Origin of the sequence: Gluconacetobacter diazotrophicus PA1 5 (assembly GCF_000021325.1) — a bacterium.
GTDB classification, from domain to species: domain Bacteria; phylum Pseudomonadota; class Alphaproteobacteria; order Acetobacterales; family Acetobacteraceae; genus Gluconacetobacter; species Gluconacetobacter diazotrophicus.
Genome location: NC_011365.1, coordinates 1 through 56,909, shown reverse-complemented (window position 1 = coordinate 56,909; position 56,909 = coordinate 1). Strand labels below are relative to the sequence as shown.

50 protein-coding genes and 1 tRNA gene are annotated in these 56,909 nt (G+C 67.8%); 10 read left to right on the top strand and 41 right to left on the bottom strand.

Annotated features, from left to right (window positions below):
- Positions 1–178: 178 nt before the first annotated feature.
- From GDIA_RS00260 to uvrC, 5 genes are all read right to left on the bottom strand, one after another.
- Positions 179–637, bottom strand: a complete 459-nt coding sequence (locus GDIA_RS00260; protein ID WP_012225374.1) for a molybdenum cofactor biosynthesis protein MoaE — start codon at positions 635–637, stop codon at positions 179–181.
- 3 nt (positions 638–640) lie between these two features.
- The gene (locus tag GDIA_RS00255) at positions 641–898 is read right to left on the bottom strand and encodes a MoaD/ThiS family protein (RefSeq protein WP_012225373.1); all 258 of its coding nucleotides are present in this window, start codon (positions 896–898) and stop codon (positions 641–643) included.
- Between the two features lie 19 nt (positions 899–917).
- Complete coding sequence (locus GDIA_RS00250) at positions 918–1,451, bottom strand: hypothetical protein (RefSeq protein WP_231854281.1); 534 nt, start codon at positions 1,449–1,451, stop codon at positions 918–920.
- Between the two features lie 95 nt (positions 1,452–1,546).
- The gene (gene pgsA, locus GDIA_RS00245; RefSeq protein WP_012552940.1) at positions 1,547–2,143 is read right to left on the bottom strand and encodes a CDP-diacylglycerol--glycerol-3-phosphate 3-phosphatidyltransferase; all 597 of its coding nucleotides are present in this window, start codon (positions 2,141–2,143) and stop codon (positions 1,547–1,549) included.
- A 107-nt stretch (positions 2,144–2,250) separates the two neighbouring features.
- Positions 2,251–4,140, bottom strand: coding sequence for an excinuclease ABC subunit UvrC (uvrC, locus tag GDIA_RS00240; protein WP_012552939.1), 1,890 nt, complete (start codon positions 4,138–4,140; stop codon positions 2,251–2,253).
- 355 nt (positions 4,141–4,495) lie between these two features.
- Between uvrC and GDIA_RS00235 the strand changes: the two genes are divergently transcribed.
- Positions 4,496–5,287 (top strand): exodeoxyribonuclease III, encoded by a 792-nt coding sequence (locus tag GDIA_RS00235; protein ID WP_173363369.1) that lies wholly within the window; start codon positions 4,496–4,498, stop codon positions 5,285–5,287.
- Positions 5,288–5,421: 134 nt separating this feature from the next.
- On the opposite strand, the gene GDIA_RS00230 is transcribed toward GDIA_RS00235, so the two are convergent.
- The gene (locus GDIA_RS00230) at positions 5,422–6,138 is read right to left on the bottom strand and encodes a response regulator transcription factor (RefSeq protein ID WP_012552938.1); all 717 of its coding nucleotides are present in this window, start codon (positions 6,136–6,138) and stop codon (positions 5,422–5,424) included.
- Between the two features lie 240 nt (positions 6,139–6,378).
- Here GDIA_RS00230 and GDIA_RS00225 point away from each other — a divergent pair, with 240 nt between their 5' ends.
- Positions 6,379–6,837, top strand: coding sequence for a L,D-transpeptidase family protein (locus tag GDIA_RS00225; RefSeq protein WP_081434690.1), 459 nt, complete (start codon positions 6,379–6,381; stop codon positions 6,835–6,837).
- A 168-nt stretch (positions 6,838–7,005) separates the two neighbouring features.
- On the opposite strand, the gene GDIA_RS00220 is transcribed toward GDIA_RS00225, so the two are convergent.
- The 3 genes from GDIA_RS00220 to guaB all read right to left on the bottom strand — a co-directional run bounded on the left by GDIA_RS00220 (position 7,006) and on the right by guaB (position 11,748).
- A complete protein-coding gene (locus tag GDIA_RS00220; RefSeq protein WP_012552936.1) occupies positions 7,006–8,829 on the bottom strand; it encodes a cation:proton antiporter in 1,824 nt (607 codons plus the stop codon).
- A gap of 116 nt (positions 8,830–8,945) precedes the next feature.
- A complete protein-coding gene (locus GDIA_RS00215) occupies positions 8,946–10,235 on the bottom strand; it encodes an RsmB/NOP family class I SAM-dependent RNA methyltransferase (RefSeq protein WP_012552935.1) in 1,290 nt (429 codons plus the stop codon).
- A 10-nt stretch (positions 10,236–10,245) separates the two neighbouring features.
- Positions 10,246–11,748, bottom strand: coding sequence for an IMP dehydrogenase (gene guaB / locus GDIA_RS00210; protein WP_012225362.1), 1,503 nt, complete (start codon positions 11,746–11,748; stop codon positions 10,246–10,248).
- 150 nt (positions 11,749–11,898) lie between these two features.
- Here guaB and GDIA_RS00205 point away from each other — a divergent pair, with 150 nt between their 5' ends.
- The gene (locus GDIA_RS00205) at positions 11,899–12,495 is read left to right on the top strand and encodes a nucleoside 2-deoxyribosyltransferase (RefSeq protein ID WP_012225361.1); all 597 of its coding nucleotides are present in this window, start codon (positions 11,899–11,901) and stop codon (positions 12,493–12,495) included.
- Positions 12,496–12,499: 4 nt separating this feature from the next.
- Here the strand turns inward: GDIA_RS00205 and GDIA_RS00200 are convergent, their stop codons facing one another.
- The 15 genes from GDIA_RS00200 to GDIA_RS00130 form a co-directional block, all read right to left on the bottom strand.
- A complete protein-coding gene (locus GDIA_RS00200; protein ID WP_012225360.1) occupies positions 12,500–13,000 on the bottom strand; it encodes a c-type cytochrome in 501 nt (166 codons plus the stop codon).
- A complete protein-coding gene (locus GDIA_RS00195) occupies positions 12,978–13,439 on the bottom strand; it encodes a c-type cytochrome (RefSeq protein ID WP_012225359.1) in 462 nt (153 codons plus the stop codon). The genes GDIA_RS00200 and GDIA_RS00195 overlap by 23 nt, the downstream gene beginning before the upstream one ends.
- Entirely contained in the window at positions 13,436–14,020 is a 585-nt protein-coding gene (gene mauA, locus GDIA_RS00190; RefSeq protein WP_012225357.1) for a methylamine dehydrogenase (amicyanin) small subunit, read from the bottom strand. The genes GDIA_RS00195 and mauA overlap by 4 nt, the downstream gene beginning before the upstream one ends.
- Positions 14,017–15,243, bottom strand: a complete 1,227-nt coding sequence (locus GDIA_RS00185) for an amine dehydrogenase large subunit (protein ID WP_012552934.1) — start codon at positions 15,241–15,243, stop codon at positions 14,017–14,019. The genes mauA and GDIA_RS00185 overlap by 4 nt, the downstream gene beginning before the upstream one ends.
- 185 nt (positions 15,244–15,428) lie before the next feature.
- The gene (locus GDIA_RS00180; RefSeq protein WP_012225353.1) at positions 15,429–17,000 is read right to left on the bottom strand and encodes a SpoVR family protein; all 1,572 of its coding nucleotides are present in this window, start codon (positions 16,998–17,000) and stop codon (positions 15,429–15,431) included.
- Positions 16,997–18,304, bottom strand: coding sequence for a YeaH/YhbH family protein (locus tag GDIA_RS00175; RefSeq protein ID WP_012225351.1), 1,308 nt, complete (start codon positions 18,302–18,304; stop codon positions 16,997–16,999). The genes GDIA_RS00180 and GDIA_RS00175 overlap by 4 nt, the downstream gene beginning before the upstream one ends.
- A gap of 19 nt (positions 18,305–18,323) precedes the next feature.
- Complete coding sequence (locus GDIA_RS00170; RefSeq protein WP_012552932.1) at positions 18,324–20,270, bottom strand: PrkA family serine protein kinase; 1,947 nt, start codon at positions 20,268–20,270, stop codon at positions 18,324–18,326.
- A 399-nt stretch (positions 20,271–20,669) separates the two neighbouring features.
- Positions 20,670–21,458, bottom strand: coding sequence for an MBL fold metallo-hydrolase (locus GDIA_RS00165; RefSeq protein ID WP_012552931.1), 789 nt, complete (start codon positions 21,456–21,458; stop codon positions 20,670–20,672).
- 3 nt (positions 21,459–21,461) lie between these two features.
- On the bottom strand, positions 21,462–22,253 hold the full coding sequence (locus GDIA_RS00160; protein ID WP_012225345.1) for a TatD family hydrolase: 792 nt from the start codon (positions 22,251–22,253) through the stop codon (positions 21,462–21,464).
- Entirely contained in the window at positions 22,250–23,788 is a 1,539-nt protein-coding gene (gene metG, locus GDIA_RS00155; protein ID WP_012225343.1) for a methionine--tRNA ligase, read from the bottom strand. Before metG ends, GDIA_RS00160 begins: the two co-directional genes overlap by 4 nt.
- Positions 23,785–24,756 carry a DNA polymerase III subunit delta' gene (locus GDIA_RS00150; protein WP_012552930.1) on the bottom strand — a complete coding sequence of 324 codons (972 nt, stop codon included), beginning with the start codon at positions 24,754–24,756 and terminating at the stop codon, positions 23,785–23,787. The genes metG and GDIA_RS00150 overlap by 4 nt, the downstream gene beginning before the upstream one ends.
- Entirely contained in the window at positions 24,737–25,384 is a 648-nt protein-coding gene (tmk, locus tag GDIA_RS00145) for a dTMP kinase (protein ID WP_012225339.1), read from the bottom strand. The genes GDIA_RS00150 and tmk overlap by 20 nt, the downstream gene beginning before the upstream one ends.
- A 5-nt stretch (positions 25,385–25,389) precedes the next feature.
- Entirely contained in the window at positions 25,390–26,658 is a 1,269-nt protein-coding gene (locus tag GDIA_RS00140; RefSeq protein ID WP_012225337.1) for a D-alanyl-D-alanine carboxypeptidase family protein, read from the bottom strand.
- A gap of 2 nt (positions 26,659–26,660) precedes the next feature.
- Positions 26,661–27,527, bottom strand: coding sequence for a septal ring lytic transglycosylase RlpA family protein (locus GDIA_RS00135; protein WP_231854279.1), 867 nt, complete (start codon positions 27,525–27,527; stop codon positions 26,661–26,663).
- Positions 27,524–28,516, bottom strand: a complete 993-nt coding sequence (locus tag GDIA_RS00130) for a lytic murein transglycosylase (protein WP_012225326.1) — start codon at positions 28,514–28,516, stop codon at positions 27,524–27,526. Before GDIA_RS00130 ends, GDIA_RS00135 begins: the two co-directional genes overlap by 4 nt.
- A 295-nt stretch (positions 28,517–28,811) precedes the next feature.
- Between GDIA_RS00130 and GDIA_RS00125 the strand changes: the two genes are divergently transcribed.
- The gene (locus tag GDIA_RS00125; RefSeq protein ID WP_012225323.1) at positions 28,812–29,387 is read left to right on the top strand and encodes a DedA family protein; all 576 of its coding nucleotides are present in this window, start codon (positions 28,812–28,814) and stop codon (positions 29,385–29,387) included.
- Positions 29,384–30,493, top strand: a complete 1,110-nt coding sequence (locus tag GDIA_RS00120; protein WP_012225321.1) for a D-alanine--D-alanine ligase — start codon at positions 29,384–29,386, stop codon at positions 30,491–30,493. The genes GDIA_RS00125 and GDIA_RS00120 overlap by 4 nt, the downstream gene beginning before the upstream one ends.
- A gap of 10 nt (positions 30,494–30,503) precedes the next feature.
- Here the strand turns inward: GDIA_RS00120 and GDIA_RS00115 are convergent, their stop codons facing one another.
- Entirely contained in the window at positions 30,504–30,971 is a 468-nt protein-coding gene (locus tag GDIA_RS00115; protein ID WP_012225320.1) for an MlaD family protein, read from the bottom strand.
- 114 nt (positions 30,972–31,085) lie between these two features.
- Here GDIA_RS00115 and GDIA_RS00110 point away from each other — a divergent pair, with 114 nt between their 5' ends.
- The 3 genes from GDIA_RS00110 to GDIA_RS00100 all read left to right on the top strand — a co-directional run bounded on the left by GDIA_RS00110 (position 31,086) and on the right by GDIA_RS00100 (position 34,423).
- Complete coding sequence (locus GDIA_RS00110; protein ID WP_012552928.1) at positions 31,086–31,928, top strand: undecaprenyl-diphosphate phosphatase; 843 nt, start codon at positions 31,086–31,088, stop codon at positions 31,926–31,928.
- A 14-nt stretch (positions 31,929–31,942) separates the two neighbouring features.
- Positions 31,943–32,731: a GDSL-type esterase/lipase family protein gene (locus GDIA_RS00105; RefSeq protein WP_012225313.1), complete on the top strand. Its 789-nt coding sequence runs from the start codon at positions 31,943–31,945 to the stop codon at positions 32,729–32,731.
- A gap of 159 nt (positions 32,732–32,890) precedes the next feature.
- Positions 32,891–34,423 carry an APC family permease gene (locus GDIA_RS00100; protein WP_012552927.1) on the top strand — a complete coding sequence of 511 codons (1,533 nt, stop codon included), beginning with the start codon at positions 32,891–32,893 and terminating at the stop codon, positions 34,421–34,423.
- Here the strand turns inward: GDIA_RS00100 and GDIA_RS00095 are convergent, their stop codons facing one another.
- The gene (locus GDIA_RS00095; protein ID WP_012225311.1) at positions 34,424–35,632 is read right to left on the bottom strand and encodes a mechanosensitive ion channel family protein; all 1,209 of its coding nucleotides are present in this window, start codon (positions 35,630–35,632) and stop codon (positions 34,424–34,426) included. It abuts the gene before it with no gap.
- A 145-nt stretch (positions 35,633–35,777) separates the two neighbouring features.
- On the opposite strand from GDIA_RS00095, the gene GDIA_RS00090 reads away from it, so the two are divergent.
- Positions 35,778–35,852: transfer RNA gene (locus GDIA_RS00090), tRNA-Met, on the top strand.
- 46 nt (positions 35,853–35,898) lie between these two features.
- Here GDIA_RS00090 and GDIA_RS00085 read toward each other — a convergent pair.
- The 10 genes from GDIA_RS00085 to glmU all read right to left on the bottom strand — a co-directional run bounded on the left by GDIA_RS00085 (position 35,899) and on the right by glmU (position 48,805).
- On the bottom strand, positions 35,899–37,161 hold the full coding sequence (locus GDIA_RS00085; protein ID WP_012552925.1) for a c-type cytochrome: 1,263 nt from the start codon (positions 37,159–37,161) through the stop codon (positions 35,899–35,901).
- Complete coding sequence (locus tag GDIA_RS00080; RefSeq protein WP_012225306.1) at positions 37,158–39,305, bottom strand: molybdopterin cofactor-binding domain-containing protein; 2,148 nt, start codon at positions 39,303–39,305, stop codon at positions 37,158–37,160. The genes GDIA_RS00085 and GDIA_RS00080 overlap by 4 nt, the downstream gene beginning before the upstream one ends.
- A complete protein-coding gene (locus GDIA_RS00075) occupies positions 39,305–39,760 on the bottom strand; it encodes a (2Fe-2S)-binding protein (RefSeq protein ID WP_012225304.1) in 456 nt (151 codons plus the stop codon). Before GDIA_RS00075 ends, GDIA_RS00080 begins: the two co-directional genes overlap by 1 nt.
- Positions 39,761–39,843: 83 nt before the next feature.
- A complete protein-coding gene (locus GDIA_RS00070; protein ID WP_012552924.1) occupies positions 39,844–42,468 on the bottom strand; it encodes a cation:proton antiporter domain-containing protein in 2,625 nt (874 codons plus the stop codon).
- Positions 42,469–42,773: 305 nt separating this feature from the next.
- Positions 42,774–43,382: a thiamine phosphate synthase gene (locus GDIA_RS00065; RefSeq protein ID WP_012225293.1), complete on the bottom strand. Its 609-nt coding sequence runs from the start codon at positions 43,380–43,382 to the stop codon at positions 42,774–42,776.
- 38 nt (positions 43,383–43,420) lie between these two features.
- Positions 43,421–44,191, bottom strand: coding sequence for a thiazole synthase (locus GDIA_RS00060; protein ID WP_012225292.1), 771 nt, complete (start codon positions 44,189–44,191; stop codon positions 43,421–43,423).
- Between the two features lie 4 nt (positions 44,192–44,195).
- Positions 44,196–44,393: a sulfur carrier protein ThiS gene (thiS, locus tag GDIA_RS00055; RefSeq protein WP_012225291.1), complete on the bottom strand. Its 198-nt coding sequence runs from the start codon at positions 44,391–44,393 to the stop codon at positions 44,196–44,198.
- Positions 44,394–44,415: 22 nt separating this feature from the next.
- A complete protein-coding gene (gene thiO / locus GDIA_RS00050) occupies positions 44,416–45,432 on the bottom strand; it encodes a glycine oxidase ThiO (RefSeq protein ID WP_012552923.1) in 1,017 nt (338 codons plus the stop codon).
- Positions 45,433–45,596: 164 nt separating this feature from the next.
- Positions 45,597–47,420, bottom strand: coding sequence for a glutamine--fructose-6-phosphate transaminase (isomerizing) (glmS, locus tag GDIA_RS00045; RefSeq protein ID WP_012225289.1), 1,824 nt, complete (start codon positions 47,418–47,420; stop codon positions 45,597–45,599).
- Positions 47,420–48,805, bottom strand: a complete 1,386-nt coding sequence (gene glmU / locus GDIA_RS00040; protein WP_012552922.1) for a bifunctional UDP-N-acetylglucosamine diphosphorylase/glucosamine-1-phosphate N-acetyltransferase GlmU — start codon at positions 48,803–48,805, stop codon at positions 47,420–47,422. The genes glmS and glmU overlap by 1 nt, the downstream gene beginning before the upstream one ends.
- A gap of 131 nt (positions 48,806–48,936) precedes the next feature.
- Between glmU and GDIA_RS00035 the strand changes: the two genes are divergently transcribed.
- Entirely contained in the window at positions 48,937–49,617 is a 681-nt protein-coding gene (locus GDIA_RS00035; RefSeq protein WP_012552921.1) for an HAD-IA family hydrolase, read from the top strand.
- On the opposite strand, the gene GDIA_RS00030 is transcribed toward GDIA_RS00035, so the two are convergent.
- The 5 genes from GDIA_RS00030 to dnaA all read right to left on the bottom strand — a co-directional run bounded on the left by GDIA_RS00030 (position 49,604) and on the right by dnaA (position 56,905).
- Entirely contained in the window at positions 49,604–50,320 is a 717-nt protein-coding gene (locus GDIA_RS00030) for a DUF3108 domain-containing protein (RefSeq protein ID WP_244410150.1), read from the bottom strand. The two genes, GDIA_RS00035 and GDIA_RS00030, sit on opposite strands and share 14 nt — an antisense overlap.
- Positions 50,321–50,469: 149 nt before the next feature.
- A complete protein-coding gene (gene gyrB / locus GDIA_RS00025; RefSeq protein ID WP_012552919.1) occupies positions 50,470–52,926 on the bottom strand; it encodes a DNA topoisomerase (ATP-hydrolyzing) subunit B in 2,457 nt (818 codons plus the stop codon).
- An 86-nt stretch (positions 52,927–53,012) separates the two neighbouring features.
- Positions 53,013–54,134, bottom strand: coding sequence for a DNA replication/repair protein RecF (gene recF, locus GDIA_RS00020; RefSeq protein WP_012552918.1), 1,122 nt, complete (start codon positions 54,132–54,134; stop codon positions 53,013–53,015).
- 38 nt (positions 54,135–54,172) lie between these two features.
- Positions 54,173–55,297: a DNA polymerase III subunit beta gene (dnaN, locus tag GDIA_RS00015; protein WP_012225283.1), complete on the bottom strand. Its 1,125-nt coding sequence runs from the start codon at positions 55,295–55,297 to the stop codon at positions 54,173–54,175.
- A gap of 174 nt (positions 55,298–55,471) precedes the next feature.
- Positions 55,472–56,905: a chromosomal replication initiator protein DnaA gene (dnaA, locus tag GDIA_RS00010; RefSeq protein ID WP_012552917.1), complete on the bottom strand. Its 1,434-nt coding sequence runs from the start codon at positions 56,903–56,905 to the stop codon at positions 55,472–55,474.
- Positions 56,906–56,909: the final 4 nt, after the last annotated feature.

The following is a 56,909-nucleotide window of genomic DNA, read 5'->3' as shown; positions in this document are numbered from 1 at the left end:
TGCCCCTACATATCGCGGCCGGGCAACTGAAGAGCACTAGATATATGAAGCCACCCGAACGGCAAGGGCGCGATCCCGAGCGGATTCAAAACTTTCCCCGGCTTTCCTCGGGTCAAGGGAAATGTTTTTTTTCTTCCCCCGGCCGCGTCGCGGAGCGAATCGCCCCGCGCGTGCCGCGTCAGCCGACCGGACCCCAGCGCGTGGCCGCGGCCTCGTCGCTTTCGCGCGCTTCGACCCAGGCGCTGCTTCCATCGGCGCGGTCCTCGCGCTTCCAGAACGGGGCCCGGGTCTTCAGCCAGTCGATGACGAAGGACGTGGCCTCCAGCGCCGCGCCGCGATGGGCGGCGGCACACAGCACCAGCACGATCGGCGCGCCGACCTCCAGCCGTCCGACACGATGGATGACCGTGCAGGCCAGCAGGCCGAATCGCGCGCCGGCCTCGTGGACGATTCGCGCGATCATGGATTCGGTCATGCCCGGGTAATGTTCCAGCGTCAGCGCCGCCAGCCCGTCGCCGCCCCGCACGACCCCCAGGAACATACCCATCCCCCCGATATCGTGCCCGTCCCGCGTCAGCCGGGCGGTTTCCACGTCCAGGGAAAACGGGTCGGCCTGGACCCGGACATCGACCCGCATGCCCTATCCCCCTGTGACCGGCGGGAAGAAGGCCAGTTCGTCACCCGGCCCCACGTGGTCCGCGTGACTGGCGAATTCCTGGTTGACTGCGCAGCGGATCGGCCCGCCATCCGGGCCGAACACCTGCCCGTACGCGGCGTCGCGCACGCTCAGGCGCTGCATCAGCTCACCGACCGAACAGCCGCCCTCCGGCAGGGCGATCGATTCCCCCGATCGTCCCAGCCGGTCCCTGAGCCATGCGAAATACAGGATCGTAACCACGTTTGCGCCTTGAAGCCTCTTATCTGGGGACGGTCGGCGGGTCCTTCACCGTCTTCACCGTTCCGTCCGGTGCGATGATGGTGCTGGTGCCATCCCCGTTCGGGATGACGATGGTCGAGGCCGCCTGGCCGGAGCGGTAGCGGGCGGAATCGTCATGCACCACCGCTGGTGGCGTGCCCGAAATCCCCTGCACGCCGCCCCGGATCTCGGCCTGCTCGCCCGCGCTCAGGGTGCCGCCCTCGGGCAGTTCGGAACCGGTGGCATCAGCCGGCAATCCGTCATCCGGACCGGCATGCTCGCGCGACGCGTCGCCCAGGGTGGGCAGCGGCGCGGGCGGTCCCGGCCACATATTGCCGCCCTGGGGCAGGATCGGCTGGTCGGACGCGGCCTCGCCCCGCGCGCGACGCAGATTTTCTGCATCGCCCACCGGCATGTTGGGGTTGGCGCCCGGAAAGGTCGCGTCATCGGCCATCAGCTTGCCGAAACCGGCACATCCGGCCTGCGGTACAAGCAATGGCAGCACAAGCCATGACAGCACCGCCGTCCTGCGCATCGTCCCCCTCCCCCTCGGCAACCCCGTTCGCCGGCAAGAGGAAGTCTGCCCATTCCTCACCGCAACCTCAAGTAGCATAGAACATAGAGATACAATCAGGGGGCGATTTTCGACACCCCGCCATTCCGGCCCACATGACGCAGCCCGGTCAGCAGGTAATCCCATCCCGTCAGGACGGTCAGCGCCGCGGCAATCCACAACAGGACGGCCCCGACCGTGCCGACGTGCATCCATTCCAGGTGCAGCAGCCGCCCCGTGCTGTCACCCGCCAGCAGGAAGCCGATCGCGGTCATCTGGATGCCGGTCTTCCATTTCGCCAGCCGCGTGACCGGAAGGCTGATACGGGTCGAGGCCAGGAATTCGCGCAGCCCGCTGATCAGGATCTCCCGCGCCAGGATGATGATGGCGGGATACAGCGACCCGAACGGCAGACGGTCGCATCCGGCCAGCATCATCAGCGACGCGCCCACCAGCAGCTTGTCGGCGATCGGGTCCAGCATCCGGCCCAGGTCGGAATATTGATGCCAGGCACGCGCCAGCTTGCCGTCCAGGTAATCGGTGATGCCGGCGGCGATGAACAGCAGGCACGCCGCACAATCCGTGACCGGAGCCCCTATCGCCACAAGGGCCACCAGAACGGGAATCGCCACAATCCGCGACAAGGTCAGGATATTGGGCAGGTCGGTCAGCATCGCGGTAACAGTACAACAACACGAGGGGGACAGGAACGGCTCTTCACGACGGTCTGATGACGAATTTGCTCACGCCTGGCAGACCGTACACCCTTCTTGCCCGTCCGTCAGGCGCCGGTCCAGCCCGGATGGAAGTGCCCGTAGACAACGCGCGCGGTTTCGCGATTGATCCCTTGCGTGGCCTCCAGTTCCGCCAGCCCCGCCTGCCGCACGCCGCGGGCGGACCCGAACTGGTTCAGCAGCGCCCGCTTGCGCGCCGCGCCCACGCCCGGGATCTCGTCCAGTTCCGATTTCACCAGGGCCTTGGACCGGCCCGCCCGGTGGGTGGTGATGGCGAAGCGGTGGGCCTCGTCCCGCAACCGCTGCAGGTAGTACAGCACCGGATCGCGCGGCGGTAACTGGAAGGGCGGCCGATCCGCCATATGGAACCACTCTCGCCCCGCATCGCGGTCCGGCCCCTTGGCGATGGCGACCAGGGTCACGTCCGTCACCCCCAGTTCGTCCAGCACGGCCCGTACTGCCGAATACTGGCCGGCGCCGCCGTCGATCAGCACGATATCCGGCCAGTCGGCCGGACTGGACGCGCCGGCAGAGTCGTCGCGCTCGCGCAGGGCACGGCTGAAGCGCCGTTCCAGGACCTCGCGCATCATCGCGAAATCGTCGCCCGGCGTGATCGGGCCACGGATCGAGAACTTGCGGTAGCTGCGCTTGTCGAAGCCCTCGGGTCCCGCCACCACCATGACGCCATAGGCATTGGTCCCCATGATATGGCTGTTGTCGTAGATCTCGATCCGCCGCGGGGGGGCATCCAGTCCGAACAGGTCGGCCATGCCCTCCAGCAGGCGCGCCTGGGCCGTGCTTTCGGCCAGCTTGCGCTCCAGCGCCTCGCGGGCGTTCGTTTCGGCGTGTTCGACCACAGCCCGCTTCTCGCCCCGCTTCGGCACCAGGATTTCGACCTTGCGGCCGCGCTTGATCCCCAGGGCATCGGCCATCAGGTCGTGTTCCGCGATCTCGCAGTTCAGCAGGATCTGCGCCGGCGGCGGCTTGTCGTCATAGAACTGCGCCAGGAACGCGCCCACGATGTCCGGCGCCGCCTCGTCGCGCGCATGGGCGGGGAAGAAGGCGCGGTTGCCGTTATTGCGCCCGCCACGGATGAAGAAGACCTGGATGCAGGAATGCCCCGCCGCCTGCGCGATCGCCACGATATCCGCGTCATCCAGCGACGCCGGGTTGATGACCGAGGAATCCTGCATCGCGGCGAAGCCACGGATACGGTCGCGAATGGTCGCCGCCCGCTCGAATTCCAGCGAGGCCGCCGCCGCCTCCATCTCGCGCACCAGTTCCTCGCGGATGCCGCCGCGCTGGCCGGACAGGAAGGCCCGCGCCTGCTCGACCAGATGGGCGTATTCCGCCTGACCGATGCGCGCGACGCAGGGGGCGGAACAGCGCTTGATCTGGAACAGCAGGCAGGGCCGCGTCCGGGACGCGAACACCGAATCCGAACAGGTGCGCAGCAGGAAGACCCGCTGGATCAGGTTCAGCGTCTGGTTGACCGCCCAGGCCGAGGCGAACGGTCCCCAGTACGACGCCCCCTTGACCGGCTTGCCCCGATGCTTGGTCACCTGGGGGAATTCCGCGCCATCCGTCAGCATGATCCAGGGATAGCTCTTGTCGTCGCGCAGCAGGATATTGAAGCGCGGCTTCATGCGCTTGATGTAGTTGGCTTCCAGCAGCAGGGCCTCGGCCTCGGTGTGCGTGGTCACGATCTCCATCGTGACCGTCTCGGACACCATGCGGCGCAGGCGCTCGGGCAGCTTGCTCAGATGCGTGTACGACGTCACCCGCCGCTTCAGGATCCGGGCCTTGCCCACGTACAGGACCTCGCCCTTCTCGCCCAGCATCCGATAGACGCCCGGGGAAAGCGGCATGGTCTGCAGGGCCAGCAGGATCGCCTCGACCCCCTTCACCGACGAGGCCGGCACGACATCGGCATCCATCAGGCGGCACGTCCGTTCATCCACCGATCATGTGGATAAGTCTGTGGAGCAGACGCTGACAGAATCGTGGGGGCGGCGGTTTTCCTGCCCCCGGCTTGAATTGCACAAAAAAACAGCACAACAATGTAATCCATTGAAGTTAAAGCATTTTATTGGAAAGCTGCCGAAGATTTCAGATGAATTTCCAGCAATCCTTTGAAAATAAGGATGTCAATCCCCCAACGTGGACAAAATCCCCTCCGCGCGATTTTTTTTGGACCGCCGCATCATCCGGGCAATGCGCCCCTTTGCCCGCCGGTGCGCACGTGGCGGATTAGATCTTGTCAGGGGACGCGTGATCGGCAATGCCACACATATGCGCATCGTCACGTGGAATATCAATTCGCTTCGGCTGCGGCTGCCGCTGCTGGCCCGGCTGGGCGCGGAGCTGCGGCCCGACATCATCTGCCTGCAGGAGACCAAGGTCCCCGACGACCTGTTCCCCGCCGATGCGATCCGCGACCTGGGCTATGTCCATATCCAGCATCGCGGGATGAAATCCTATAACGGCGTCGCCATCCTGTCGCGCGTTCCGCTGACCCCCCTGGACGACACGCCGGACTGGTGCGCCCGCAGCGACTGCCGTCACATCGCGGCCTCGTTCCCCATGGGGGGGCGGCCGGTGGAACTGCATAATTTCTACGTGCCCGCCGGTGGCGACATCCCCGACCCGGATGCCAACCCAAAATTCGCCCACAAGCTGGCTTTCGTGGACGAAGCCACGTCCTGGTTCACGGGCCGCACCAGCCACCGCACCATCCTGGTGGGTGACCTGAACATCGCCCCGCTGGAACAGGATGTGTGGAGCCACAAGCAGCTGCTGAACGTGGTCAGCCACACCCCACCGGAAGTCACGCGGCTTATGGCGTGGCAGGCCTGCGGCTTCGTCGATGCGATGCGCCATTTCGTGCCGCCCGACGAGAAGCTGTATACGTGGTGGTCCTACCGCAACCGCGACTGGAAGGCCTCCAATCGCGGCCGCCGCCTGGACCATGTCTGGATCACGCCCGACCTGACGGCGGCGCTGAAGGACATGACGGTGCTGCGCGAGGCACGGGACTGGCCCACGACGTCGGACCACGTGCCCGTCGCGATGGATTTCGCCTGACAGGGCTGCCCGCAAACGTGGGCTGATGAGCGGGAGCGTCCCAAAGGGCCCGCCTCCGCCATGTGTTTCTGCGCACCGGAGCATCCCGGAAACGCGCGCCGGATCACCACCAGCGCGCGTTTCCGGACCAATACTCAGGCGATGCGCATTCCACCCTCGGGGTCCAGGCGATAGCCGCCGCCCTCGGTCACCAGCAGCGACGCGTTGGTCGGATCGGGCTCGATCTTCTGCCGCAGGCGGTAGATGTGGGTTTCCAGCGTGTGGGTGGTGACGGCGGCGTTATAGCCCCAGACCTCGTTCAGCAGGACCTGGCGCGGCACCGGCCGCGTCCCGGCGCGATAGAGGAATTTCAGGATCGCCGCCTCTTTCTCGGTCAGCCGGATGCGGCGGTTGCGCGTGGGTTCCTGCAGCAGCTTGGCCGACGGACGGAACACATACGGCCCGATCGAGAAGACCGCGTCCTCGCTGTTTTCGAAGATGCGCATCTGGGCGCGCAGCCGGGCCAGCAGCTCGGCGATGCGGAAGGGCTTGGCGACATAGTCGTTGGCCCCGGCATCCAGCCCGCGGACCACGTCCGTTTCATCGTCCGAACCCGTCAGGATGATGATGGGGATCCGCTTGCCCTGGCGCCGCAGCTCGGCGCAGAAATCCCGTCCGTCCCCGTCGGGCAGCGTCACGTCCAGGATGATGGCGTCGAATCGCGCCCCCGGGGCATTCAGCTTGTCCCAGGCATCGGCGACCGAGTCGGCTTCGATCGCCTGGAACTCTCCTTCCAACTGCAATTGTTCGACGAGCATATGACGTAACGTCTGATCGTCATCCACTATCAGAATGGGACGCGCACCTGCCATCGAACCCTCTTTATTTTGACCGTTCCCCATCTGCGTGGGGCCGGTATCCATAACCTATATCATCCTGGCGCGGAAACGGCAGCGTCCGGAGCCAGCCACCCCGCACGGTACCTCTTTCACGACTACGCCGGTATCGTCCACTCTAGGACCGAATCCCGGGGAAAGGCGACCCGGTTGGAGGCCCCAATGATACGCGCGGTTTTAAAAACGAATACAGGCCAGGATGCACAACTGCATTGCATGGGTGAACGCATTCCGGCCCTGATTGGTGCCGCAGGAATTCGGGCGCTGAAGCAGGAAGGCGATCATGCCACGCCGACCGGCCTTCTGCCATTGCGGCGCGTCCTGTATCGCGCGGACCGCGTGCCGCCCCCGGCCTGTCGCCTGCCGGTGGAACCGCTGGCGCCCGGCGACGGCTGGTGCGACGATCCGGCCCACGCCGATTACAACCGGCCCGTCACCCTGCCCCATCCTGCCCGGCACGAGCGCCTGTGGCGGGACGATGATGTTTACAATATCGTGATCGTGCTGGGCTACAATGACGCCCCGCCCGTCCCGGGGCGCGGGTCGGCGATCTTCCTGCACCTGCAATCGCCCGATGGCCGCCCGACCGAAGGCTGCATCGCCCTGCGCGAATCGGACCTGCGCCGCCTGCTCGCCGCCGGCCTGACGGAAATCGAAGTTCCCGAACCGGGCTGATCCCGACGGAGTCTGTCTGAAAACGTGGGCTGGTGAGCGAGAGTGCCGCGAAGCGGCACGGCCGGCGTGTGTTTCCGAGCATCGCAGCGGAGCGGCCTTGATGGCCGTGAGCAGCGAAGCACAGGAAACGCGCGTCGGATCGCCGCCAGCGCGCGTTTCCAGACAGACTCACGGGGGCGACATGATGATGATCGTATCTCCGGCCAGCGGCTCGACCGGCACCTCGTCCTCGGCCGACCGAATCCAGATGGCAACGCCCTTGCGCACGGTCATGATCATCAGGCGATTGCCTTCGGCAAGGGGTTCGCCCGGGGGCGGCGTCCCGCCTGCCGCGCCGCCGGCCGGCGGCGGCGCGAAGGGGATGCTGCGAAAGCGCCAGCCCCGTTCGAACAGGGTATCGAACAGCGTGAAGTTCCATGCCGGATCGCCCAGAACCCTGCCCCGTGAATCGCGGCTCAACCCCCGGTACAGATCCAGCCGCGCCACGCCGGGGCTGACCTGGAACACGCGCTGGCGCCCGAAATCCGGCGCCAGCCGCGCGCAGACCAGTCCGTTGTAGATCGCGTCCGGCGTCGCCGCGATCAGATAGTCCGCCGGCCGTTCCTCCAGGCTTTCCAGCCCTTCGTCGGACAGCAGTTCCGCCTTCAGGATCGGGATGCCGGCGCGTGACGCGGGGGCCAGCGCGCCGGTATAGGTGTCCACCAGCATGACCGGGCACCCCAGGCGATGCAGCACGCCGGCCAGGTCGGTGGACCAGGCGCTGGCGCCGACGATCGCCAGCGCCGGTTCGTCGGACAGGGTCAGGCGCAGCGCGCGCGCCAGCGGGCGAAGCGAAAACCCATGCAGGATCATGGTGGTGGCGATCAGGGCGAACACGCCCGGCGTCACCAGGTCGGCGCTGGGATAGCCGGCTTCCTGCAATTGCAGGCCGGCGACGCCGGCGACGGCGGCGGCCACGATCCCGCGCGGCGCGATCCAGCCGACGAACAGGCGTTCCTGCCACGACAGGTTGGCGCGGATGGTGGACAGCAGGATACCCACCGGCCGCACCACGAACAGCACGGTCAGCGTCATCGCCACGATCGGCAGCGACAGGCGTTCCAGCACCGCGCGATGCAGATCGGCGGTCAGCATCACGAACAGGCACGACACCACCAGCACGCCCAGCGATTCCTTGATCCGCCGCAGTTCGGACATGCCGATGACGTGCATGTTCGTCAGCGCCATGCCGAAGACCGTGGCGGCCATCAGCCCCGCCCCTTCCATGACGAAGTTGCAGACCGCGAAGACGCTCATCGCCAGCGTCAGGATGATGGGAATGCGCAGGATTTCCGGGATCAGGTCGCGGGTGGACAGAAACCGCACCAGCACGGCCGGAAACACCCCGCAGCCCAGCGCCATCATGGTGGCGAACAGCAGGTGGGGCACGATTTCGGCCATGAACATGCCCGAATGCCGGTTGCCCTGGATCATCAGGAATTCCAGCACCAGCGTCGCCAGGATCGCGCCCACCGGGTCGTTCAGGATGGCCTCCCACCGCAGGAAGGCCGCCACCCGGGGGCGCAGCTTGGTGTGGCGCAGCAGCGGCAGCACCACCGTCGGCCCCGTCACCACGATGATGGCGCCGAACAGCCAGGATGCGCCCCAGTGCAGATGCCCGACGAAATGCGCCGCCAGCGCGCCCAGGATCCAGTTGATCGGCAGGGCCACGACCGTCAGGCGCAGCACGCCCTCGCCCGCCGCGCGCCATTGCCGGAAATCCAGCCCCAGCCCGCCTTCGAACACGATGAAGGCGACGGCCAGCGAGACGATGGGATGGAAATAGCCGCCGATCGCGGCCGACGGATGCAGCAGGTTCAGCCCCGGCCCGTACAGCAGCCCCAGCGCGAACAGCAGGACGATGGCCGGCAGCCGGAATCGCCACGCTACCCATTGGGCGCCGATTCCGCCGCCCAGCACGCATAAGATCCCGATGGCCAGATTATCCTGCATTGCGTCTCCCGACCTGTTGGGCCGCCTTGATATCCGTCAGATTACAACGCGGGCCGGGACAGCGACAATCCGGAACGATCGACCACTTTGTCATTAAAAAAGAACGTTTTTTTTGTTCAGGCCGTGCGTTCCAGGATCGCGGCGAAGAATCCGTCGGTCCCGTGCCGCAAGGGTGACAGCGCGATCATCCCATCCTGTGCCAGATCGGGCGCCAGGTCAGGCACCGTTTCCGCCCGGCGGAAATGCGGCGAGGCGCGCAGGAACGACGCGATCCGGTCCTGGTTCTCCTCGCGCAGGATCGAACAGGTGGCATAGACCAGACGCCCGCCCGGCCGCACCAGGGCGGAGGCGGTCGCCAGGATGTCGGCCTGCTTGGCCATCAGTTCGGCCAGGTCCTGCTCGGTCAGGCGCAGCCGCGCGTCGGGATTGCGCCGCCATGTCCCGGTTCCGGTGCAGGGGGCATCGACCAGCACCCGGTCGAAGCTGGCGGCCCGCCGCCGGGCCCAGCGGTCGCCCGGGACCAGCAGGTGCCGTTCCGCATTATGGACGCCCGCGCGGCGCAGGCGGCGCACCGCGCCCTCCAGCCGGGGTTCGGAGACGTCGCAGGCCACGATATGGCCGCGATTTTCCATGGTCATCGCCATGCCCAGCGTCTTGCCGGCGGCGCCCGCGCAGTAATCCAGCACCCGCATGCCGGGCCGCGCGTCGGCGGCCGCCACCACGATCTGGCTGCCTTCGTCCTGGATTTCCACCAGTCCGGACTTGAAGGCCGCCGTGGCCGTCACCGGCTGCCGCCCGGGCACGCGCAGGCCCCAGGGGGACAGGCCCGTCGGTTCGGCCATGATGCCGTCGGCGGCCAGCAGGCGCGCGGCCTCGGCCCGCGTGGTCTTCAGCAGGTTCACCCGCAGGTCCAGCGTCGCCTCGCCGGCCAGCGCCGCCACTTCGGCATCCAGGTCGGCGCCGAACGTTTCCTCCAGCCGCGGCAGCAGCCAGTCCGGCACTTCCAGCCGGACCGCACGCGGCATGTCGGGGTGGACCATGGCCTGGCCGCGCAGCCGGGTGGCCAGGTCCCGTTCCGCCGCCGACAGGGGCTGCGGCGCGTAGCGGTCCTGGGACACGAACAGGTCCTGCGGCGCCTCGCCGGGCTGGGGCATCAGCGCCAGCGCCGCGATCAGCCGCGCCCGGGGCGTGGCCGCCGCCCCCGCGCGATCCAGCCACCAGGCCAGATGGCGCCAGTGACGCAGCACGGTCCAGACACGCGCCGATATCGCCCGCCTGTCTCCGCCACCGATATAGCGTCGTTCACGGAAGAAGGCATTGGCGACGGCATCCGCCGGGCGACGGGGCGTGGCCTCCATCGCCGACAGCAGATCGATCGCGGCGGCGAGCCGCGCACTGGGGGTCATGTCGGTCCTATCAGTCGCGGCGGTAATTCGGCGCCTCGCGCGTGATCGCCACGTCATGGACGTGGCTTTCGCGCAGTCCCGCCCCCGTGATGCGGCGGAAACGCGCACGAACCTGCAGGTCCGCGATCGTGGCCGACCCGGTATAGCCCATGCCGGCGCGCAGGCCACCGACCAGTTGGTGCACCACGGCGTCCATGCCGCCCTTGTAGGCGACGCGCCCCTCGATCCCCTCGGGGACCATCTTGTGGGTTTCCTTGATCTCCTGCTGGAAATACCGGTCCGCCGAGCCGCGCGCCATGGCGCCCAGGCTGCCCATCCCGCGATAGGATTTGTAGGACCGGCCTTCATACAGGAACACCTCGCCCGGCGCTTCCTCGGTCCCGGCCAGCAGCGAGCCGATCATGACCACGTCCGCCCCGGCCCCGATCGCCTTGACGATGTCGCCCGACGTCCGTATGCCGCCATCGGCGATGGCTGGCACGTCCAGCTCATGGCACGCGGCCGAGGTTTCCAGCACCGCGCTGAACTGCGGCACGCCCACGCCGGCCACGACCCGCGTGGTGCAGATCGACCCCGGGCCGATGCCGATCTTCACGCAGTCGGCCCCGGCCTCGATCAGCGCCACGGCGGCCTCGGGCGTCGCGACGTTGCCGGCGACGACCTGGATCCGGTCATCCACCGCCTTGACCCGCGCCACCGTGTCCAGCACGCCCGAGGAATGGCCGTGCGCGGTATCGACGACCACGACATCCACCCCGGCCTCGATCAGCGCCCGGGCGCGGGTGAACCCGTCCTCGCCCACGCCGGTCGCGGCGGCGCAGCGCAGGCGCCCCATCTCATCCTTGTTGGCCAGCGGGTGCAGGACCGCCTTTTCGATGTCCTTGACGGTGATCAGTCCGACGCAGCGCCCTTCGTCATCGACTACCAGCAGCTTCTCGATCCGGTGGCGGTGCAGCAACTGCCGCGCCTGGTCGTGGCCGACATCGGCGCCGACGGTCACCAGGTTTTCCCGCGTCATCAGCGAATCCACGCGCAGGGCGGGATCGGTGGCGAAGCGGACGTCGCGGTTGGTCAGCATGCCGACCAGCCGCTTGGTCTCGCGCTCGATCACCGGCAGGCCGCTGATGCCGTGGCGCGACATGATCGCATTGACGTCGGCCAGGGTCTGGTCGGGCCACACCGTCACCGGATTGACGACCATGCCGGATTCGAAACGCTTCACGCGCCGGACCTGCTCGGCCTGTTCCTCGACGCTCAGATTCTTGTGGATCACGCCCATGCCGCCCTGCTGCGCCATGGCGATGGCCATCGCGTCCTCGGTCACCGTGTCCATGGCCGAGGAAATCAGCGGGATATTCAGGCCGATGCGGCGCGTCAGGCGGCTTTTCGTCGAGGTCTGTCCGGGCAGGACATTGGATTCCGCCGGGACGACCAGAACGTCGTCGAACGCCAGCGCCTCGCGGATGCGATCGTCGACGCGCGGATGGGATAGCGGATTATGGGGCGAAGACATCGTTCTGGAACCTCATCAACCATTGCATGGGTCCCAGAGCCTCGGGTACCCGACCGTTGGCGCTTCCACATAAGATGCGAATCGGGTCGTGGCAAGGAAAAGACGCACGGGGACGCGGCCCGATGGATGGGATGAGGGAACTTTCGGGGCATGGGCACGAACAAGACCGTCTATCTGGCCGGCGACCTGGTCTTCCGGCCCGGCGCGATCGCGATTTTCGACCGGCTGCGCGTGCTGTGCCGCGCGGCGGGGGTCGAGGGCGTGGCCCCTTTCGACGGCCAGGCCGGCATCGAATCCCTGCCCCCCGGCCCCGAGACGATGCTGAAGATCGTCATGGCCGACCGCGCCCTGATGGATCGCTGCGCCGGCGGGATCTTCTGCATCGACCCGTTCCGCCGCGCCGCCGACATGGACCCGGGCACGGCGGTGGAAATCGGCTACATGATGGCGCAGGGCAAGCCACTGGCCGGCTATACGACCGATGGGCGCCCGTATCCCGAGAAGGTGCGCGCATATCGCCGCGCCGCCTGGGGCGACGATCTGCGCCCGCGCGTCACGCATGACGCCCCGGTCGGGTCCGGCGCGGTCGAGGACAGCGACGGCATCCTGGCCCATTCCGAGGGCATGCTGCAGAACGGAATGGTCGAAGGATTCATCCACCTGTCCGGCGGGCACGTCGCCGTGCGGGACGACCTGTTCGACGCCTTCCGCATCGCCATCGCCGAGCTGGCGCGCCGCCTGCCCTGAAGCGTCAGTAGGTGCCGGAACGCCCGCCGGAATGCCCACCGGCTTGGGCCGCGCAGGCCGCCGTCGCCCGCGCCCACACCGCCGCTCGCACCGTCGGCAGGTCGGTCGTGTCCAACGGGTGGCCGCGCAGGGCATGGATTTCGCGCGCGGTGAAGGGCGCCGTGCCCCGGGGCGTGCTGGCGCCCCCGAGGTCGAACAGGACGAAATTCATCACCTGCGCCATCAACGCGTCGTCGCGGATCAGCGACATCGACACCCCAGGCACCTCCAGCAGATAGGACCGTCCTTCCGCCGTGCAGGTCAGCACCCCGATCCGGTCACGCAGGGTCGGAATATAGGTCTGGCCCGACTGGCCCTCGATCCCGTGACATCCGCCGCATTTGGTCAGGTAGGTCGTGCGGGTCCGGTCCAGCGCCCGGGCTGCAGGCCCCGGCGGAAGAAGACCGGCCACCGCAAGAACCGCGATGACCGGCCAGACCGACTTACGGAAGGGGATGCGCCGCATTCAGCGTCTTTCGGGCCGCGGCCACGGCCGAGGACGACATCGGCGCCGCACGCGCCGCCGCCAGATCGGCCGCCGCGAAGACCGGGGCGGGCTTGGTCGAACCCAGCGACGACAGATAGGTCAGGATGGCCGCGATCTGGTCGTCGGGCAGGCTCTTGAAGCTGGGCATGAAGCCGACATAGGTCGCGCCCCCCGCCTGGATCGAGCCGGCCAGGCCGTTCACCAGCACCTGGGTCACGTATTTCTTGCCTTCGGGGGTCGAGGCGATCTTGTCGATCCGGTTCGCCAGGGGCGGAAACTGGCCCGGCGCGCCGACGCCGCCACCCTGGTGGCAGATGCCGCAATTGGCCCCGTACAGCGCCTGGCCATCCGGCGCGGCAAAAGCGGTCGTCGCCCCGGCCAGGGACAGAGTGGCGGCCAGGGTAAGGATTTTCTTCATTCAGCGGTTCCTACGATTGCGGCTGTCGAGCAGTTATAGAGAAGCGAGCCGGTCCCGAAACACCAGATGATGTCGTTATTGGCCTGCGGGCGATAGGTCGGCAGGTCGCCGTCGGTACCCAGGCAGTTCTGCTCGTTGCAGGCATCCTGCCCGCAGCAGTCGCGATAGGCGATCAGGTACGACCGGCGATCCTGCGGGTTGAAGCAGGTCCCGATCCACGAGGTCGGCGACGGATGCGTGCCGGGCGGGCAGCTATGCACCCCGCCGCCGCAGGTGGTGCACAGATTGCCGTCGATGGCGCAATACCGCCAGTAATCGCACTTCGTGTCGTCTTTGGCCTGCGCCTTCGCCGCGAAGGGTGACGGGGCCGCCGACGGGGCCGCGGGCGCGTCCGCCGCCCGGGCGTCGCCCCGCCAGACCGGCAGCAGCGGAAAGAGCGGGACGGACGCCGCCCAGCCGCCCAGCCGCGCCAGCGCGCCGCGTCGCGAGGACCGGCCCGCCAGATAGCGGGCCAGCCGTTCGGTCAAGCGATCGAAACCGTTGCGCTCCATGTCGTTCCGGGTCTCCGTCACGCGCGTCATTCCCCTGGTGCCACGGTGAAGATGAGCGCTTCGCCCAGGTTCCTGATCGTGCGTACCGGCGCGCCGGTGGCGCCGTCCAGCACCGTCAGGTCCCCGGCTTCATCGGTCAGCATGATGCGCGAGGCCGCGTCCTGCGTCACGCCGACCATCATGCTGGGCGCCGCCAGATGGATGCGCCGCACCAGCTTGCGGGTCTTCAGGTCCAGTTCCCACAATTCGGTGCCCGCGTCCTTGTGGGTCCAGAACGGACCCCGATGCATCAGGATAAACAGGTGGGAATCCCGCGCCCGCACCGCCGCCAGTTGCCACCCGCCCGGCCGCCACGTCACCGCGAACGGGGCCCGCGCGTCGGAGGCCGGCTTCAACCCGGCAGCAGCCTGGATCGACCACGGCGCGCCGATCTTCGACTGCGGCCCGAGCGTCGTGTCGTAGACCAGCCCGCTGTAGGAAATGAACCAGACATGCCCGCTGGCCGCGACCTGCGGGCTGTGTTCGAAGACCGGGTCGCGGTCGGGCACGAAGAAGGGCGCGGTATGGGTCAGGCTGGGTGTGGCCGTCTTGTCCAGCGCCACGTTGGCCAGCGATCCGTCACCGCAGATCGAGGAGAACCCCGCCCCGCCCCACGGATAGACCAGCGCGCAGCCGGGTACGTCCACCGTGCGCACCACGTCCTTGCGCGCCGCGTCGAAGACGTGGACCGAATTGGTCGGGCTGGTATCGTAGACATAGACGTAATGCCCGTCGGCGCTGACAGCCATGTCGGCCTTCTTCGGCGTGATCAGCGCGCGGCTGGGCAGGTCGATGTCCAGCGTCGGTTCCAGCGTCAGCGGATTGTACGCCACCAGCATGTCGTGGCGCCTGCCGCGATTGCCCCGCTCCCACGCCGTCTCGGCGACGTAGAACGTCCTGCCCGCCGGGTCGGCGGCGACGTTGGCGTTATACGCCGCCTGGACCATGCCCAGCAGCTTGCCGCTGTCCAGGTCCACCACATAGACGCGCCCGTCCTTGCTGTGACGGTACACCCCGTCCTGCACCAGGACCCGATGCGGGCCGCCGGGCGGGAGCGTCACGATGTCGCTCTCCTCGGTCTGCAGGATGGGTTCGGCCGCGCGGGCCCCCGACGGGGGGACGAGGGGCTGGAGGATCGCCGCGCCCAGCAGGGCGGCGACGGTCAGCGGGGCGGCCAGAGGGCGGATGGCACCGTAACGCCGCTCAGAGGGCATGAAGCCGTCCGGCGGGGGAATGCGACAGCGTGATCATCCGGCAACCTTGTTTCTCGCCACACCAGCATCGTATCGGGAATCGGGCCGCGCACGACCGATCGCCTCCCGTTTCGATCTCCATTCGATACAAATTTTCGCAGGCGAAGGCCAGCCCGTTTTCCCGATCCGCCGGGACGTGCCCGGCGTTATGCGGATGGTTTGGCCGAATGGGTGGTGACGACGGTTCCGGTCTGGCTGTCGATTTCCTTCAGGATGACGCCATAACCCCATAATAATGCAAGATAATCGAGCGTCTGCCGCGCATCGCCGGGCTGGAGCATCTGGCCGGTGCGGCTGCGATGTTCCAGCACCAGGGTGCGGTCGCCCAGCAGGTCCACATCCACGATCTCGATTTCGGTATAGAACGTCCCGGGATCGTAGGTCAGCGCCACGCTGCGGCGGATGTCGCGATATCCGGCCTCGTCATGGATCGCGTCGACCAGCAGGTAGGGCTGGCTGGTGTCGTCGCGCAGGCGGAACATGCGGAAATCCCGGATCACCTTGGGGGAAAGGAATTGCTGGATGAAGCTTTCATCCCGGTATTCCGCCCAGGCATGCCGCAGGGTGCCGATCGGGTCGCCGTTGCCGGCGATATCGGGGAACCAGGTCCGGTCCTCCTCGGTGGGTGTCTCGCAGATCCGGGCGATGTCGGTCATCATCGCATAGCCCAGCGCGTAGGGATTGAAGGACGGTCCGCCGCCGGCATCGAAACCGGGCTGGCTGATCACATTCGATGTGGAATGGATGACTTCCAGATACGCCGCGTCGTCGATCCGGCCCAGTTCATGCAGCCGGCGCATGATGTAGGAATGCACCCAGGTGGCGCAGCCCTCGTTCATCATCTTCACCTGGGGCTGCGGGTAGAAATATTGCGCGACCATCCGCACGATCCGGATGATCTCGCGCTCCCACGACGCCAGGCGGGGGGCGTTCTTTTCCAGGAAATAGAGCAGGTTTTCCTCGGGCAGGCCCAGCAGGCGCCGTGCCAGGGCGCCCTCGGCCTGCCCTTCCTCGCCGGCCGGTTCGGTGGGCAGGGTGCGCCACAGATCGTTGAACATGCTGTCTTCATAGGCGCGCCGTTCGCGCGCGCGCTGCTGCTCGGCCTTCAGATCCAGCTTGCGGGCGCCCGAATGACGGTGGACGCCCTGGTTCTGCAGGGCGTGGGCGGCATCCAGGATTCGCTCCACCGCGCGCACGCCGTGCCGTTCCTCGCACCGCGCGATGAAGCCGCGGGCGAATTCCAGGTAGTCCAAAATCTCCGACGGGTCCGTCCATTCGCGGAACAGCCGGTTGTTGCGGAAAAAATGGTTATGGCCGAACGCGGCGTGGGCGATGACCAGCGCCTGCATCGTCGCCGAATTTTCCTCCATCAGATAGTTGATGCAGGGATCGGAATTGATGACGACCTCGTAGGCCAGGCCCATCAGTCCGCGGCGATAGGCGTTTTCATGCCCGATGAAGCGCTTGCCGAACGACCAGTGCTTGTACCCCAGCGGCATCCCGTGCGAGGTATAGACGTCCAGCATCTGTTCGGACGTGATGATCTCGATCCGGTTGGCATAGAGTTCCAGCCCCAGTTCCTTGTCCGCGATCTCGGCGATCGCATCGTAGCAATCGCGGAGGATCTGGAAGTTCCAGTCATTGCCGGAATAGAGCAGGCCGCCCGGCCGGGCGCCGCCCCCATCCCCACCGCCTTTGGGCGTGATCTGGTTCATCATGCCTCCGCCGTGTCGTGCTGTCGGGAAAACAGTTCGCGGAAAACGGGGAAGATTTCCTTGCGGTCGCCGACCTGCCGGATCGCCAGGTGGTCGTTTTCATCCGCGATCGTCCGGTAGCTGCGCCACAGGTCGGTCTCGCCACGGATAACCGCCCCCGAGCCCGTGATTTCGATATAGGCATAGTACTGGACCGCCGGCAGGATCTCGTCCCGCAGCAGGCTGGCGGTCCGGGTGGTGTCGGACGACGCATTGTCGCCGTCCGACGCCTGCGCGACATAGATGTTCCAGCTTCCCGACGGAAAGCGCTCGCGCTGGATGCTGGACATCAGTTCCAGCGCCGAGGACACGATGGTCCCGCCGGTGCGCGGATCGTGGAAGAAGGTTTCCTCGTCCACCTCCTCGGCGCTTTCGGCGTGGCGGATGAAGACGATTTCGACCTTCTTGTACCGCCGCTCCAGAAAGACGTGCAGCAGCAGGAAGAACTGCTTCGCCAGGTCCTTCATCCGCTCGGTCATCGAGCCCGAGACGTCCATGATGCAGAACATCACGGCCCGCGTCGCCGGCTGCGGCACGACGGTATAGCGGCGGAACCGCAGATCGACCGGATCGACCCACGGAATCCGTGCCAGGCGCTGGCGCAGCGTGCCCCGGCGTTCGCACAGGGATTCCAGTTCGTCCAGATCCTCGGTCCCCAGGGGCCGGCGGTCCTCCAGTTCGGCGATCCGGGCCTCGATCTCGCGCAGGTCGTCGGGCTTGGGACGGCCCAGCCCGATGCGCCGGGCGATCGACCGCCGCATCGTCCGCCCCAGATCCAGGTGCGACGGCGCGCCCTCGTTGCTCAGCCCGCTGCGGGTGGGCTTGCTGGTCTCGGTGGCCGCGATCTCGCGCTTGACCAGGTCCGGCAGTTCCAGGTCGTCGAAGAACAGGTCCAGGAATTCGTCGCGGCTCAGCACGAAGCGGAAGGAATCCTCGCCGCCCCCCTTTTCGCCGCCCTGCCCTTCGCCGCCACCGCCCTGCCCTACGCCGCCCGGCGGGCGTTGCAGCCGGTCCCCGCGCGAGAACTCGCGGTTACCGGTGAGCACGATCTCGCGCACACCCTCGGAAAAGACGCGGTGGAAGGTGGGCTCATGCAGCGCGTCCGACGGGATCGACACCGCATTTCCCTGCCCGACCTCCCTGATCTTGCCGCGCGCGACCGAATCGCGCACGGCCTTCTGCACGGCGGCACGGGCGCGCTGCAGCACGCGCCGCCGATTTTCGATATTCTTCCCATGGGGATTGGGACGTCTGTCGATAATATCCACTGGGCGACACCATTCCCGTTCACGCAGACTGCTTGACCCGCATGTACCACTCAACGAGCCTGCGGACCTGTCGTTCCGTATATCCGCGCGAGACCATCCGCTCGACGAACTCGTCATGCTTGCGCTCGGTTTCCCCGTCCTTCTTGGACCCGAAGCTGATGACCGGCAGCAGGTCCTCGACCTGGCTGAACATCCGTTTCTCGATCACGTCGCGGATCTTCTCGTAGGACGTCCATGACGGGTTGCGTCCCCCATTGCCCGCCCGCGCGCGCAGCGAGAACTTGACCACCTCGTTCCGGAAATCCTTGGGATTGGCGATGCCCGCCGGCTTCTCGATCTTGGTCAGCTCGGCGTTCAGCAGTTCCCGGTTCAGCATCTGCCCGGTATCGGGGTCCTTGAAATCCTGGTCCTCGATCCATGCGTCGGCGTAGTCCAGATAACGGTCGAACAGGTTCTGGCCGTAGTCGTTGTAGCTTTCCAGATAGGCCTTCTGGATCTCGTGCCCCAGGAATTCGGCGTACCGGCCGGCCAGTTCCGACTTCAGGGTCGCCAGGTAGGTGGCCTCGACCTCGGGCGGGAACTGCTCGCGCCGGACCGCCTGTTCCAGCACATACATCAGATGCACCGGATCGGCCGAAATCTCGGCCGAATCATGGTTGAAGGTCGCGGACAGCACCTTGTAGGCGAAGCGGGTGGAAATCCCGTCCATGCCCTCGTCCACGCCGGCCGCATCGCGATATTCCTGCATGGTGCGGGCCTTGGGGTCGGTCTCGCGGATGTTTTCGCCGTCATAGACCCGCATCTTGGCGAACTGCGCCGAATTCGGGTGCGGCTTCAGCCGCGACAGCACCGCGAAGCGGGCCAGCATTTCCAGCGTGTTGGGCGCGCACGGGGCCTCGGCCAGGCTGGAGGACTGGACCAGCTTTTCATAGATCCGGGTTTCCTCGGTCACCCGCAGGCAGTACGGCACCTTGATGACGCAGACGCGGTCCAGGAAGGCCTCGTTCGTGCGGTTGTTGCGGAAGGTCTGCCATTCGGCCTCGTTCGAATGGGCCAGGATCACGCCGGTGAACGGGATGCTGCCGATATTCTCGGTGCCGACATAGTTGCCTTCCTGCGTCGCGGTCAGCAGGGGGTGCAGCATCTTGATCGGCGCCTTGAACATCTCGACGAATTCCAGCAGCCCCTGGTTCGCGCGGTTCAGGCCGCCCGAGAAGCTGTAGGCGTCGGGATCGTTCTGGCTGAAATGCTCCAGTTGCCGGATATCGACCTTGCCCACCAGGGCGGACACGTCCTGGTTGTTGTCGTCGCCCGGTTCGGTCTTGGCGATGGCGATCTGGCGCAGGCGCGAGGGATGCAGCTTCACCACGCTGAAGCGCGACAGGTCGCCGTCGAACTCCTCCAGCCGCTTCAGCGCCCAGGGGCTGGCGACGCCGCCCAGCAGCCGGCGGGGAATGCCGTACCGCTCCTCCAGCACGCCGGCCATGCGGTCGGGATCGAACACGCCCAGCGGGCTTTCGAACACCGGGCTGATATGCCGCCCGGCCTTGAGCACGTAGATCGGCTCCTTCTCCATCAGGGCCTTCAGCCGTTCGCCCAGCGACGATTTGCCGCCACCGACGGGGCCGAGCAGATAGAGGATCTGCTTGCGTTCCTCGAGCCCCTGCGCCGCGTGCCGGAAGAAGCCGACGATCTGCTCGATCGTCTCCTCCATGCCGTAGAAATCCGAGAAGGCGGGATAGATCCGCAGGGTGCGGTTCATGAAGATGCGTGACAGGCGCGGATCGCGGGACGTATCGACGGTTCGTGGCTCGCCGATCGCCTTGAGCATGCGTTCCGCCGCGGTCGCGTAGCAGGACGGGTCCGTGCGGCACTGTTCGAGATAGTCGGACAGACTCATCTCGACTTCGCGGCGCTGGTCCCGCATCGCGGTCGCCAGAGAAAACACGTTGATATCAGAAACCATCGGCAGATGTCTCCGAACCGTCGCCAGGATCTGTCACGACCCTGGTCGACCATGTATCATGGACAATGTTCCCGGGGCGGGGTGCGATCCCCGTCCGGGGAGAAGCGTCAGCCTTGTGTTGTCGTCAGTCTGCCATTCAATGCACATCCCCCTTCAGGTGGCGGGCCCTTTTCAGGCGGGTTGGCGCGTCACGGCCCCGGATCGGGGCGATTCGGCCAGGCGGATCGGCCAGGGCGAAATCGCGGGATGACGGGGCAGCGGACTCTCAGGGTCGTCACAGCCAACGGTATCGCTCCCGCCGCGTGCGATTCAACCTAAATCGCGCGTCGCTGCAAAATGCTCGGCAGCCTGCACGGGTTTTGCAAAACCGGGGTCGGCGGCCCGGGTCAGTGACCCGGGTCAGTGAAAGGCGACGCGCATGCCGTCGAACGCGGCCTCGACCCCGTCCGGCAGGTTGGCCCGCATCCAGGCCCAGTCCATGTCGGGGCCCATATGGGTCAGGATCACCCGGCGCGGCGCGATCCGGGCCCGCCATTCCAGGACCCGGTCCAGCCACGCATGCGCGCTATGGGCGGCAGAACGCTGGAAGCAGTCCACCACCCAGGTTTCGATCCCGGCCAGCGCCGCGAACGCCTCGTCCGGCAGTTCGACCACGTCGGTGGAATAGGCGATCGTGCCGCAGCGCACTCCCAGCGACAGGGTGCGGCCGTGTATCTGCTCGAACAGGCGCAGATGCAGGCCCGCGACCTCCAGCGTCTGGCCGGCATGCACGACATGCGGCACCACCACCGGGCGATAGAATCCGGGCGGGGACCAGGGGCGAAACGCGTAATTGAAGCGGTTTTCCAGGTCGGTCAGCACCGGGGGCGTGCCATAGACCGGCAGCGGCCGGTCGATCACCCGGTTGATGGCGCGGACCTCGTCCAGCCCCGCGATGTGATCGGCATGGGCGTGGGTGTAGAGGATCGCGTCGAACCGGTCGATCCGCTGGGCCAGCAACTGGTCACGCAGATCGGGGCCGGTATCCAGCAGCACCGCCCCGTCCCCGCCCCGCAGCAGGACGGATGCGCGGGTGCGGCGGTTGCGGGGTTCCGCCGGATCGCAGACGCCCCAGTCGCCAGCGCCGTCGGGGCCGCCGATCATCGGCACCCCCGCCGACCCGCCGCATCCCAGGACGATCAGTTCCATCGGTCAGGCCGCCCGGCTGAACAGCCGGTGGAAGTTCGCGGTCGTGACCTCGGCCAGGCTTTCGGGCGTCATGTCCCGTACTTCCGCCAGCCGGCGCGCCGTGTGGGCGACGAAACCCGGCTCGTTCTTGCGCCCCCGCTGCGGCACCGGGGCCAGATAGGGCGAATCGGTTTCCACCAGCAGCCTGTCCTGGGGAATGTCCCGTGCCACGGCACGCAGCGCATCCGATTTCGGAAAGGTCAGGATACCGGAGAAGCTGACATACCCCCCCAGTTCCAGCCCCACCCGCGCCAGGTCGGGACCCGAGGCGAAGCAGTGCAGCAGGAAGCGGAACGGGCCGTGGGACTCCACTTCGTCCCGCAGGATCTCGGCGACATCCTCATCGGCATCGCGGGCATGGATGACCAGCGGCAGGTCCATCTGCCGCGCGGCCGCGATATGGGCGCGAAAGCGCGCCTGCTGCAACGGCCGCACGGATTCGGCCCCGTGAAAGTAATCCAGGCCCGTCTCACCGATTCCCACCACGCGCGGATCGTCGGCCAGGGCCACGATACCGGCCGCGTCCGCGACCGTGCATTCGTCCACATGGTCCGGGTGCGTGCCCACCGTGCACCACACCCGCAGGTCCGGGCGGCTGAAGCGGGTCAGGTCCTTCTGCTGCGCCGCGCGCGACAGGCGGGTGCCGATCGTCACCATCCCTTCGACCCCGGCCTGGCGCGCCCTGTCCAGCAGGTCCGGGATCTCGTCATCCGTGAAATGGTCCAGATGGCAGTGCGAATCGATCAGTCCCGTCATTGCGCCTCGGCCTCCACGTAACGGGGAAAGATCCCCTGCGGCGGCGGCAGGGCGCGTCCGCCCGGCAGCGGCGTGGCCAGGGACGCGAAATCGCGCTCGTCCTCCGCCACGCCAAGCTGCGTCAGCAGCGCATCCATGCTGCCGGGCATGTAGGGCTGCAGCATGGTGCCGATGCCGCGCAGGGCATCGACCAGCACGCGCAGCACCACCGCCATCCGGTCGGGATCGGTCTTCTTCAGCGCCCACGGGGCCTGGCGGTCGATATAGGCGTTGCAGGCGCGGATGACGCGCCAGACCTCTTCCAGCGCGTCGGTCAGGGCGCGGCGGTCGATCTGTTCGTGCATCAGGGTCGGCAGCAGGTCGGCCTGCGCCAGCAGCGCGATGTCGTCGTCGGTCCGCGTGCCCTGCTCCGGCAGCAGCCCGCCGCAATTGCGCGCCACCTGCGACAGCGTGCGCTGCGCCAGGTTGCCCAGGTCGTTGGCCAGTTCGACATTCATCCGGTTGATGATGGCCTTGCGGCTCAGGTCGCTGTCACCGCCGAAGGGCATTTCGCGCATCAGGAAGAAGCGCACCGGGTCCAGGCCGAATTCCGCCACCAGGTCGCGCGGATCGACGACATTGCCCAGCGACTTGCTCATCTTCTCGCCCTCGATGGTCCACCATCCGTGCGAGAAGACGCAGTCCGGCAGGTCCAGACCCGCCGCCATCAGCAGCGCCGGCCAGTAGATGGCGTGGAAGCGGACGATGTCCTTGCCCACCAGGTGCAGGTTCGCCGGCCAGAAGCCCGCGCGCGGGTTGCGGGCGTCGGGAAAGCCGATCGCGGACAGGTAGTTGGCCAGCGCGTCGACCCAGACATACATCACGTGATCGGCATCGCCGGGCACCGGAATGCCCCAGCGGAAGCTGGTGCGGCTGATCGACAGGTCGCGCAGGCCCTGGCGGACGAAGCTTGCGACCTCGTTGCGCCGCGACGCGGGCTCCACGAAGCCCGGGCGGGTTTCGTACAGGTCCAGCAGCCGGTCGGCGAAGGCGGACAGGCGGAAGAAATAGGACGGCTCGCGGACCCATTCGACCGGGGCGCCGGTCGGCGCGACCCGGGTGCCGTCGGGCTGGGTAACCAGTTCGTCCTCGTTATAGAAGCTTTCGTCGCGCAGGGCGTACCAGCCCTCGTACGCACCCAGGTAGATATGGCCGTTCGCCGCGATCCTCTCCCACAGGGCCGTGGCGCCGGCGATGTGACGCGGTTCGGTGGTGCGGATGAAATCGTCGTACGAGACGTTCATCACGTCGTACATCGCGCGGAAATCGGCTGAAACGCGGTCCGCGAACGCGATCGGGGCCAGGCCCGCCGCCTGGGCGGCCTGTTCCACCTTCTGGCCGTGTTCGTCCGTGCCGGTCAGGAAGAAGACGTCGAAACCCGCCAGCCGCTTGAACCGCGCCACGATGTCGGCGGCGACCGATGTATAGGCGTGGCCGATATGGGGCGCCCCGTTCACATAATAGATCGGTGTCGTGACGTAATAGCGCCGGGTCATATTCCACTCACCAATGTCAGGCCGCTCAGGATGGCCTGATGTTTATCCAGATTGAACTGTTCCGTCTCGGCCCGCAGATGGACCAGACGACGCCAGAGATCGACCATGCGGTCGGCCGGCCTTTCCGCCGGGATCGTGCCGCGCACGGCGGCGCGGGTGCGCACCGATATGGCATCGCACAGCAGATCGAAGAAGACGGAAAAGCCATTCTCCCGCTTCAGGACCGCTTCCGCAATCTCGTACATCTCTCCTTCCCGCATGGCTCCCGGGCCTGCCGGCGCGTCCATCACGCGCGCGACCAGGGCGCCCAGCGCGCCGCCGTCACCCGCCAGCAACGCCAGCGCCCGGCCCGGCGATCCATGGGCCAGCGGCACGACGCGCGCGATGTCGTCGGGGGCCGCGTCCTCGACAACCGTGGACAGGACGGCATGCATGTCGGCGGGCGACAGCGGGCCCAGCTTCAGCGTCCGGCACCGGCTGCGGATCGTCGGCAGCAGGCGCCCCGGCGTGGCGCAGGTCAGGATCAGGATGGCGCGCGGGGGCGGTTCCTCCAGCAGTTTCAGGATCGCGTTGGCGGCGCTGCGGTTCATGTATTCCGCGCCGTCCACGATCACGACGCGCCAGCCATCCTCGGCTGCCGTGCGGTGCAGGAACTGGCCGATCGGCCGCACGTCGTCGGCCACGATTTCAGCGCGCAGGCGCTGCCGCTTTTCATCCACCCCCCGGGCGATGGTCAGCAGGTCGGCATGGCTGCCGGCGGCGATCCGCCGTGCGGCGGGACTGTCGGGGTCCGTCCCCTTCAGCAGCAGCCGCGCCATCCAGAAGGCCATCGTCGCCTTGCCGATGCCCTCGGTGCCGGTCAGCAGCCAGGCGTGATGCAGCCGCCCGGTGCGAAGCGCGTCCTCGAACGCGCGTCGCGCTTCCTGCTGCCCCACCAGGTCCGGAGCGTCACGCGGCGCCGGGGGCATCCGTTTCCAGCCTTGCGTCCACCAGGCGGGCGATGTCGCCCGCGACCACATCCACCGGCCGGTCGGCCGCGATCGTGACGCAGCGCCCGGCCTCGGCCCGCGCGATGGTGTCGAATCCGTCCGCGACGCGGGCGTGGAAGGCTTCGTCGGCGGCCTCGTACCTGTCCGCCGGGCCGCCGCGCGCGCGCAGGCGGGCCAGCGCGCCGGCCCGCTCCAGCATCAGGACCAGCGTCAGGTCGGGCGCCAGCCCCACCTGGGCGCCCAGCACCGCGATCAGGTGCAGGATCCCCGGATCGGCGCGACCCAGCCCGTAGCCCTGATAGGCCAGGGTGGAATCGATGAAGCGGTCGCAGATGACGACCGCGCCGCGCGCCAGCGCCGGGCGGATCAACTGGTCCACATGGTCGCAGCGCGCGGCGAAATGGGCCAGGATCTCCGCCCGCAGCGACAGGTCGTGCCCGCCGAACAGCAGCAACTGGCGCAGGGCCTCGGCCCCCGGGGTGCCGCCCGGTTCGCGCGTGCGCACCACCTCGCGGCCGGCGGCGCGCAGATGCGCCTCCAGGCGCTGCGCCTGGGTAGATTTCCCCGCGCCCTCGCCCCCTTCGAAGGTGATGAACAGGCCCGCCACGGAACTCAGTGCCGGCCCAGTTTCTGGCCCAGCACCGCCGACGCCCGGGCGAACAGGCCCAGGCGCGGCACGCCCTGCCCCGCCACCAGGGGCATGCGGATATCGGCCAGGCCCGGATTGCTGATCACCAGGTCGCCCAGCACCTGCCCTGCCGCCACGGGGGCGGCCACCGGGGCCTGGTAATCCACCCCGATATGCGCCCGCGACCGCCAGCCATGCGGCAGGGTCATGACGATATCCCGCGTGGCGACCAGGGGCACGGTGGGCTGCGTGCCCAGCCACACCGATGCCTGTTCGACGATGTCGCCCTTGCGGAACAGGGTCGCGTTCTCGAAATTCGCGAACGACCATTCCAGCAGGCGCTCGCCTTCATGCGCGCGGGCGTTGCTGGACGGCATGCCGTTCAGCGACAGGACCACCCGGTTGCCGCCCCGGTCGGCGCTGGCGCACAGCCCGAACCCGCCGGCATCGGTGTGGCCGGTCTTCAGCCCGTCGGCCAGCCCCTTGTCCACCAGCACGTTGCGGTTGCCCTGCGAGATCTTGTTGAACCGGTAATCCTTCTCGGAAAAGAAGTGATAATATTCCGGGAAGTCGCGGATCAGCCGTACCGCCAGTTGCGCGACGTCGCGCGCCGACATGTAGTGATTGTCGGCCGGCCAGCCGGTGGCGTTCATGAAATGCGAATTGGACAGGCCGATACGCGCCGCCATGTCGTTCATCTGGGCGACGAACTGTTCCTCGGACCCCGCCACGCCTTCGGCCAGCACGATGCACGCGTCGTTGCCCGACTGGATGACCATGCCCTGGATCAGGTCCTGGACCGCGATGCTCTGCCCCAGGGGCACGAACATCTTGGACCCCTGCATACGCCACGCCTTCTCGCTGACCGGCAGCATCTGGTCCAGCTTCAGTCGGCCGGATTTCAGCATGCCGAAGACGATATAGGCCGTCATCATCTTGGTCAGCGAGGACGGCGGCATCCGCTCGTCCGCCGCCTTTTCCAGCAGGACCGATCCGGTCGTGACGTCCAGGATGCAGGCCCAGCGCGCCACGGTGTCCAGCGGACCGATGGGGGTGGCGGCCGGCGGCCCGGCGGGGGCCGCCGCGTCGGCGGCATCGGTGCCGTCCTCCGCATTCGCTCCGCCGGTCGGGGCGGGCTGGGGGGACGGCGCGCCATGCGCGTGGTGCCGGCGCGGCGCCGCAACCGCAAGAGAACCGGTGGCGGCCAGCGAGGCCGTCCCAGCCATGAGGAACCTTCGGGTCTGCACGTTCATCCCTATTCGACGACGATCCGGGCACCGGTTACTCCGGCGCCCATAAGCTGGTCCAGTGCGCGGTCGGCGTCGGTCGCGTTCATGAACGGCCCGACATGGACCCGCCACAGCGCCCGTCCGTGTTCCTGGACCGGCACGACGCGGCCGCCGGTCCGCGCGGCCGACAGTTCGGCATAGCGCAGGGTCGAAAACGTGCCGGCATCGACCCACAGCAGCCCGCCCACCACATAGCCCTGGCGCACGCTGGGAGGCAGGTCGCCCATCAGGGCCGAGATATCCGCCGCCCCCACCGTCCCGCCGGGGGCGCCGACGATCGTGGCCCCGCTGCCCGGATGGTCCAGCGATTCGGCACGGACCTGGCCGGCCGGCGCCGCCGCGATATCCAGGTGCTGGGTGCCCGGCAGACCCTCGGCCAGTTGCTCGTTCTGCGCTTCCAGTCCCGTGACCGCGACCCGCACCGGATTGCTGCCGATCCCCAGCAGGGCGGCGGCCCTGGGCGACAGGCCGATCAGCCGGCCCGGCGAATCCGGTCCCCGGTCATTCACCCGGATGGTGATTTCACGCCCGTTTTCCAGGTTGCGCACCGTGACGATGGCCGGAAGCTGCAGCGTCGCATGGCGGCCGGTCAGGGCATCGGGGCTGTAATGCTCGCCATCCGCCGTGACGTAGGGCGTGCGGTCCGGGTCGGCGACGGCCAGGCCGGTCGCCTGATAGGAGAAATCCTCGTGCGGGTAGTACCACACGCCGTCCATCTGGTACGGCGCGCCGACGACGTAATGCGGCGCCGCAGGGGGCAGCCCGGGCTCCGCCCGATGGCAGCCCAGCAGTCCCAGCGCGGCCATTACCGTGGGAACGGCCCGGCGCGTCACGTGACGTCGTGGCCCAGCAGCCCGACCGCCAGCGCGTAGAAATCGGATGGATTGTAGCGCCGGATGACCGAAAAATTGCGATAGACCATGAAGGCCTCGCCGCCCGGTCCGTCCGGCCGGATCACCGCGCCGCTGATATCGGGGCGCGAGAAACGCCGCCCGTCCAGCCGCCGCACGCCCTGCGCCATCCAGTCGGCCAGGGTACGCACCCTGCCCCGCCCCAGATCGGCCTGCGCCAGCCGCGTGGGAACCGAGATTTCCTGGCCCCAGGGCTCGCCGGCCGACCAGCCGCAACGGGCCAGGTAATTGGCGATCGAGGCGAAGACGTCGGGCTCGCTGGTCCAGATGTCGCGCCGGCCGCTGCCGGTATAGTCGACGGCGTAGCGCAGATAGGCGCTGGGCATGAACTGCGGCTGTCCCATCGCACCGGCATAGCTGCCGGTCATGGAATCGGGCGTGACGTCGCCATGGTCCAGGATGCGCAGCGCATTCATCAGTTCGCCGCGAAAGAACGACGCGCGCCGCCCGTCATAGGCCAGGGTCGCCAGGGCGTCGGGGATCTGGAAGGTGCCCGTACGCGTGCCGTAGGCGGATTCCAACCCCCAGATTCCCATCAGCGGCTGCGGGTCCACGCCGAAATGCCGGCCGACCTCCGCCAGCAGCGCGCGCCGTGCCCCCGCCGCCACGCGGCCGTCGGCGACCTTCTTGGGCGTCAGCACGCGCTGTCGGTACTGCGCCCAGGTCAGGGTGAATTCGGGCTGGTGCTGGTCCAGTTGCAGGACGCGCGCGTTCGGCGCCTCCAGCGCCAGGGCGCGATCGACGATCGCGGCCGACAGGCCATGGGAAACGGCCTCGGCCCGCACCCCGGCCAGGAAGGCCGCATAGGATGCAGCAGGGGCGCTGTCGGCCCGCGCCGACGCGGCCATGCCGATGCCACCGGCCGCGCAGGTGGCCGAGGCTGACATCAGGAAGTCACGTCGTCGGATCATGATGCAAGCTGTGCCACATTCCCCGCCGGCCTTTCAATCCTTGCCTGGGGCAACCACGCGCTGTCCGGCGGCGGAATTTGCCGTCGCCCGCAGGCGATTTGTCGGCGGCGGCGAAGCGTGCCACAAGGGCCCCACCCCGGGCGCGGCCTCCGCCGGTCTGTCCGGTGCCCGCGCTGGACGGGCCCCTGGCCAAGGATTTTCAGGGCAAGGGTTTCTGGGCAAGAGGTTTTGATGCAGTGAGGATTCCGACCCGTCTCTTCCGGCCAATCCCACGCTGAACGGCCCTGTCCCGGTCATGTTTCCCTCACTTCCCGACCTGCTGGCCGCGGCCGGCACTTCGCCCGTCATCCAGGCGCTGGCGATCATCATCGGCACCTTCATCCTGGAAGACGCGGCCACCATCCTGACGGCGATGGAGGTCCAGACCGGCCAGATCGCCATCCCCGTGGCGCTGGTAGCGCTGTATGTCGGCATCGTGGTCGGCGACCTGGGGCTGTACGGGCTGGGGCGGCTGGCCGCGCTGTGGCCGCCGGCCCGGCGTTGGGTCGCCGTGCCTCAGGACGGCAACGGGCAGACCTGGTTCGGGCGCAATGTCTTCCGCATCGTCTTCGTCAGCCGGTTCATCCCCGGCGCGCGCCTGCCGCTCTACACCGCCTGCGGATTCTTCGGCGCCAGCGTGGGTCGATTCGCGCTGGCGGCCGTTCTGGCGACGCTGATCTGGACAACCCTGCTGTTCGCTGTATCGCTACAGGTCGGCCATTTCCTGATCGACCATCTGGGGGAATGGAAATGGCTGGGCATGGGGGGATTCGTCCTGACCATCATTCTGGTTGGCCGGATCGTGGCCAGTGTGCGGAGTCCCTCTCGATGAACCATGCCCCGACCGCCGCTTCCAGCCGGGCCAAGACGGGGGGGGATGCGGCACGGCAGCCCGCGCCGCTGTCGATGTTCGAATTCTGGCCGGGCTGGGCCATCTATACCCCGGTCGTGCTGTACTGGATCCTGCTGGGCCTGTGGCACCGGGATTTCAGCCTGCCGACCGCGGCCAATCCCCGCATCCTGACCGGCGGCCTGTGCGGCGAAAGCAAGACCAGCATCCTGGACATGGCGGGCGAGACGGCGCGGCGCTGGATCGCGCCCTATGTCTCGGTCACCACCGGTTCGGCCGATGACGGCGCGGCCGCCCTGGCGGCGCTGGATCGCGGCGGGCTGGCGCTGCCGGTGGTGGTGAAGCCCGATATCGGCTGCAACGGCGCCGGGGTGAAGCTGGTCACGACCCCGGACGAACTGGTCGCGGCGGTGGCGCTGTACCCGCCCGATACCCCCCTGGTCATGCAGCGGCTGATCCCGTTCGAGCACGAGGCCGGCGTGTTCTATATCCGCCACCCAGACGAGGACCGGGGCCGGATATCCTCGCTGACCTACAAGGAGGCACCGGTCATCGTCGGCGACGGCCGGTCCACGGTGCGACAACTGATCGATGCCGACGCGCGCACGCGCCTGGTGCCGCATCTGTATCTGCCCCGCCTGGGCGATCGGGTGCATGAGGTCCTGCCGGCGGGCATGCCGCTGCGGCTGGTCTTCGCCGGGAATCACAGCAAGGGGTCGATCTTCCGCAACGGCGCGGACGACATCACCCCGGCCCTGGTCGAGCAGATCGACCGGATCATGCAGGATATCCCCGATTTCCATTTCGGCCGGATCGACCTGAAGTTCGAATCCATCGCCGCCCTGCGCCTGGGCCGGGGGTTCGAAATCATCGAGATCAACGGCGTGGGGTCCGAAGCGACCCATATCTGGGATTCGCGCACCACCCTGCGCGAGGCCTATGCGGCGCAGTTCACGCATTACCGCGAGACCTTCCGCATCGGCGCCAAGAAGAAGAAGGCCGGATGGCGGACCAGCGGCGCCTTCACCATGCTGCATTACTGGCGCCAGCAGAGGCGGCTGCTCGCCTCCTACCCCCTGAACGACTAGGATACTGTTTTTACTGCATTGAATCGGACGGCAGACCGCCATTGCCGAAGATGTAGTTGCTGACCTGCTGTTCCAGGCTGACGGCCTCCTGCGCGTTGGTGATGACCGCGCCGGGGGGCAGCCGCGCCGGGGCCTTTCCCGGCACCACCATCAGCGCATCGTCGCCCGTCATGGTCGCGCTGCCGATCATCACGCCGGAATCGGCCGGCAGGGACAGGTCGCGATCGAGCGTGAAGCCCACATTCGCCATGGCCGTCGCGGGGTCCAGCGCGATGGCGGTCACGCGCCCGACGGGAACGCCCGCCAACTGCACCTCGGCCCCCACATGCAATCCGTTGGCCGATATGAATCGGGCGGACAGCGCATAGCGATCATTCCCCAGATCGACCTGCGAGGCACGGGCATAGGCATAGAATGCCCCGGCCACCAGCAAGACCAATCCGCTGAAAACAATCGCGCTGCCATTTTCTCGCGCCAAACGTTCCTCCTTATTCCTGTCGGGCCGATCATTCGCGGCGCTACGGTACAGACTTGCCGGGCACCCGGAAAGTAAGGCACGACGACATTCTAATTCGCCATGGACAGCCGGACAATGACACTCATCCAAGCCATCGTGATCGCGATCCTCCAGGGGGCGACGGAGCTGTTCCCGGTCAGCAGCCTGGGGCATGCCGTCATCGTCCCCGCCCTGCTGGGCTGGGCGTTCGACCCGCACGGCGAAATCTTCCTGCCGTTCCTGGTCATGCTGCACCTGGGCACCGCGATCGCCCTGCTGGTCTATTTCCGCAATGACTGGGCGGCCATCTTCCAGGGGCTGAGGGGCCGCGACGGCAGCCAGCGCCAGGCCGAAAGCATCCATATCCTGGCCCTGCTGGTGGTGGCGACCATTCCGGCGGTCATTATCGGCGGCCTGCTGGAACATTGGCTGCGGGCGCTGTTCGGCACCGCGCGCTATGCCGCGATCTTCCTGTTCCTGAACGGCCTGCTGCTGCTGCTGACCGAACGGATGAAGAGCCGCCAGCCCGTCCAGGGCGGCTATGCCATCGCATCGCTGACCTATGCCGACGCCGCGATCATCGGCCTGTGGCAGTGCCTGGCCTTCCTGCCCGGCATCTCGCGGTCGGGGGCCACGATCATCGGCGCGCTGTTTCGCGGCCTGAACCATGAAGGGGCCGCGCGGTTTTCGTTCCTGATGGCCCAGCCGGTCATCATTGCCGCCACGGTGCGCGAGGCCCTGCACATGCGCCATGTCGCCATCCCGCCGGGTCAGATGCAGGTCGCGACCATCGGCGCCATGGTGGCGGCCGTGACCGCACTGGCCAGCACCGCGTTCCTGATGCGATACTTCCACAATCACGAGCGATGGGCGCTGAGCCCGTTCGGCTATTACTGCGTGCTGGCCGGCGCGGTTTCCTTCTTCATCCTCGGCCACTGAACGTACCCTCCCCCATGATACGCCGCCTGACCGCCAGGTCCCTCCTGGCACTGCCCCTTCTGCTGCTTGCCGGCCTGGGTACCGCCCGTGCGACGCCCCCGAACCTGGCCGTCCAGCCCGTGTCGCGCATGGACACGCCCTGGTGGCGCCAGCGCTTCGCCGACAAGCAGGCCGAAATCGCGCATGGTCGTTTCGACCTGGTCTGGCTGGGCGATTCGATCACCCAGAACTGGGAGCGCACCGGCCCCGAGCCCTGGCGTCAGTTCGCGCCGGTCTGGCAGCATTATTACGGCGACCGCCACGCCATCAACCTGGGCTTCAAGGGGGACAGCACCTGCCACGTCCTGTGGCGCCTGGACCATGGCGAGCTTGATTTCCGCCCCCCCCCGCGCCTGTTCGTCGTGCTGGTGGGGGCGAACAATTTCGGCCATGTCCATATCGACGCGGGCCACACCTACCCCGGCATCACGCGCATCGTGGACCAGATCCATGGCCGCTTTCCCGCGGCGCAGGTCCTGCTGCTGGAGGTCCTGCCTTCGATTCGGACGGCATGGATCACGGCGAACACGCAGCGCCTGAACGCCATGCTGCGCGCCGACATACGGCGCGACCGGCCCTGGCTGCACCTGCAGGACGTCGGCGCGGCGCTGGAGCGGAACGGCGCGCCCGATCCCACGCGCTTCCTCGACCCGCATCTGACGCCGCCCGACCCGCCGCTGCACCCCAGCGCGGCGGCGCAACAGGACATCGCCCGCATGATCGAACCGACGGTGGCGGCGATCCTGGGCGACCACCCCCATTAACCTCCCTTAATCAATCGTTCGTACCGACCGTCCGAACCGAAACGGGACGTGCCTCGGCCGCCCCGTTTCGGTTCGTTCCGTTCGTTTCGCATTCGGTCCGGGCGGCCATGTTCGTTTGGCGCAATACAGCCCTCCCCCCCTCATGCTATTTTGAAGTTCATGTCCCTCATTTCCTTTTCCAGTAAACGCCTCCGGCTTCGGAAATCCATTCAGCAGATTGAATCCGAAAGCCAGAATCACGGGCTGCGCCGTACGCTCGGCCCCGTTCAGCTGATGATGCTCGGGATCGGTTCCACCATCGGGGCCGGGATCTATGTCATGACCGGAACCGCCGCCGCCACCTACGCAGGGCCGGCCATCCTGCTGTCATTCCTGGTCGCCGGCCTGGCCTGCCTGTTCACCGCGTTTTCGTATGGCGAACTGGCCTCGACGATGCCGGTTTCCGGTTCGGCCTACAGCTATGCCTATGTTTCGATGGGCGAAGGGGTGGCCTGGGCGGTCGGGTGGCTGCTGCTGCTGGAATACGGCATATCCTGCGCCGGCGTGGCTGCCGGATTTTCCGGATACGCGACCAGCCTGCTGCACGATCTGGGCGTCCATGTGCCGTCCTTCCTGTGCACCACGCTGGTCCAGACCGTGCCCACCCCCCACGGCGCCAGCCTGCTGGTCGCGCCCCGGATGGACCTGGTGGGGGCGGTCTCGGTCCTGGTCGTCACGGGACTGCTGGTCCTGGGCGTCGAGGAATCGGCGCGGATCAACACCCTGATCGTCTTCGTGAAGGTCGGCGTACTGATGCTGTTCATGGCGTTCGGCATCCGGTACGTCCACCTGTCCAACCTCAATCCCTTCATCCCGCCGCGCGAAAACGGGTTCCATTACGGCGTGCCCGGCATCTTCCGGGCCGCGTCGGTCATCTTCTTCGCCTATGTCGGGTTCGAAACCGTCTCGACCGCGTCGGCCGAGGCCCGCAATCCCCGCCGCGACGTGCCGCTGGGCATCATCGGGTCACTGCTGATCTGCACGCTGGTCTATATCTGCGTGGCCACGGTGCTGATCGGGGTCGTGCCGTTCCGGCAACTGGGCGTCGCCGATCCGCTGGCAATAGCCGTGGATGCGATCGGCCAGCCCTGGCTTGCGATCATGATCAAGGTGGGCGCCGTCGTCGGCCTGTGCTCGGTCATCCTGGGCCTGCTGTACGGCCAGACGCGGATCTTCTTCACCATTGCGCGCGACGGGCTGCTGCCGCCGATCTTCTGCCGCCTGCACCCGACCTTCCGCACGCCATGGGTCGGCACCATCGTGCTGGGTGTCCTCGTCGCCGTGGCTACCGCGACCCTGCCGATCGACATCATCAGCGACCTGGTCAGCCTGGGCACCGCGACGGCGTTCGGCATCGTCTGCTTCACCGTGATCTGGCAGCGCAACGCCCGCCCCGACCTGCACCGGCCGTTCAGCGTGCCGCTGGGCGGGGTCAAGGTCGGCGGGGTATGGATCGGCGTGGCGCCTGCGCTGGGCATCCTGTTCTGCCTGATCATGGCCGGGCCGCTGTTCGTGGACATGATCCGGGCACTGACCAACGGCGATCCGCTGCCGGCCATCCTGCTGGGCAGCTACATCGTCCTGGGCGTGCTCAGCTACGCCTTCTACGGCCATTCCCATTCGCGGCTGGGCCGTGAAGAGGTCGCGCTGTAATCAGCCTGGAGGGCCGGTATAGGCGCCGGGCGGCGGCCGGTCGATCGGGGGGGACAGGATGCCGTGCGGGCCCAGCACGTCCTGGCCGGCCGGGGACGAGACATGGGCCATCCGCTCGCGCGGCAGCGCCTCGGGACATTCGTCGCGCAGGAACAGGATGATCTTCTCGCGGATCTCGCAGCGCAGATCCCAGCTCTGCATGGCCGAGCGCGCACTGGCGATGACGCGGATGGTCATGACCTGCGTGCTGCAGTCCGACACCTGGACATCGAACACCTTGCCGTCCCATAGCGGGCTTGCCTGCACGATATCGCGCAGCCGACCGCGAATCCGGTCCATCGGTGCGTGGAAATCCACGTACAGGAACACCACCCCGATCAGGGCCGCCGAATTGTGGGTCCAGTTCTGGAACGGGTTTTCCAGGAACCAGGAAATCGGCACGATGTGCCGGCGCCAGTCCCAGACCCGCAGCACGACATAGGTCGCGGTGATTTCCTCGACCCACGCCCAGTCGCCATTGATGATGATCAGGTCTTCCATGCGGATCGGCTGGGTCATGGCGATCTGCATGCCGGCGATCAGGTTGGTCAGCAGCGGCCGCGCCGCCAGACCGACCACGACCGAGGCCGCACCCGCCGAGGCGAACAGGCTGAGCCCGTATTCCCGCACCGATTCGAACGTCATCAGCGCCGAGCCCACCGTCAGCAGCCCGACCAGGATATCCGCCATGCGCCGCAGCACGCGCACCTGCGTCATGTGGGTCCGCGACAGGATGTCGTCGCGGTCCTCCTTGCCGTTGATCCGGAGCAGATAGGCGTCGGACAGGATTCGCATGGCCACGATGGCGGCGTAGCCCACCATCAGCACGAACAGCACCAGCAACCCGTGCGCGGCCCGATGCATGGTCTCGTACGACAGGCCGGACGCCGGCAACGCGGTGCCGACGAAGATGATCGCCAGCATGACCCGCGCCGGCCGCTGCATGGCCAGGGTGAAGGTGCGGACGAAGGCCCCGCGCTTCTGCCCCGGTATGCGCAGGATCAGCTTGGTCACGACCCGGCTGCAGAGTTCGGCCATCACGGCGGCGGCACACAGCACCAGGACCGAGGCCACGGAGCCGGGAAGCCATCCGAACGATTTCCGAATGTCGGTCAGCAGGTCGATAAACGCGTCTTTCACGAATTCTGCTCCGGTCTTGCGGCGCGGCATCGGGGTGGCAGACTGTGCATGAACAAAGCCATATCAATGGAAAGGATGGTTTTCTTTAACCACGGTGGGAAGCATCGCATCAATCGCGATGCACGGGTTGACTTTGCGCAACGGGGGGGATATCTCCCAACCTACCCGACGCGATGGCGGCGTAGCTCAGCGGTAGAGCAGGGGAATCATAATCCCTTGGTCGGCGGTTCAAATCCGTCCGCCGCTACCACGCGTCGGGTCTTTCCCCTTTTTTCCGAGGCTGTTTCAAAAGCCTCTCAATGCGCGCCCCCCGGCTGCCGCACTGCCGCGATATCCTGGGCCGTGACGTGCCCGACGCGGTTGGCGAAGTGACCGATCGTGTAGTTCGCCAGGTCCGCCAGGTCCTGATCGCGATATTCCGGGCCGAAGGCCGGCATCGTCATCACACCCCGGGCGGTATCCAGCCGCGATCCCTGGACCATGGTCTGGATCAGGTTCCGCCCCTGGATCTCGCCCAGGCTGCGCGCGCCCCACAATGCGGCTTCATCGACCTGCCGCCCCTGCCCGTCCGTCAGGTGACACCCGGCGCAGGCGCCGGCGAACAGCCGCTCGCCATTGCTGTGCGTGGGGGTGGCGTGGGCCAGGGCCTGCGGCGGTATGGCGGCGACGGTCTCGTTCGACTGCCGGGCCGGCAGGCTGCGCAGATAGGTCACCATGGACGCGATATCCTGCGGGGTCAGATACCGCAGGCTGTAGCCGACCACTTCGGCCATCGGTCCGGCGGCCGTGCCGCGCCCGTCGGCATGGCCGGTGGACAGGTACGCCGTCAGTTGCGCGTCGGTCCATGCCCCGATCCCGCTGTCGGGATCGGAGGAGATATTATACGCCTCCCACCCCGCAGTAAGCGCGCCCGCATAGGACCGGGCGCCGGATGTCGCCTGCATCATGGTGCGGGGCGAATGGCATTCGGCGCAATGGCCCGCGGCCTCGACCAGATAGCGGCCACGATTCCACGCGGCCGAGCGTCCCGGTTCGTCCATCATCGCGCTGGAGGGCCGATACAGCAGGTTCCACGCCACCATCGCCAGGCGGATACTGTAGGGGAACCGCACCCGGTTGGCCCGTGCCGTCGCATGGACCGGCGCCAGGGTCGCCAGATAGGCCCGGATGGCACGCACGTCGTCCGCCGTCATCCGCGCATAGGATGCGTAGGGCATGACGGGATAGAGATGCGTCCAGCCCGGCGCGACGCCGGCCCGTACCGCCGAATCGAACTGCGCGTCGGTATAGGCGCCGATGCCGGTTTCCCGGTCCGGGGTGATGTTGGGGGCGTAGATCGTGCCGATCCCCGGAAGGTCGAAGGCCCGCCCGCCCGCAAAGGGCCGGCCGCCCGGTTTCGTATGACAGACCTCGCAATCCGCCGCGTGCTCCAGATAGGCGCCACGCCGCACCAGATCCGAATCCTGGGCCTGAACTTGGGCCTGGTCCTGGGCCTGGGCCACGCCGCCCGTGGCCACGCCCAGCGTCACCAGCGCCAGGACGGCACGCACCGCCCTCATGCCTGGGGTCCCGTCAGGGGCAGCCTGCGATAGCGCCGGCCGGTGGCGGCGGCCATGGCGTTGGCCAGCGCCGCCGCCGCCGCCGCCGTGCCGGTTTCGCCGATGCCGCCCGGGTCCTCGGTGCTGTTCACCAGATGCACCTCGATCATGGGGGATTCGTTCATGCGCAGGACCCGGTAGGAATGGAAATTCGTCTCCTGCACGCGGCCGTCGCGCAGCGTCACCTCGTTGAACAGGGCGGCGCTGATGCCGAAGATCAGGCCGCCCTCGATCTGGGATACGACCTGGTCGGGATTGACCATCCGGCCGCAATCCACGGCCACCACGGCGCGCAGGACGCGTACCGTGTCCATGTCGGACATGTCGACCTCCATCACCGTGGCCAGGTAGGAGCCGAACACGTATTGCAGGGCAATCCCGCGGCCGACATGCTTGGGCAGCGGCTCGCCCCAGCTCGCCTTTTCGGCGGCCAGGTCCAGTACCGCCCGGGCGCGGGGATTGCCCCCGGTCATCTGGCGGCGAAACGCCACCGCATCCTTCCCGGCACGCGCCGCCAGTTCGTCGATGAAGCTTTCGACCACGAAGACGCCCCGCGTGCCCCCTACCCCGCGCCACCACGCGGTGACCACGCCCGGGGCCTCGCGCCGGGCGTAATCCAGGAACATCGCGGGAATGGCGTACGGGGTCTCGACCGTCGCGGCCAGCAGGTCGTCGTCCACCCCGTTGGGCAGCAGCGCCTCGGGCGCCCAGCGGGCGACCACGGCGGGGCCGACGATCCGGTGCGACAGTCCGACCAGGTTTCCCTTCCGGTCCAGGCCGCCGACCAGGCGATCGACATAGGCCGGACGAAAGCGGTCCAGCGTCAGGTCTTCCTCGCGCGTCCAGACGATCTTGAGCGGATAGGCGACCTGACGGGCGAACTGCACCGCCTGGATGACATATTCATGTTCCAGCCGCCGGCCGAAGCCGCCGCCGATATACTGGTTGTGGACATGGACCCGGTCCTTGCCCAGCCCGGTGATGTCCGCCGCCGCGTCGCGCGCGCGCATAGGTACCTGCGAACCCACCCAGATGTCGCAGCGTTCGGGCGTGACCTGCACGGTGCAGTTGATCGGCTCCATCGGCGCGTGGGCCAGCAGGGGCTGCTGGTACACGGCCTCGACCCGCGTCGTGGCACCTGCGATCGCCGCCCTGGCGTCGCCCTTGGCGTGGGCGGTAATGGCCGGACCGTCCAGCGCCTCGTGCAACTGGCGATAGATCGTATCGGTGGAAACCGCCGCGTTGACGCCTTCGTCCCATGTGATCACCAGGGCATCCAGCCCCTTGCGCGCTGCCCAGAAATGGTTCCCGACCACGCAGACCGCATTGCCGATCGTCAGGACGTCCCGCACGCCGGGGACCTGCCGCGCCGCGCTGTCATCCACATGCGCCAGCACGCCGCCCATGACCGGGCAGGCCGCCACGGTGCCGATGCGCATGCCCGGTACCTGCACGTCGATGCCGAACGTCGCGGTTCCCGCGACCTTGGCCGGCGCGTCCAGACGGTGCTGGGATCGCCCGACCAGGCGAAAGGAAGACGGATCTCGCAGCGTCACGGGTGCGGCCGGCACCGGCAGGGCGGCGGCGGCGGTTGCGAGTTCGCCATAGGCCAGGCTGCGCCCCGTCGCCTCGTGCCGGACCATGCCGCCCCCGGTGGTGCAGGATGCGGGATCGACCGACCACTGGGCCGCCGCCGCCTGGACCAGAAGCGTCCGCGCCACCGCCCCGGCTTCTCGCAGGCTCTTCCACGTCGCGATCGTCGAGGTCGATCCGCCGGTTGCCTGCGTGCCCAGTTCCCTGGTCACGTAGGCGTCGTCCGGGGGGGCGGCCTCGATCTGGATCTGTTCCAGCCCGATATCCAGTTCCTCGGCGATCAGCATCGCCTCGCCGGTATAGATCCCCTGCCCCATTTCGACATTGGGCAGGATCAGCGTGATGGCCCCATCGGGTGCGATTCGTACGAAGGCGTTGGGCGCGAACGGGCCGGTCTGGTCCTCGACGATCCGGGTCGCGGCCCGGGCCGCCCCGCGCGGCAGCATGGCCGCCAGCAGCAGGCCGCCCGTGCCCGCCAGGGCCTGGCGGCGCGACAGCATCGTGCGGCCCATCACGCAGCCCCGGCGGCGTTGCGGATAGCCGCGCGAATCCGGCGATAGGTGCCGCAGCGACAGATATTGCCGGCCATCGCCTGCTCGATCTCCTCGTCGGTGGGGTGGGGGTTGGCCTTCAGCAGCGCCACCGCCGCCATGATCTGCCCGGTCTGGCAATATCCGCACTGCACGACGTCGATCTCCAGCCATGCCTGCCGCACGCCGGTTGCCAGCGGGTCGTCGGACAGGCCTTCGATCGTCGTGACCGGCCGCGCGCCGACCAGGGAAACCGGCAGGGAACAGGCCCGCACCGGCCGGCCGTCGACATGCACGGTGCAGGCCCCGCATTCGCCGATGCCGCATCCGAATTTCGTGCCCGGCAGGCCCAGGACATCCCGCAGGACCCACAGCAGCGGCATGTCATCGGGAACATCCACCTGATGCGCCGCGCCGTTAACCTGCAATGTCAGCATGCACCCTCCAGGTTGAAATCACCGATAGCCGTTCACCCACTCCATCGTGATAACAAAACAATCCGGGAAGGTGAAACCGGGGATCAGCCCCCGGACGGCGGGCTGTCCTGCCCCATCGTCGCGGGCAGGGCGTCGGACAGCGAGGCCGTCGCCAGGGCGATCGCCTCGTCCGAAGGCGCCACGGTGTTGTCGCCATCGGTCGGGACAAGCTGGACCTCGGATCGTTCGGACGTTTCGCGTGCCCGCGCCAGTTCCGCCAGATTGTGCTGGATGACCGGATATTCCGCGACCAGCCGGCGGAAGCGGCGCGCGCTCATGGTCAGGAAATGCCCGAATTGCAGCGAGCGGCTGACCGCATGCACCCGCTCGCCCGACAGGGCTTCGTCCGCGCCCAGGACATCGCCCGCGCCGAAGCGGACATCATGCTCGGCATAATGCGTCTCGGTCACGCCGGCGCTGATGAAATAGACGATCCGCACCTTCCGTCCGCGATGGTACAGCCGCTCGCCCGGCGAGGTGAAATGGATCGACATCTGCGGGGCGAGCGCGTGCAGCGCCTCGTCCGGCAGGCCATGGAAGACCGGCAGGCTGCGCAGCCGGGCCTCGATCCCCGCCTTGATGTTGAAGGTCAGCTTGAAATCGAGCTGGCCGCGCCGGCGTTCGACGTCGCGACTCAGTTCCCGGTGCAGTTCCTCGCTGATCAGGGATTCGGACATCAGCGCGTCGTATTCCTCGCCCTCCAGCCGGAGAGCGACCTGCTGCAGCAGCCGGCTCTCCAGGGCCTCGGAATACCCATGATAATGCAGCCGCAGCGTCTGCAGCGCCTCGTTCAGCAATTTGCGCTGGCGTTCCAGGACCTCGCCCACGATCTCGCTGATGCGGCTGCCCAGCGTCGCTTCCATGCGCGTGCGCATGAAGCGGATCAGCGACAGCGAGACGAAATAGCTGATCATCAGCATTTCGAACCGCTCGGTCATGCAGGACATCAGGGGCTGGTCGAAATGGAAGCGGTGATGGATCACCTGCGCCAGCCGGAAGCGCATCGAGGGACGCAGGCGCCGCCGCAGCGCGCGCACGTAGCCGAACCGCCCTTCCAGCCGGGCACCGTCCACCATCGCCTCGGCCGAGCGCAGCAGCGTTTCCATCACCGGGCGCGACAGGCCCTGGATGCGGAACAGGTCCAGCAGGATCGACCGTTCCTTGTTCGCCACCACGATCAGCGCCAGCGTCACCCGCTGCCGGTCGGCCAGCGCCGTGTCGAAGGTGTTGGCCTGTTCCTCTTCCGCCACGCGGCGGTCCAGCATGCTCATGACATTGCCGGCCACGGCGCGGGAAAACCCCAGTTCCTCGGCCATTTCATGGGTGCGGTCGCGCACCTCGCCCAGGCCGATGCCCAGCACCTGGTGGCGCAGGGCCTGGTCGATGGGCGAAAGCTGGTCCAGCTTCAGGAACACGACCAGATAGCGCAGCGTCGTGCCGTTGACGAACAGGGTGATCAGGACAAAGCCGGTGGCGATGATGCCGATGAAATGCGCCACCGGGGTCGCGACATGCTCGTTTTCGGTCACCGCCAGGGCCAGCGCCAGGGTGATCGCGCCGCGCAGGCCGCCCCAGACCATCGTCACCTTGAACGGGTTCGGCACCGGGGGCGACAGGCGCGTCGCCGCCAGCACGGGCAGCAGGCCGAACACCACGGCGCCGCGCGCCAGCAGGCCCGCGCCCGTCGCGATCAGGATCAGCACGCAGTCCCAGCGCGTCATGCCCACCAGCAGGCGCGGCACCAGCATCGACGCCAGCACGAACACCAGCGAACCCGCCCAGAACACCAGTTGCTGCCACAGTTCGTTCAGGAACCGCCATGTCTGCGGCCGGAAGGTCGAAGGCCCGTAGACCGACAGGGTCAGCCCCGCCGTCGCCGTGGCGACCACCCCCGAGAACCCCAGGAATTCGTCGCAGACGATGTAGACGATATAGGGCAGCGCCACCGTCAGCGTGATTTCAGCCGCCGGTGCCGCGCCCAGCATGGTGATCAGCAGCAGGGTCAGCCGTCCGAACAGCACGCCCATCACCAGGGCGCCGCTGAATGCCAGGGTGAAATCCATCAGCGCCGCACCCGGCGCGATGGGGTGATGCGACGTCACCGCCGTCAGCAGGATCGAGAAGATCGAAATCGCGGCCGCGTCGTTCAGCAGGGCCTCGCCCTCGACCAGGCGCGTCAGCCGGCTGGTCGCCCCGATATCACGAAAGATGCCGGCCACCGCCGACGGGTCGGTGGTCGCCACGATCGACCCCAGCAGCAGGCACACCGACAGCGGCAGGCTGGCGAAGGGAAACAGCGCCAGCCCGATCGTGGCGGTGGACACGACCACCGCCACCACCGCCAGCAGCAGCACCGTCGCCGTCTCGTGCGCCAGGCGCCGGACATCGATCGCCAGCGCCCCCTGGAATACCAGGGCCGGCAGGAAGATCAGCAGGAAGGCTTCGCTGTTCAGCGGGAAATCCAGCAGCGTTTCGGCGGCGCCGTTGAACAGGTCGGTATAGGAACTGCGCAGCACCAGATCGGCGGAACCGCCCAGCAGGATGCCGACGACCGCCAGCAGGACCGTTTCGGACAGTTCCAGGCGCCGGGCGATCGGCTGCACGGCGCTGACGATCACCAGCAGCACGGCAATCGCCAGAAGAACCGCAGCCAGGCCCGTCACCGCCATCCGTCATCGTCTCCTTGTCAGTCCACACCGCACCTGATCTGTCGTGGGGAGTGTGACCTTCTGATGGCTATCCACGCACGCCGAATCAGGCGTAGCAAGATTAGCGCCTGTGTCGCGCGGACGGTTCCGAAAAAGCATACCGGCGGGAATCGGGCAACGACGCGGCCCGGTCACGTTATGCTGCGGCGCTGAAACACAGGGCCGTGGCGGCGACGCGGCCTCACCGGTTCAGGTTGTTATTTCTTTCAATAACAAACCAGTAAAACATGATCCTCAGAAAGAGGATCAGTCATATCCGACCCGGTTCAGGTCATGTCCCCGGTCGCGGCCAGCCATGCGCGCACCTGCGCCTCGGGGTCCGGCTGGCCGGTGAAATCGGATACGGCGGACACGCAGTCCGCCCCCGCCGCGATGCACGACGCCGCGCGCGCCAGCGTGATTCCCCCGATGGCGACCAGCGGCACCGGACCGACCAGCCGCTTCCATTCCGCCAGCCGTTCCACCCCCTGGGGTGCCCACGGCATCTTCTTCAGCTTCGTCGGCCAGACGGGGCCCAGCGCGACATAGTCGGGCGCGACCGACAGGGCGCGGTCCAGTTCGTCCGTCGAATGCGTGCTGACCCCCAGGCGGATGCCGCCGGCGCGGATCGCGGCGACATCGGCGGTATCCAGGTCTTCCTGGCCCAGGTGAATGAAATCGATCCCCTCATCCAGGGCCAGGCGCCAATAATCGTTCAACACCAGCGTCACGCCATGGCGCGCGGCATGGGCCTTCGCCGCGCGGATTTCCGCCAGCAGCGCCGCCCCCTGCAGATCCTTGACGCGCAACTGGATCAGGCGCGCCCCCGCCCCGCCCAGCCGGTCGATCCAGTCCGCCCGGTCGACAACGGGATAGATACGCGACGCCAGGCTCATACCAGCTTCCTCATACCAGCTTCCTCATGCCAGAGCCCTCATGCCAGCATCGCCCGGCCCAGCACCGGGGTCGAGGGTGCGGCCATGTCACGTTCCTCAATCGGGTCGGCCTCGCGCGCGATCAGCCCGGCCTCGACCGCCAGGCGGAATGCGCGGGCCATGCGCACCGGGTCGCCGGCCTTGGCCACGGCGGTGTTGATCAGCACGGCGTCATAGCCCAGTTCCATCGCCTGCGCCGCGTGCGACGGCAGGCCGATCCCGGCATCGACGACCAGCGGCACGTCGGGGAAATGCGCCCGCAGCGCGCGCAGGCCGAACACGTTGTTCAGCCCCTTGCCCGACCCGATGGGCGCGCCCCAGGGCATCAGGACCTCGCATCCCGCCTGCAGCAGGCGTTCGGCGCCCACCAGGTCCTCGGTCATGTAGGGAAACACCTTGAACCCGTCCCGGGACAGGATGCGCGCGGCCTCGACCAGCCCGAACATGTCGGGCTGCAGCGTGTCTGACTCGCCGATGACCTCCAGCTTGATCCAGTCGGTGTCGAATACCTCGCGGGCCATGTGGGCGGTGGTCACCGCTTCCTTGACCGTATGGCAGCCCGCCGTATTGGGCAGCACCGGCACGCCCAGGTCCCGGATCATCGACCAGAAGGCCTGACCGGCCCTCTGGCCCGCGGACTCGCGGCGCAACGACACCGTCACCACACCGGCCTCGGCGGCGCGCACCGCGTCGGACAGGATCTCGGGCGACGGATATTGCGCGGTGCCCAGCATCAGGCGCGATTTCAGTTCGGTTCCATAAAACAGCATGGGCTCAGCCCCCCTGCATGGGGGCCAGGATTTCGACCCGCGCCCCCTCGTCCAGCGTCAGCGCGGCACGGCGCGAAACGGGCACGAAATCACCGTTGACCGCCGTCGCCACCCGGGCGCCGCCATATCCCAGTTCGTCGAGCAGGGCGGCCAGGGTCGCGGTGGAGACCTCGCGCGGCTCCTCGTTTACCAGAATCCTCATCTTCCCTCCTTGACCCTTTGGTTCAGGCGGCGGCCTCGGCCGTGCCGAACACGATATCCGCGGCCTGCCGCGCCCGTGACGGCGACAGCAGGAAACCGTGCCGGTACATCCCGTTCACATAGACCGTCCGGCCCTGGACGGTGACGGCGGGCACGTTGTCGGGATAGGCCGGCCGCAACCCCACCCCGGTTTCGACGATCTCCGCCTCGCCGAACGCGGGATGCAGCACGTAGGCGGCGGTCAGCAGCTCCACCATCGAGCGAAGGGTCATGCCCCCGGCATTTTCGCTTTCCACCATCGTGGCCCCGACCATGAACAGATGGTCGGCACGCGGCACAATGTAAACCGGAATGCGCGGATGAAGCATGCGCACGGGACGATGCAGCGTCACGTCGGGGCAGCGCAGCAGCAGCATTTCCCCCCGCATGGCCCGCAGCCCCTTGAGGTGGGGTCGCGCCGCGACGCCGGTGCAGTCCACCACCCGGTCGAACCCGCCGGCGGCAAGGTCGGCGGGCACGTCCCCGGCCGGGGCGTTCATCCGCACCGTGCCGCCCAGCGCGACCAGCCGGTCGCGCAGCGCGGCGAGGGCCAGGCGCGGATCGACATGGCCCTCGGCGGGGAAGAACAGGCCCTTGTTGAATCGCCCGTCCAGGTCGGGCTCCAATTCGGCGATGCGGGCGGCGTCCACCAGGTCGAAATGGCTGGTCCGCCGGCCGAACCGCGCGATGTCGCCCTCGTCACGCGGCGGGGCCAGGACCAGGGTGCCGTTGCGCACGACCCCGGGCACATGCGACGCCCACCAATCGACCGATTCCAGCGAATCGCGCGTGACCTCGGGCGGGGCGGATTCGGCCTCGCACCACGGGGCGAGCATGCCGCCGGCCATCCATGACGCAGCCCCCGCGCCCAGTTCCGCGCTGACTTCCAGCAGGGTGACATCCGCCCCCCGCTCGGCCAGCGTCACGGCGCTGGTCAGGCCGGCCACCCCGGCCCCACGCACCAGAACCCGCAACCGCGCGCCGGATTCAGCCTGTTCCATGGTCGTCGCTCCTTCCCGTGGCAAGTTCATCGGCGCGTCGCGCGCCGACCTTGCTCTCATCCCCATCGAGTCCTCACTCGCGGGTCGTGCGGAGGATGTTTCCTCGCGCGGCGGATGACAACAGCGGATGCGGGAAAAGCCCCCGGGACCGCTATTCCAGAGCGTTATTCGACGGTGACGGACTTGGCCAGGTTGCGGGGCTGGTCCACGTCCGTGCCCTTCAGCAGCGCAACCTCGTACGCCAGCATCTGCACCGGGATGGTCTGCAGCACGGGGGACGTGAATTCATCGACCGTCGGTATCGCGACCACGATTTCCGCCAGCCCCCGCAGGCGCTCGGCGCCCTTCGTGTCGGTGAAGACCAGCAGGCGGCCGCCACGGGCGCGGGCTTCCTGCAGGTTCGACACCGTCTTCTCGAACAGGGGGCCGGACGGCACGGTGGCCACGATCGGCACCGTCTGGTCGATCAGCGAGATCGGTCCGTGTTTCATCTCGCCGGCGGCATAGGCCTCGGCGTGGATATAGGACACTTCCTTCAGCTTCAGCGCGCCTTCCAGCGCGACGGGGAAGGACGATCCGCGCCCCAGATACAGCACGTCGCGCGCGTTCGCCACGACCGCCGCCATCTCGCGGATCGCCGGGGCCTGGTCGAACACCTCGCTCGCCCGGCTGGGCAGGTCCAGCAGGGCCGCCACCATCTCCTGCTCGCGCTCGGCCGACACCGTGCCCCGCAGGCGGCCCGCCGCGATGGCCAGGCAGGCCAGGACCGACAATTGCGCGGTGAACGCCTTGGTGCTGGCCACCGAGATCTCGGGGCCGGCGACCGTACCCAGCACGACGTCGCTTTCGCGGGCTATCGTGCTCTGCTCGACATTCAGGACCGACACGATGTGCTGCTGGCGGGCACGCATGCCGCGCAAGGCGGCCAGCGTGTCCGCCGTCTCGCCGGATTGCGAGATCAGCAGGCCCAGCCCGCCCGGCGTCAGCGGCGGATCGCGATAGCGCATCTCGCTGGCCACATCGATATCGACCGGCAGGCGGGCAATGCCTTCCAGCCAGTAACGGCCGATCATGCCGGCATAGAAGGCCGACCCGCATGCCGTGACCACGGCGCGCGGCACGCTGGCCAAGTCGAACGGCAGGTCGGGCAGCACGACCCGCCGCGTGGCGGGGTCGATCAGCCGCTGCAGGGTCTGGCCGATCACCACCGGGTGTTCGTGCAGTTCCTTTTCCATGTAGTGGCGATAGCCGTCCTTGCCGACCGAACCCGCGATCAGCGCGGTGGTGCGCACGGCGCGTTCCACCCGTTCGCCGGAGGCATCGAAGAATTCGGCGCCGTCCCGCGTCACGACCACCCAATCCCCGTCATCCAGGTAGGCGATGCGCCGCGTCAGCGGGGCCAGGGCCAGGCTGTCCGATCCCAGGAACATCTCCTGCTCGCCATAGCCCACGACCAGAGGCGCGCCGTGCCGCGCGCCGATGACCAGCCCGTCATGACCCGCGAACAGCATCGCCAGCGCATAGGCGCCCTCCAGCCGGCGCAGCGCCGCGAAGGCCGCGTCGCGCGGCGACAGGCCCCGCGCCAGGTGGAAATCGACCAACTGGGCGACGGTTTCGCTGTCGGTCTCGGTCGTGAAGACGTGACCGGCCTGCTCCAGTTCGCGCCGCAATTCCTCGAAATTCTCGATGATGCCGTTATGGACCACCGAGACGCGTTCGGTGCCGTGGGGGTGGGCATTGTTCTCGGTCGGCGCGCCGTGGGTCGCCCAGCGGGTGTGGCCGATTCCGGTCACGCCGGCCAGCGGCTCGCGCTCCAGCAGCGCCGCCAGGTTGTCCAGCTTGCCCGCCGCGCGGCGCCGTTCGATCCGGCCGTCGACCAGGGTCGCGATCCCGGCGGAATCATAGCCGCGATATTCCAGCCGCCGCAGGGCGTCGAAGATGACCGGGGTCGCACACTTGCACCCGACGACGCCGACAATGCCGCACATCAGCCCTGTTCCTTCTTCCTGCGCAGCGCCGCCTGCAAGCTGGCCCCGCGTCCGTCCTTGTTCGTCTGCCGGGCCCGGCCCAGCGCCATGGCGTCGGGCGGCACATCCTGGGTGATGACGCTGCCGGCAGCGACCAGCGCGCCGTCGCCGATCCGCACGGGGGCGACCAGGATCGCGTTCGAGCCCACGAAGCATCCCGCGCCGATTTCCGTCCGGTGCTTGAACACCCCGTCATAATTGCAGGTAATCGTGCCCGCGCCGATATTCGTCGCCGGGCCGATCGTCGCATCGCCCAGATAGGACAGGTGATTGGCCTTCGCCCCCGCCCCCAGGGTCGTGGCCTTCAGTTCGACGAAATTGCCGACATGGGCGGCGGCCCCGACATCGCTGCCCGGCCGCAGCCGCGCATAGGGGCCGATCAGCGCCCCCGGCCCGACCACGCAGCCTTCCAGATGACTGAAGGCGCGGATTTCCGCCCCCCGCCGCACCGTCACGCCCGGCCCGAAGACGACATGGGGCTGGACCAGAACGTCGGGTTCCAGCACCGTGTCGGCGGCCAGGAACACCGTTTCGGGCGCCACCAGCGTCGCCCCGCCATCCAGCGCCGCGGCGCGCAGCCGGCGCTGCACGCAGGCTTCGGCCTCGGCCAGTTCGGCACGGGAATTGATGCCGCGCAACTCGTCCTCGGGTGCTTCGACGGCACGGACCTGCCGTCCTTCGGCCACCGCCATGGCCACCACGTCGCCCAGATAATACTCGCCCTGGGCGTTATCGTTGCGCACGGCACCCAGCCAGCGGCGGAAATCCTCCGCCCCCGCGCACAGCACGCCGGCATTGCACAGGGTGATCGCCCGCTCCTCGTCCGACGCGTCGGCCCATTCGACGATGCGCCGGACCAGCCCGTCCTGCGTCACCACGCGGCCATAGCGTCCGGGATCGCGCGGCCGCATGGCCATCAGGGCCAGGCCAGCCCCCTCATTGCCCCCCTCGCCCGCCCGGCATGCCAGCATGCGGCGCATGCTGGCCACCGTGATCAGCGGGTTGTCGCCATACAGGACCGCGACATCGCCGGACCCGAACAGGTCGGCCGCCTGAGCCGCCGCATGGGCGGTGCCCAGCCTATCCTGCTGCACCACGACGGCGTGCGGCGCGGCCAGGGCGGCGACCTGCTCCATGCCCGGCCCGACCACGACGACGATCCGGTCGAAGACCGAGGCGGCATTGTCCAGCAGGTAGCGCAGCATCGGCTGCCCGGCCAGCGGGTGCATCACCTTCGGACGATCGGACTTCATGCGCGTCCCCATCCCGGCCGCCAGGATGACGGCGGTGGCGGGACGATGGGCGGGCAGGTCAGCGGGCGCCGCGGACGGGACGGTGGCATTCATGGCATGCGGGTAGCGGGCGGGCATCGGACCTGTCAAACCTTGGCGCAATGCATGAGCATCACTTAGGTTTACGAAATACTGCGATCGATCGCATCGCCCATCCCGCCGACCGCCATCTTGCAGGAGACGTCATGCCCGCCACCCCCACGCCCCGCATCGCCGTGTTCGACATGGACGGCACCCTGCTGGACAGCCTGCCGGACCTGGCGGCCAGCGCCGACCGGCTGCTGACCGGGTATGGCCTGCCCGGGATTTCGCCCGACCTGGTTCGCGGCATGGTGGGGGACGGCGTGGCGGCCCTGGTGCGCCGCCTTCTGGCCCACGCCGGCACGCCTGCGGCGGGAATCGACGTGCAGCAGGCCGTGGACCGCTACATGGCGGACTACACGCCGCGCGCGACCGAACAGTCGCGACCGTTCCCCGGCACCGAATATGCCCTGAAGACGCTGCGGGACGCGGGCTGGACCCTGGCCATCTGCACCAACAAGCCGGTGGCGGCGGCGCGGCGCATCGTCAGTGAACTGGGACTGACGGAATGGTTCGACGCCATCGGCGGCGGCGATTCCTTCCCGGTCCGCAAGCCGGACCCCGCCCACCTGCTGGGCACGATCGGGCTGGCCCATGGCCATGCCGACCGCGCGATCATGGTGGGCGACCATCACAACGACATCTTCGCGGCCAAGGGCGCCCACGTGCGCTCGGTCTTCGCCCGGTGGGGCTACGGCCGTCCGGACATGGAAGCCGGCGCCACGATCGGCGCCGATTCGATGACCGAAATCCCCCACATCGCCGGCCAGCTTATCCCTGCATGACGATGGCCAGCCGTCCGAACTTCGGATGGTCGAACAGGACGCGCACGATCGTCAGCCCGTCGCCGGGCACATCCTGAAACCAGACCTTGCCCTGGATCGTCTTGCGGGCCGCCGATCCGGGGCCGTCGGACTGCCGGAAACCGGCGATCTGCACGTCGGTGAAGTCGCAGCGCAGCGCCGACCCGTGATAGGGCTGGCGGGAATCGTCGGGCATATCCTGCTGGCCCACCGTCCAGGCCTGCACCCGCAGCAGGCGGGCGCCGTCGAAGACGATGGCGGAGCCGTCGCAGCTATGGTGCGCCCGGACCGTCCGCTGCATCTGGATCAGGGCGCTGAGCGTATCCTTCGCCGGGGCCAGCGATTCGGCCGGTATGGGCTCGCGGCTGGGCTCGGGCGGGGTCTCGAGCGCGATATGCGCGCGTCCGTCATTGTAATCCAGCACCACATGCCGGTCCGCGCCCCGCGAATAGCCCGCACTGTCGAAGCTGACCGGATTCACGCCGTCAGGGACGAAATGCCCCGTCGCCTGTGACGTCAGGTTCATGCGGACCACCCAGCCCAGGATGCCGGCGCTGCGCATGGTCGAACGGATGGCATACCCGTCCGGCGTGATGGCATAGCGCGCGGTGATGGTCAGCGCCCGCAGACCGTCGGCATAGACGCCATAGGTATGGTCGATCTGCGGCGGCGTTTCGGTCGCCATGGCCCGAGGCGCCACCCCGACGGCCAAGCTCCCAGCGGCCAAGCCAACGACAAGTTTCCGGGACAGATCAGCAAGCCTGCGCATCGACAGGGGCATCGGTGCCCTCCTCTGCTCAGATATCGGGGGTGTCATGGCGCCGCCGGGATCGCCTACACGTCGAGGTTGGCGACCTTCAGCGCGTTGCCGACGATGAAGTCGCGGCGCGGTTCCACGACATCGCCCATCAGGGTCGAGAAAACCTGGGCGGCGTTTTCCACGTCGCCCACCTTGACCTGCAACAGCGTGCGCATGGCAGGGTCCAGCGTGGTTTCCCACAACTGGGCATCGTTCATCTCGCCCAGGCCCTTGAAGCGGTTGATCGACAGTCCGCGCCGTCCCTGGGCCAGGATACGCTCGTACAGCGATGCCGGGCCATCGGCCGCCCGGGTCGTGGTGTCCAGCGTCAGCTCGACCTTGCCGGCGAAATCCGTGGCCAGCCGCTCGGCGCGTTCGGCCAGCCACCGGACCTCGGCACTGCGCAGGGTCGCGGGGTCCAGGCGATAGACCTCGCCCACGCCACGCACGCTGCGGGCCATTTCCAGCCCGTCGGCGCTGGCCACGACCTTCCATCCACGTTCGTTGGGCAGGGAAACCTCGTCCAGTTGGGCCTGCAGGGCGGCCACCCGGGTCTGGACCGTCGCCGTGTCGGCATTCAGCGCGCCGGCGATGGCGGCCTGTTCCAGGATCCAGAGCGGCGCGCGCAGCGTCAGGCGCTGCAGCGCGCGGGTCACGTCCCGCAGGAACGCCATGTCGGCCGCAAGGTCCGCCCCCGCGACCACCCGCCCGTCGCCATAGCGCAGGGACGCATTGGCCAGCGCCTTGTCCAGCAGATACTGCTCCAGCGCCGCATCGTCCTTCAAATAGCGTTCGTCATTGCCGCGCTTGGCGCGATAGAGCGGCGGCTGCGCGATATACAGGTGCCCGCGCTCGATCAACTCGGGCATCTGGCGGAAGAAGAACGTCAGCAGCAGCGTGCGGATATGCGATCCGTCCACGTCGGCGTCCGTCATGATGACGACGCGGTGATAGCGCAGCTTGTCGATCGAAAACCCGCCCTGGTCGACGTCGCCGCGCCCGATGCCGGTGCCCAGCGCCGTGATCAGCGTCCCGACCTCGGCCGAGCCCAGCATGCGGTCGAAGCGCGCGCGCTCGACATTCAGGATCTTGCCCTTCAGCGGCAGGATGGCCTGGAAGCGCCGGTCGCGTCCCTGCTTGGCCGTGCCACCCGCCGAATCCCCCTCGACGATGAACAGTTCCGAGCGCGCCGGGTCGCGTTCCTGGCAATCCGCCAGCTTGCCGGGCAGCGAGGACACGTCCAGCACGCCCTTGCGCCGGGTCAGTTCGCGCGCGCGCCGCGCGGCCTCGCGCGCCGCCGCGGCGTCCATCACCTTCGCGACGATCGCGCGCGCTTCCTTGGGGTGGGTCTCGAACCAATGGGCGATCATGTCGGACGCCGCCGCATGGACCACCGGCTGCACCTCGGACGAGACGAGCTTGTCCTTGGTCTGGGACGAGAATTTCGGGTCGGGCACCTTGACCGACAGCACGGCGGTCATGCCCTCGCGCATGTCCTCGCCCACCAGGGACTGGCTGTCCTTCTTGCTGGCGTTGCTTTCGGCATATTTGCCCACCACGCGCGTCAGCGCCTGGCGGAAGCCCGCCAGGTGCGACCCGCCGTCCCGCTGCGGGATGTTGTTGGTGAAGCACAGCATCGTCTCGTGGAAGCTGTCGTTCCAGGTCAGGGCGAATTCGACCTTGATGCCGTTGTCCTCGTTCTGCAGGCTGCCGGTGATCGGCGGATCGACGATCGACGACTTGCCGCGATCCAGCCATTCGACGAAGGCCGCCAGCCCGCCCTGGAAGTGAAAATTCTCCTCGCGCGTCGGGGTGTGGCGCTCGTCGCGCAGCACGATCTGCAGGCCGGAATTCAGGAACGCCAGTTCCCGCATCCGGCGTTCCAGGATCGCGAATTCGAACTCCACCCTGGTGAAGGTCCCGATGCTGGGCTTGAACGTCACCTGCGTGCCGCGCGGCTCGTCGCTCGGCCCCACCACGGTCAGGGGGGCGTCGCGCTCGCCGTGGCGGAAGCGGATCATATGCTCCTGCCCGTTGCGCCAGATCCGGACTTCCATCCATTCCGACAGGGCGTTGACCACCGCGGCGCCCACGCCGTGCAGGCCGCCCGACACCTTGTAGGAATTCTGGTTGAACTTGCCGCCGGCATGCAGCTTGGTCAGCACGACCTCGGCCGCGCTGACGCCTTCCTCGGCATGCATGTCGGTGGGAATGCCGCGCCCGTTGTCGCGCACCGTGACGCTGCCGTCACCGTTCAGGGTCACGATGCAGCTTGTGGCGAATCCGGCCTGGGCTTCGTCCACCGCGTTGTCGATGATCTCGAACGCCATGTGGTGCAGGCCCGAACCGTCATCGGTATCGCCGATATACATGCCGGGGCGCTTGCGCACCGCATCCAGCCCTTTCAGGACCGAAATGGACGCCGCGTCGTAGTCCGAATCGTCGGGCAGGGTCCCGGTCGCGTCCGAATTGGGCATATCCGCGTCTGGCATATCCGCATCGGTTTTCTGAACGGGATTGGATTGATCGGACATACCGGGCAGATGCTCCAGATTGGGATCGTGGTCGAAAGACGCGATCATACAGGCTTCCCGTCCAGCGCGCCATTGCGGGGGGAGACGAATCCCGCCCGGCCGCGCAGCGGGGCGAACTGATCGGCATCGGTTCCGGTCATCAGGACCGTGGCGTCGAACGCGCCCACGCTGCGAAACAGGGCCGCCCGCCGCGCCTCGTCCAGATGCACCAGCGGTTCGTCGAGCAGGATCATCGGTGCCTCGCCCCGGCTGCGCGTCATCAGCGCCGCGTGGGCCAGCACCACCCCCAGCAGCAGGGCCTTCTGCTGGCCGGTGCTGGCCTGTGCCGCCGGGCGGCCGCTGGCCTGGTCCGACAGCGCCATGTCGGCCCGATGGGCCCCCATCCCTGCCCCGCCGCGCGCGCCATCGGCCGCCCGGCCGGCCGCCAGCCGTCCGCGCAGCCAATCCTCCACCGCCAGTGCCGGCCGGTCGCGCAATTGCTGGACGATGGGGCACAGGATATCGAGCCGCGCCGGGGGAAAGCCGTCCGGCACCGTATGCGCCGCCTCGCCGTTCAACTGCGTCACCAGCGCCAGCCGCGCGGCCGAGGCCGCGACGGCATGGCGCGCCATCGAATCCTCCAGCGCCGACAGCCAGCCCGGATCGGCGCGTCCCGCCGCCAGCAGGCGATTGCGCTGGCCCATGGCCTGGTCATGCGCCGCCAGTTCGCGCGCGTGGCCGGGTTCCAGCGCCAGGACCAGACGGTCCAGGAAGCGCCGCCGGCCCGGCAGGCCGTCCTGGAACAGGCGGTCCATCTGCGGGGTCAGCCAGACGGCGGACAGGTGATCGGCCAGGGCCGCGCGACTGCGCAGGGTTTCGCCGTCACGGCGGAAGACCCGCCGTTCCGGCCGCGCCGGATCGCTGCCGGTGGCGATGTCGAAGGGGGCGCCGTCGGGCCCGGTGAAGCGCGCCGCGACGCCCCAGATCGTGGTGCCGTGACGGGCCATCTCGGCACTGCGCGCGCCGCGCAGGCCGCGCCCGGGCACCAGCAGCGACAGGGCTTCCAGAAGATTGGTCTTGCCGCTGCCGTTTTCGCCCGTCACCACGGTGACGGGCGCCTCGGGCCGCCAGGCCAGGTGCCGGTAGTTCCTGAAATCCGTCAGCGCCAGCCGGTCGAGACGCGCCATGATGCAGCGGATCGAAGACGCAGCGGGTCGGGTCCTGGTCAGACCCGCATCGGCATCAGGACGTACAACGCCGAAGGGCTGGCCACGTCACGGACGATCGTCGGCGCGGAACTGTCCGAAAACGCGAATTCGACATCCTTGTCGATCTGGTCCGTGATGTCGTTCAGGTAGCGGGCCTGGAAGCCGATTTCCAGCGGCGTGGAATCGTAGGTGACGTAATTGTCGTCCAGTTCTTCCTTCGCGGTGCCCTGGTCGGGGCTGACCGCCGACAGGGTCAGCAGGTTGTGGCCGATCGACAGCTTGACGGGGCGCGACCGCTCCTGGCTGATCGCGGCGACACGCGCGACCGCATCGGAAAAATCACGCTTGCCGACGCGCAGGATCTTGTCGTTTCCGCGCGGGATGACGCGATCATATTCCGGGAACGTCCCGTCGATCAGCTTCGAGGTCAGGGTCACGGTGCCGACCGTGAACTGGATGCGGGTATCGGACAGGCCCACCGCCACGTCCTCGGTCCCCTCGTCCAGCAGCTTGCGCAGTTCCGCGACTGTCTTGCGGGGCACGATGACACCGGGCATCTCCTCGGCGCCCGGCGGGACCTCGGTCTCGACACGGGCCAGGCGGTGCCCGTCGGTGGCCACCGCGCGCAGCATGCTGCCTTCATCACCTGCCGCGACATGCAGGTAGATGCCGTTCAGGTAATAGCGCGTCTCCTCGGTCGAGATGGCGAAGCGCGTCCGGTCGATCAGCCCGCGCAGCACCGCGGCCGGCATCGTGAAATGGTACGGCAGCGTCCCGGCCATCATCGAAGGGAAGTCATCGACATCCAGCACGTTCAGGCTGGTGGCGTAGCGGCCGGCCCGCAATGCCAGCGGCGCGTCGCCGCCGGTATGGTCCAGTTCGATCGCGACCCCGTCGGGCAGCTTGCGCGCGATCTCGTACAGCACGGCGGCCGGGGCGGTCACCGCGCCGTTGCGGCTGGTCTCGGCCCCGATTTCCTCGACCACCGCGATTTCCATGTCGGTGGCGGTCAGCGTCAGCCGTCCATCCGCGACATTGATCAGGACATTGGCCAGGATCGGAATGGTATTCCGCTTCTCGGCGACGCTCTGGATGTGGGCCAGCGCCTTCAGCAATGTCGCGCGGTCAGCCTTCAGCTTCATGGGTAGAGACTCTCCTTGCCCGAGGCCAACCCGCTGCGGCCGGCCTGACGGGGGAATGGGTTCCGGCAACGGATCACCCGGATCGTTGTCCGGCAGTCGCGTATCAGGGTTGATGCCCTGACAGTAGCAGCCCCCGGCAACCGCGGAAAGGCCCCCGAAAGAGGCGGCTTCCCGTCAGCTTTCCAGCATGCGGCGAAGCAGTTCCACGTCCTCGGCGAACGCGGTGTCGCGTTCCATCAGTTCGGTCACGCGGGCGACGGCGTGCATGACGGTCGTATGGTCGCGATTGCCGAACTTGCGCCCGATTTCCGGCAGCGAGCGGCTGGTCAACTGCTTGGCCAGGTACATCGCCACCTGCCGGGGGCGCGCCACGGCGCGGGCACGCCGGGCCGAGGACATGTCCGTCAGGCGGATGTTCCAGTGTTCGGACACCTTGCGCTGGATTTCCTCGATCGTCACCCGCCGGTCATGGGCCTTGAGGATGTCGTGCAGCACATCCTGCGTCGCTTCCAGCGTCACCGGCCGGCCGAACAGGTTGGCATGGGCGATCAGCCGGTTCAGCGCGCCTTCCAGTTCGCGCACGTTCGAGGTGATCTTGTGCGCCAGGAATTCCAGCACCTTGGCCGGCACCGCGACGCCCGAGGCCGCCGCCTTGGATTCCAGGATCGAGATCCGCAGTTCGAACGTCGTGGCATGGATGTCCGCCACCATGCCGCAGCCCAGACGGGTGCGCAGCCGGTCCTCCAGCCCCGACAGGTCGGACGGCGACTTGTCGGCCGACACCACGATCTGCCGCCCGGCATCGACCAGCGCGTTGAAGGTATGGAAGAATTCTTCCTGTGTGTTGTCCTTGCCGATCAGGAACTGCAGGTCGTCGATCATCAGCACGTCGACCGACCGCAACTGCTCCTTGAACTCCATCGTCGATTGCGACCGGATGGCGGCAATGAAGCGGTACATGAATTTCTCGGCGGACATGTAGGCGACCGAGACCGCCCCGCCCCGCACCAGCTCCGACCCGATGGCATGCATCAGGTGGGTCTTGCCCAGCCCGACGCCGCCATACAGGAACAGCGGGTTGAACCCGGGGCTGGACGGCCGTTCGGCCACCCGGCGGGCGCAGGCATAGGCGAATTCGTTCGGCTTGCCGACCACGAACGTATCGAAGGTGAAGCGCGGGTCGAGCGGCGCCGCGAGGTCGTTGCGGTTTTCCGGCACCCGCTCGTCGCCCACGATCGCGGCGGTGGCCGGCGTCGCGGCCACCGGCGGGTCGGCGGGCGCGGGGGCGGCACCGTCGGCCGCGCCTTCCGGACGGCCGACCTGCAGTTCCACGCGGCGGATCGCCGGAAGCTCGGCATTCCACAGGGCGCTCAGCCGGTCGCCATACTGGGTGCGCACCCAGTCGCGCAGGAAGCGGGTCGGCAGGTTCAGGGTGATCTCGTCCCCGTCCACGGGGCCGATGCTGATCTGCTTCAGCCAGGTACGGTATTCGACCTCGCCAACCTCGGCCTGCAGGCGCGAACAGATCCGGGACCAATGGATATCCAGGACATTCCGGGCCGATCGGGCTTCCGCGACGGCATCAAATCCACTTAACTCGCCCGTCATGTCC

What these genes read in the sequence shown, in the direction of transcription:
- GDIA_RS00260 (WP_012225374.1), bottom strand. Translation starts at nt 637, where the DNA reads ATGCGGGTCGATGTCCGGGTCCAGGCCGACCCGTTTTCCCTGGACGTG.
- GDIA_RS00250 (WP_231854281.1), bottom strand. Translation starts at nt 1,451, where the DNA reads ATGCGCAGGACGGCGGTGCTGTCATGGCTTGTGCTGCCATTGCTTGTA.
- pgsA (WP_012552940.1), bottom strand. Translation starts at nt 2,143, where the DNA reads ATGCTGACCGACCTGCCCAATATCCTGACCTTGTCGCGGATTGTGGCG.
- uvrC (WP_012552939.1), bottom strand. Translation starts at nt 4,140, where the DNA reads ATGGATGCCGATGTCGTGCCGGCCTCGTCGGTGAAGGGGGTCGAGGCG.
- GDIA_RS00235 (WP_173363369.1), top strand. Translation starts at nt 4,496, where the DNA reads ATGCGCATCGTCACGTGGAATATCAATTCGCTTCGGCTGCGGCTGCCG.
- GDIA_RS00230 (WP_012552938.1), bottom strand. Translation starts at nt 6,138, where the DNA reads ATGGCAGGTGCGCGTCCCATTCTGATAGTGGATGACGATCAGACGTTA.
- GDIA_RS00225 (WP_081434690.1), top strand. Translation starts at nt 6,379, where the DNA reads ATGGGTGAACGCATTCCGGCCCTGATTGGTGCCGCAGGAATTCGGGCG.
- GDIA_RS00220 (WP_012552936.1), bottom strand. Translation starts at nt 8,829, where the DNA reads ATGCAGGATAATCTGGCCATCGGGATCTTATGCGTGCTGGGCGGCGGA.
- GDIA_RS00215 (WP_012552935.1), bottom strand. Translation starts at nt 10,235, where the DNA reads ATGACCCCCAGTGCGCGGCTCGCCGCCGCGATCGATCTGCTGTCGGCG.
- guaB (WP_012225362.1), bottom strand. Translation starts at nt 11,748, where the DNA reads ATGTCTTCGCCCCATAATCCGCTATCCCATCCGCGCGTCGACGATCGC.
- GDIA_RS00205 (WP_012225361.1), top strand. Translation starts at nt 11,899, where the DNA reads ATGGGCACGAACAAGACCGTCTATCTGGCCGGCGACCTGGTCTTCCGG.
- GDIA_RS00200 (WP_012225360.1), bottom strand. Translation starts at nt 13,000, where the DNA reads ATGCGGCGCATCCCCTTCCGTAAGTCGGTCTGGCCGGTCATCGCGGTT.
- GDIA_RS00195 (WP_012225359.1), bottom strand. Translation starts at nt 13,439, where the DNA reads ATGAAGAAAATCCTTACCCTGGCCGCCACTCTGTCCCTGGCCGGGGCG.
- mauA (WP_012225357.1), bottom strand. Translation starts at nt 14,020, where the DNA reads ATGACGCGCGTGACGGAGACCCGGAACGACATGGAGCGCAACGGTTTC.
- GDIA_RS00185 (WP_012552934.1), bottom strand. Translation starts at nt 15,243, where the DNA reads ATGCCCTCTGAGCGGCGTTACGGTGCCATCCGCCCTCTGGCCGCCCCG.
- GDIA_RS00180 (WP_012225353.1), bottom strand. Translation starts at nt 17,000, where the DNA reads ATGATGAACCAGATCACGCCCAAAGGCGGTGGGGATGGGGGCGGCGCC.
- GDIA_RS00170 (WP_012552932.1), bottom strand. Translation starts at nt 20,270, where the DNA reads ATGGTTTCTGATATCAACGTGTTTTCTCTGGCGACCGCGATGCGGGAC.
- GDIA_RS00165 (WP_012552931.1), bottom strand. Translation starts at nt 21,458, where the DNA reads ATGGAACTGATCGTCCTGGGATGCGGCGGGTCGGCGGGGGTGCCGATG.
- GDIA_RS00160 (WP_012225345.1), bottom strand. Translation starts at nt 22,253, where the DNA reads ATGACGGGACTGATCGATTCGCACTGCCATCTGGACCATTTCACGGAT.
- metG (WP_012225343.1), bottom strand. Translation starts at nt 23,788, where the DNA reads ATGACCCGGCGCTATTACGTCACGACACCGATCTATTATGTGAACGGG.
- GDIA_RS00150 (WP_012552930.1), bottom strand. Translation starts at nt 24,756, where the DNA reads ATGCCCCCGGCGCCGCGTGACGCTCCGGACCTGGTGGGGCAGCAGGAA.
- GDIA_RS00140 (WP_012225337.1), bottom strand. Translation starts at nt 26,658, where the DNA reads ATGAACGTGCAGACCCGAAGGTTCCTCATGGCTGGGACGGCCTCGCTG.
- GDIA_RS00130 (WP_012225326.1), bottom strand. Translation starts at nt 28,516, where the DNA reads ATGATCCGACGACGTGACTTCCTGATGTCAGCCTCGGCCACCTGCGCG.
- GDIA_RS00125 (WP_012225323.1), top strand. Translation starts at nt 28,812, where the DNA reads ATGTTTCCCTCACTTCCCGACCTGCTGGCCGCGGCCGGCACTTCGCCC.
- GDIA_RS00120 (WP_012225321.1), top strand. Translation starts at nt 29,384, where the DNA reads ATGAACCATGCCCCGACCGCCGCTTCCAGCCGGGCCAAGACGGGGGGG.
- GDIA_RS00110 (WP_012552928.1), top strand. Translation starts at nt 31,086, where the DNA reads ATGACACTCATCCAAGCCATCGTGATCGCGATCCTCCAGGGGGCGACG.
- GDIA_RS00105 (WP_012225313.1), top strand. Translation starts at nt 31,943, where the DNA reads ATGATACGCCGCCTGACCGCCAGGTCCCTCCTGGCACTGCCCCTTCTG.
- GDIA_RS00100 (WP_012552927.1), top strand. Translation starts at nt 32,891, where the DNA reads ATGTCCCTCATTTCCTTTTCCAGTAAACGCCTCCGGCTTCGGAAATCC.
- GDIA_RS00095 (WP_012225311.1), bottom strand. Translation starts at nt 35,632, where the DNA reads ATGCCGCGCCGCAAGACCGGAGCAGAATTCGTGAAAGACGCGTTTATC.
- GDIA_RS00085 (WP_012552925.1), bottom strand. Translation starts at nt 37,161, where the DNA reads ATGAGGGCGGTGCGTGCCGTCCTGGCGCTGGTGACGCTGGGCGTGGCC.
- GDIA_RS00080 (WP_012225306.1), bottom strand. Translation starts at nt 39,305, where the DNA reads ATGGGCCGCACGATGCTGTCGCGCCGCCAGGCCCTGGCGGGCACGGGC.
- GDIA_RS00075 (WP_012225304.1), bottom strand. Translation starts at nt 39,760, where the DNA reads ATGCTGACATTGCAGGTTAACGGCGCGGCGCATCAGGTGGATGTTCCC.
- GDIA_RS00070 (WP_012552924.1), bottom strand. Translation starts at nt 42,468, where the DNA reads ATGGCGGTGACGGGCCTGGCTGCGGTTCTTCTGGCGATTGCCGTGCTG.
- GDIA_RS00065 (WP_012225293.1), bottom strand. Translation starts at nt 43,382, where the DNA reads ATGAGCCTGGCGTCGCGTATCTATCCCGTTGTCGACCGGGCGGACTGG.
- GDIA_RS00060 (WP_012225292.1), bottom strand. Translation starts at nt 44,191, where the DNA reads ATGCTGTTTTATGGAACCGAACTGAAATCGCGCCTGATGCTGGGCACC.
- thiS (WP_012225291.1), bottom strand. Translation starts at nt 44,393, where the DNA reads ATGAGGATTCTGGTAAACGAGGAGCCGCGCGAGGTCTCCACCGCGACC.
- thiO (WP_012552923.1), bottom strand. Translation starts at nt 45,432, where the DNA reads ATGGAACAGGCTGAATCCGGCGCGCGGTTGCGGGTTCTGGTGCGTGGG.
- glmS (WP_012225289.1), bottom strand. Translation starts at nt 47,420, where the DNA reads ATGTGCGGCATTGTCGGCGTCGTCGGGTGCAAGTGTGCGACCCCGGTC.
- glmU (WP_012552922.1), bottom strand. Translation starts at nt 48,805, where the DNA reads ATGAATGCCACCGTCCCGTCCGCGGCGCCCGCTGACCTGCCCGCCCAT.
- GDIA_RS00035 (WP_012552921.1), top strand. Translation starts at nt 48,937, where the DNA reads ATGCCCGCCACCCCCACGCCCCGCATCGCCGTGTTCGACATGGACGGC.
- GDIA_RS00030 (WP_244410150.1), bottom strand. Translation starts at nt 50,320, where the DNA reads ATGGCGACCGAAACGCCGCCGCAGATCGACCATACCTATGGCGTCTAT.
- gyrB (WP_012552919.1), bottom strand. Translation starts at nt 52,926, where the DNA reads ATGCCAGACGCGGATATGCCCAATTCGGACGCGACCGGGACCCTGCCC.
- recF (WP_012552918.1), bottom strand. Translation starts at nt 54,134, where the DNA reads ATGGCGCGTCTCGACCGGCTGGCGCTGACGGATTTCAGGAACTACCGG.
- dnaN (WP_012225283.1), bottom strand. Translation starts at nt 55,297, where the DNA reads ATGAAGCTGAAGGCTGACCGCGCGACATTGCTGAAGGCGCTGGCCCAC.
- dnaA (WP_012552917.1), bottom strand. Translation starts at nt 56,905, where the DNA reads ATGACGGGCGAGTTAAGTGGATTTGATGCCGTCGCGGAAGCCCGATCG.